The organism is Pseudomaricurvus albidus (assembly GCF_018863235.1).
In the GTDB taxonomy this organism is placed as follows: Bacteria; Pseudomonadota; Gammaproteobacteria; order Pseudomonadales; family Cellvibrionaceae; genus Pseudomaricurvus; species Pseudomaricurvus albidus.
Map to the genome: position 1 here is coordinate 57,672 of NZ_JAHKRS010000001.1, position 57,671 is coordinate 115,342.

Consider the following 57,671-nt stretch of genomic DNA (forward strand, 5'->3'; position numbering starts at 1 on the left):
CCGTGCGAGAAGCGTTGATTCTGGCCGGCGGCGGAGCCGAAATAAAAAGCTATGCCGCGGCCGGACAGGCCATGCTACTGCTGTTGGCCGTGCCGTTTTATGGCTGGCTTGCCAGCAGGGTTTCCCGTCGTTTACTGATCAATGGTGTCACCCTGTTTTTTACCGCCTGTCTGCTGTTATTTTATTTTCTCGCTCAAATAGATACTCCCCTGGGCGTGGTCTTTTTTCTCTGGGTGGGTATTTTCAATTTGATGGTACCCGCGCAATTCTGGGCGTTTGCCAACGATCTTTACACCCCGGACGAGGGGGAGCGACTGTTTGTCATCGTCGCATTCGGCGCATCGCTCGGTGCCGTATCCGGCAGTTATCTGGACCACCTGCTGATTCAATCTCTGGGGGTTTATCAGATGATGCTGGTGGCCGCGGGCATTCTGGTTTTTAGCCTTTTGATCACCAACTTTCTTCAGACTTCCGGCCGCGCTTCTCACGACAAGCTGCCAGCTAAAGACAAGGCTCCGGCAAGCGCGAACAAAGAAGAAGAGCCTCTTAAGCAAGGTGGCAGTTTTGCCATGGTGTTTAACAATCGCTATCTGCTACTGATTGCCCTGCTGATGCTGTTGCTGAACTGGGTGAACACCACCGGCGAATACATCCTCGGACGCACCGTACTCGAAAGCGCCAATCAACTACTGGCCGACAATCCTGACTACCCTCTCACCAAAGAACAAATTATCGGAGAGTTTTATGCAGGCTTTTTCACGGTGGTGAATATCGCCGGACTGGTGCTGCAACTGTTCGTGGTATCGCGGATACTGAAATTTTATGGGGTCCGGGTCGCCCTGATGATTTTGCCCCTGATCGCGCTGGGCGGTTACATCGTAGCCGCGTTCTATCCGGTACTGGCCTATGTCCGCTGGGTGAAAACCGCCGAGAACGCTACCGATTACTCGCTGCAGAATACTGTCAGGCAAGTGCTGTTTTTGCCCACCACCCGGGAGCAAAAGTACAAAGCGAAGCAAGCCATCGACACCTTCTTTGTGCGCGCCGGCGATGTGCTGTCTGCAGTGCTGGTGTTTGCAGGCACCACCTGGCTGGCGCTCTCCACCCAGGGCTTTGCGATGGTGAACATCCTGCTTGTGTGTTTTTGGTTAATCATCGCCCTGCTGATCGGTAAACACTACCGTCGTCTGGTTCCTCACGACGCCGACAAGAGCAGCAGGAAAACAGAAACTTAATATCACCGGCGGGAAAAAATGTCCCGCTGACACTAATAATTCGGGGATTTTCGTCTAATGTCTAACACATGCCTCTAACTTTTCATCCTGATAACTGATAACCCCATGACAGGAAAAACCATGCCGCTTCGATTTCTTGTTTTGCTATTGTCCGTCACTGCTTTACCGGCAATAACAGCCAGCGCCTCCACAGAGCCCCCCGCCAACAAATCCGAAGCGACCTACCGTCAGTGGATACAGGAGATGAAAGAGGCTCCCAGAGGGCCCTTCGAGCGAATCCGCTGGTTTTGCAATGATGGTTCCGTGCTGCCGCCAAAATCCTACGCCTGCGCCTCCCACGGTGGTGGCCGGCAACATGGAGAGTGGAGCAAGCGGACCAAGACACTTCGCGAGAATGGCTACAAGATTGCGACCTTCCTGGCAGACATCAAACCGGAAATCGCGGTCAACCAAACCGATTTCACGAGCGTGTATGGCCAACTGCTGGTCGAGAAATACCTGATCGCTGCAGATGAAGGCTGGATAATGCGCCAGGCCCTGTTTTATCGCGGAGCCATTCAGGAGGAAGGGGAGCGCGCCGGCGCCAAGGACCTGCTGCAATATATGGCCGCACACCCACCGTGGATTGACACTCACTTTCTCAGCCTGAGAACCGGTGCCCGGTTACTGGTCCACGGAGAGGCCACAGCCTCAACCCAAAAGGTCCGGCAGGAATCGGCGGCGCTATCGTCGAAAGACACCGGATTTATGACATTGCGCGCCAAAATTCACGGCGCTCCCGATGCCGAAGATGCCCGGCGGGTTCGCGATTACGCCTCAAACGTGTCCGACCCTGAACTGGCAGAACGCTATCTGGCTCTCGCCGATATGATTGATCAGGTCTATCAGGCTCAGCCCCTCGCTGAAGAGCTGGCGGAGATCAACGAACACTTTTCCGGCGCTCCCTGGCTACAGCAATTACTGGACAACGCAAGAAATCAGCTGCAGAACAGCAACTCCCCATTTCTGCGGTATCAGATTACCGGTCAACTGCTGGCCGACCTGCGCGACAATCTCCCCCGCGTGCGCACCCCCACTGCCCGTTTGCGCATACTGGACCTGGGACTGGATGTTGAAACTGAAAATTTTCGCGCCAGCACAGACCTGCGTGAGACGCTCCCGTCACTGACCCGCCACGAGCGCGTGCAACTGTTAAAGGCAGGGAGCCAGGCAGCTTACGGAGCCGGCCTGATCAAGAAACGGGAGCTGGAAGCCATCCTCAATAGCCTGCAGCCTCTGACTACCGACGAGGTCGATCTCAGTGTTTACCTGAAAGAATTGCGCTATCTGAGCAGAGTGCCGGGCTGGGCAACACAAAACATGCGCTTTTTCTTTTACGACGCCATGCAGAAGCTCGCGCAACTTGAGCCCAAAGCCATTCTGTTTATTCAGGACCAACTGAGAGGCAGCCCACTGCTGTTTTACTCTCAGGTATTGGACACACTGTCGCAGGACAGCAACCGTCTGGCGGGGGTCAAACACACCATTTTTGGCAAGAGTGTCGGCGTGGGTTTTAACGCCCTGAACCCCGGCATTGCCACCGGCGAATTACACGCCAATCCTGATACAGGCAGTATGGATGCCTTCTCACCCAAAGGCATTTACCTGTTACCGGAAACCGTCTCCGACCTGCCGCCCATTGCCGGCATCCTGACCGCAGGGGAAGGCAACCCCCTCTCCCACGTGCAACTGCTGGCTCGCAATCTGGGCATTCCCAATGTGTCGGTGAATGAAGACATGGTGCCATCCCTGCGACAGCACGATGGAGAGCAGATCGTTATGGCTGTCAGCCCCTCAGGACTGGTGGAGCTGTCACCTTACGATGACGAATGGCAGCAGCGGCTTGCCGATAGCGGCTCCGCCTCCTCAGTGGTGATCCGGCCCGATGTCGACAAACTGGATCTCTCGGTTCGGGAATTTCTCAATCTCGATGACCTTCGCGCCCGGGACTCCGGCCGTACCGTAGGCCCCAAAGCGGCGAAGCTCGGCGAGCTGCGCCACGCGTTCCCGCAGGCGGTCGCCCCCGGCGTGGCCATCCCCTTCGGGATCTTCAAAGCCGAAGTGCTGGATCAGCCTTACCCCAAATCGAACCAAACCATTTACCAATGGATGGTCGGCCAGTATCGCGCACTGGAGCGCCTGCCCGAGAATTCGTCACAGCGACAGCGCCTGGCTGAAAGATTTCGCCGTGAGCTGTATGAGCTGATCATCAACACCAAACCCAGTGAGGGTTTCCGCACCCAGCTCGCCAGTGCCATGCAAGACACCTTCGGCTCTGAAGACACCGGAGTGTTTGTCCGCTCCGACACCAATGTGGAGGATCTTCCCGGCTTTACCGGTGCTGGCCTCAATCTCACCCTGCCCAATGTGGTGGGCTTCGATGCCTTGATGCAGGCCATCGGAAAGGTCTGGGCCTCGCCGTTTACCGAGCGCGCCTTCGCCTGGAGACAATCTCATATGGAGAGCCCGGAACACGTGTACACCTCCATCCTGCTGCTGAAAGCCGTACCCTCTGACAAATCCGGCGTGCTGGTCACTCAGGATCTGGACACGGGCGACCTGCAAACCATCTCGGTCGCCGTCAATGAAGGCCTCGGTGGAGCCGTGGACGGGCAAGCGGCTGAATCCCTGCGCATTGATACCCGCAACGGCTCAGTCAGAGTGATGGCCACCGCAACCGCACCGGTGCGCAGAGTACTGGCGGAAAAGGGCGGCATCCTCAAGCTGCCCGCGTCCGGCGCCGACACCGTACTGACACCGGCCGAGATTGAACGGCTGATTGTTTTCGCCCGCGACGAGCTGCCCGTGAAATTCCCTCCCATTACCGACGACGACGGCAACCCGGCAGCCGCGGATGTGGAGTTTGGTTTTCTCGATGGACAGCTTCGGCTGTTTCAGATTCGTCCGTTTCTGGAGAGCAAGGGCGCGCAGAGCAACACCTATCTCCAGCAGATGGACAAGACGCTTAATTCCACTCAGGGTCGTACCGTGAACCTTCAGGAGGCACCTCAATGATCAGTAAAACTCTCTCGCGGGTATCGCTGTTACTCATCACCTGCTGTTCGCCACTGACATTACAAGCCTACCCACTCGACGGTTATGAAGAGACCGGTATACGACGTCTTGAAGCCTCACGGCGGGCAACCGAAGGCCTGATGCCTGGCCCCAAGCAGCCACCCGGTGCCCTGCTGCCACTGGCAGAAGTTGGCCCGCGCTTGCTGGACATGAAATCACTCACCATCCCCGAAGAGGACCCTGAGTTTACCCGCCAGATCACTGCCCTGCTCGGCAGTAACGCCAGCGCCTATGGTATTGCCGTCCTCGACCTGTCCGATCCGGACAACCCGCGCTATGCCGAGCATCGGGACAATTACAAACAGAATGTCGGCAGCGTTGGCAAGCTGGCGGTAGTACTGGCGATTTTTCAGGCGCTGGCGGACATCTGGCCCGATGTGGAAGATCGCAAACACATTCTGAAAACGGCCATGATCACGGCGGACAGCTTTTCCCATTCGGACCATCACACCGTTCGCCTTTTTGATATGGAAACCGGCACCCTCACCCGTCGCCCCATTCAGGATGGCGACACCGCCTCTGTTTACGAGTATCTGGACTGGATGGTTTCGCCAAGCTCAAATTCCGCCGCCGGCATGTTGATGCGTGACGCCATGCTGATGCGTCAGTTTGGAGAGCGTTATCCCGTACCGGAAGCGGAAATTCACGAGTTTTTCGCCACCACCCCCAAAAAAGAACTGACTGAACTGTACCGCAAAACGTTTTACGAACCTCTGGAGCGAAACGGTTTCGATCTGGAGCAGTTTCGGCAGGGCAGTTTTTTTACCCGTCAGGGTAAAGCGAATGTTCCCGGAGCCGGCAACAGTTACGCAACCGCACGTCAGCTGATGCGCTATGGCTTGTTGATGGAACAGGGGCAACTGGTTGACGAATTTTCCAGCCGCGAAATCAAGCGTTTACTCTATGTCACCGAGCGTCGAATCCGCTACTCATCAGCTCCTTCTCTGAATAAATCTGCGGTCTATTTTAAATCCGGCTCGCTCTACAGCTGCAAACAAGAGGAGGGATTTCACTGCGGTAAGTACAAGGGCAATGTTAAAAACTACATGAACTCCTTTGCCATTGTGGAAAGTCCGGCTGGTGAGAGAAAGCTGCATTATCTGGTTATGCTGATATCCAATGTGCTGCGCAAGAACTCCGCCTATGATCATCAGGCACTGGCCAAGGAAATTCACAAAATTATCGAGGCAGCACATCCGGAACCGGCTCCCGCCGCAACTCCCTGACTATAGTCAGACTAGGTCCGGGAGTTTAATCCGCCGAATCCAGCACCAGATCCAGCAAGGGTTCGGCCAGTTTCTGCAGCCATTTCCCACCCTTGGGGTTCTGAACGATACCCACCATGATCACCCGGCGACCCCGGGTTTCCACCAGAGCGACGTCCGCGTGATAATCCCTCCAGGTGCCGGACTTCCGATACACTTTCACCTCCTCCCGACGGCCTCGCAACCCGGCGACAAACTTGTGAGAGATGGCGGGTTTGGAAAGGGTTTCTTTCATACTTCGGTAGAGTTTTTCATCCACCAGACGACCGATCTCCAACAGGTAGAAAAACCGCATCGTCTGGTACACCGTGGCGCCATGAGACAGGCTGTGCAACGGATCCCGTTGATAAGCGCCTTTCTTTGCGTAGGGTTTCCCGACCCAGAGACCACCGTTGTAATCGACATCGTATAAACGCAACGTCTCGGACTTCAGCAGATCGATCAGATATTGCCGGCCAACCAGATCGAGCACTTCGGTGGCCGCCGTATTACTCGACGAGCGAATCATGCGGGTCATCTTGTCTTGCAACTCGGGGGTAAGCTTCAGGTCGCCGGCATGTATTCTGTGGTAGGCCCCTAACAAGATCGCGATCTTGGGCAGACTCGCGGCATACATCATATGATTGGGATTGATGGCAGCGTAACGGGGATTATCGAGATCGGTAATATCCACAACCCCCACCGCAAGGGTCTTGTTATTGGCGTACTGCCACAAACCTTGCTTACGCAACAGATTCATCAGGCCGGTCTGCAATGTCTGATCGGTATGATGCATCAGGTAGGGGGGATCTCGCCGTCTCATGGCCGGTTCTGGCGAGCCGGAAACTGCCTTCTCAGCCCCCACCGCGCAGGGCACCGTCGACAGCATCAACAGCGGTATTAACCACAACACAACCCTACCCGGACTTAACCACACCTTAGCTGTCCTCATCTGATACGGAGCAGACACCTGACCCGGCACCGACATGAATAAAACACAACCCATACCACCGAATTCATACTCTTCACGATAGTCCCTTTCCCGCGGAAACAAAAGCGTAGCTGCGTGCCATAATGAAGAGGCAGCCCTTCTTTTTTTTGGTCTATTATGGGTATTCAAGCTTGGGGACAAGGACGAATGTATGACGCTGGTTAGTCGAATAACAAACAGCAGTCTCTCATCGAGAATTCTCGTTGGTCTGGGGCTGGGGGTCTTCGCGGGTTTGTTTTTCGGAGAGTACGCTCAGGTACTGGAGCCTTTGGGGGACATCTACATTCGCCTGATGCAAATGACGGTGCTGCCCTATCTGATTACCGCACTGATTCTTGCCTTTGGCAGCCTGACACCATCCGGCGCCAAGCGTCTGGCTGCGAAAGGCGTGATACTGCTATTGCTCATCTGGGCCTTTACCTGCCTGGTGCTGCTGATTATTCCCATGACCTTTCCCGATGTGGAAAACGCATCCTTCTACAGCAGCTCACTGGTGGAGCCACACACCCCTATCTCCCTGACCGAAATTTACTTCACATCGAATCTGTTTGATTCACTCTCCCGCAATGTAGTACCCGCGGTGGTGCTGTTCAGCTGTCTTGTGGGCGTGGGACTGATCGCCCTTGAAGACAAGGAAAACCTGCTGTTGCCGCTGCGTACCTGGAATCAGGCGATCATCATTATCACCCGCATGATCATCAGTCTGACTCCTATCGGAGTGTTTGCCATTTCTGCCGCCGCTACCGGCAAAATGGATTTGGAAATGCTGCAAATGCTGGAGGTGTACTTTATCGCCTTTGGCGTTGCCGCCATCCTGTTGGCGTTTGTCATTCTGCCTCTGATGGTCACTGCAGTGACCCCATTCCGCTATCGCGAAGTGGTGGGCATTGCGCACGCGGCACTGCTCACGGCCTTTGTCGCCAACAGTGCTTTTATCGTACTGCCCATATTGGCCGACCGGGCAAAAGTGCTCATGGAACAACACGGGCTGCTGAACAACGATTCAAACTCCGCCGCCGAGGTCCTGGTGCCAGTGATGTTCAACTTTCCCAATGCCGGCAAGCTGCTGACACTGCTGTTTGTGCCTTTTGCCGCCTGGCTGAGTGGTGCGCCCATGGCGTTCAGCGATTTTCCCTCGCTGTTTTCTGCCGGTATTCCCAGCTACTTTGCCAAGGCCCAGATTGCCCTGCCCTTTTTGCTGGACCTGTTCGGCTTGCCGCATGACACCTTTCAGCTCTACATCCCCACCACCATTCTCACCGGCAAATTCGATTCCATGGTCACCGCCATGAACCTGCTGGTGTTTGCTCTGCTGGGCGCCGGCGCCATGGGCGGCTTTCTGGTGTTCAGTCATCGAAGAATTTTATTGTCTCTGCTCATCATTGCCGTCACGTGCCTCATTCTCGTGGTGACCATGCGCGTCTCCTTCTCGTACTTTTTTGAGTTCGAGTACAACATGGATAAAAAACTGACCAACATGCGCCCGGCCACACAGGTCGTGGACACCATCGTACATCGCAGTCTCGACACACTGCCTGCCGACGACGCCGACACAGATGCACTGAGTAAAATTTACGACAGCCAGGGACATGTACACACCAACCTGCTGGAAAAGATTCTGTCCCGCGGAACTCTGCGCATTGGCTATGCTCCGCAGAATCTGCCCATGAGTTTTTTCAACAGTCACGACGAGCTGGTGGGTTTCGATGTGGAGATCGGCCAACAGCTGGCCGCGGCTTTGGGGGTCAAAGCGGAGTTTGTGCCCATCGACTGGAGTGACATGCCCACCATGCTGGAGAGGGGCACTATCGATATCATGCCCGGCATCTGGTATCGCCCCTTCTGGTTTGCCAAACTCAAATTGTCTGAACCCTATTTACAAGGCACCGTCGGACTCGCACTCAAAGACGATCAGCGCAATGAATTCAACACGCTGAAAAAAATCCGTGAGCACGACCAGCTGACCATCGGCATACCCCTGGATCATCAACAGATAGCCAACAGCATGGAATACTACTTCAACGGTGCGAATGTAAACTTTGAGATTCTGGAGTTCTGGCAACCCTTCTTCGAAGGCCAGCATCCAGAACTGGACGCTTTTCTGATGCCGGTGGAAAACGCTTCCGCCTGGACGCTCCTGCATCCGGAATACTCAGTGGTGGTGCCACAGCCTGATCCGGTCAAGATGTCATCCGCCTTTGGACTGCCACTGTACGACACCAGCTTCAGCGAACGGGTCAATGAATGGATTGTCTTCGCCCACAACACAGGCTTGATTGAAGACGCCCACCAATACTGGATTGAAGGCAAGGGCGCTCAAAGCACCAAGCCGCGGTGGTCCATCGTCAGAGATGTATTGCAGTGGGTAGATTAGGACGTTGCTTTTCACCTCATCCACTGAGAAGAAAGCGGCAAGCAAGAAGAATTGACACCCGGAAACGAAAAAAGGCCGATTCTTTTGTCGTTTGACTCAATATTTGTCGACCCGTATGAATCATATATTGTCAAAAACGGTCGAGCTACGTGGATTGAAGCGTCAATAATAGCTTAGATTTTCTTCAAGACAATAACAAATTGTCATGGGATATACAATTTTAAACCATAAAATGACCAAGCTAAGTTACTAATTTAGTTGGTGTTTTTATGCTCTTCTATCGGCACAATGTCAGCCCACTTATTAATCAGTGCGTGCAGTTTCTACAAATGTCTCACTGAGGCACTACACAGGGTTTACGGACAGTGGCCTTTACCCCTATTTTCAAATCATTAGTCCGAAGTAATTTCCTGCCAAAGCCAAGCCATAACTACCAATTATATTCACTCGACATGAAAACTAATTCGGGGGCTCGCAAAATCCACAGACCCCAGGGCACAACCATTACTTAAAGCCCCATTGATGGTAACTAGCGATTGCAGATGCGGGAGATGAATGTTCAGGTAATTGTTTGCCTGCACCTTCGAGCAATCTATAATTGGACCACTACAGAAACACAAGGCAACCATAGTTTTAAAGCTAGCTGACTTGCCTGCTTGGGAAAGTGATTACTACAATGGCTCAATATTGCACTGAAGAGAGAATCTAAAAAACGTGATATCCAGCGCCTTCAAGTATTCATCGATTGCTAGCCAGACGGCCTCTAGCCGGGCAATGCTAAATGTCAGCCACTTAGCCGGAGTACCCCTCAAATCCCCTCTAGATGAAATACTTCTTGTGCAAAGTGGACTCCAACCAGAAGCCTTAGATGCGTTAAAGGATTTTGGGATTTCTCCTATTGAGACAAATTGGATCATCAACTCCCGTACTTTGACCCGTCGCAAACAACGTCAACAACACCTAACTCCATACGAAACCGAGCGCTGGCTACGTGCAGCCAAAATTCTGTCTCTTGCATTAGAAGTGTTTGGAAATAAACAAAAAGCGTCGTCTTGGCTTCACAAGCCAAGAAAACTCTTCGAAAACCAATCGGCTATGGAGATTCTCCACATCGAGGCTGGAGCTCAATTGGTCGAAATGACCCTGAATCAGATTGATGCAGGTTTTATTTCATAAGCCTATGCCGTTCTACAATTGCTCCGAGACAGATGGGATAGAAATTTTAAAATACCTGGCTGTTAGAATAATAAAGTAATTAGGCTCTATACTTGGTCATACTTCTGGAAACCATGAACGAACCTGATCAGGGCAGGTGGATTAATGAAGCTTACCGAAATCAAAGCAAAAGCAAGATAGAAAGTTCATTCATTATATCGCACATAGATGATGATAAGCCTGTTATACTCAACGAGCTTATGGAATATTGCCTTCACCAGTCTTATGAAAGCCACCATTTTCTTTGAATTTACGTGCAGCTTCTCTAAGCTTTTCGTTTATTGGTGGCGGATTCTCCAATGCTTCAAACACTGCATCGGCACCTTCGACTGTAAGCCTGATAGTATGCTCGCGCTCAATAACTTCTCGAGCCTTAGAAGTAAGAGCTTCGACAATGAATTGAGAGAGCGTTTCTCCAGACAGTTCCGCAGCAACACTCACTATTTCATGGAGATCCTTTGAGACTTTAGCAACTAATCGCGTCTTTTTCGGTGCCAACGAGACCATTTATATTTTCTCACATTTCAGATGACTTAACTTCGCGCAATAAGACGAAAATCACTGCCTACGAACAATCACTAAACAGATAAAATTTATCGTTTAAGCACACAACAATCTGTGAAGTCTAAATCTATTAAGCTAATTACCAGACGTTTACACGAGCTCGACTATAGTCCGAACGGCTATTATCCTCGCCCTCCAGATCAACCTTCACTCCAAAACTCAACACCTGCACTCAGGACTCAGGACTCAGGACTCAGGACTCAGGACTCCAACGAATTTTATTATTTATCAATAAACTCATGAACCAAATCCCCAAAGCCATATGTACGAGAAATATAATTAATCCCAGTCGTTATAAAGCTGATGATCTAGTTGGCCTTGCTCTATCCACCTTATTAAGTCGTGAGGCCAGACCAAAGTCCGGCCATTATAGCTTGGGCATGTTTGCCCATACAGCCATTTAATCAAAAGATCAAACTCTCTTGGAGTTAGCAGACGTTCCAGTTCATCTAAAGCAAATCCTCTCTCATCAATAAGATGCAACTTCGACCACCATGAGGGCTCTTTTTTAAACGCATATTCAATCATAGCTATATCCACCCCAAAATAATGAATTTATCAAAAATAATCGGCATATCTAGACTTTTATATTCTATCGTCGATAGGCATTCATATCGAATTGATGTTAGACAGGACATAAATAAAATAAAATTATCGGAAATGTATTACATTTCTAATCTAGCTTTTTTCTAAACTCGCTGGCTGATTGATGTTTCGGACATTAATAAATAAATTCATATCAGAAGTGTTATACAAATACGCGTAAGGGTGTTTTTTATGTTGAATTTTGACAGTTTCTTACCGTAAGGAATATAGTAAAGATACATACTTTATAGAGTAAAGATAATGAAACCATTCGGGTTTTGTCTCTCTAATCTCCGAAGAATTCGTGGCCTTCAACAACAGCAACTGGCCAACATGATCAACCTCTCTCCCTGCTACATTAGCGCTATGGAAAGCGGACAAAAACCTCCACCCAGGCAAGAGATAGTGGACAGCATTATCATTTGCTTAAATTTAGACAATAAAGAAAAACAAGAATTATTAGATGCCGCAGACTGCTCAAAACCTAGCCGTAGAGTGCCCAAGGGAGCTTCACTGCATGAATATAGATTTATTGATGACTTATGGCGAAGGCTTGGAACGTTAAGTGAACATGAAACTCTAGCTATGTCATATCTTTTAAAAATAAATGGAAAAGATAAAGGAGGTGATTATCGATAGGATTATTTGAAATGAGAATAAAAAGGGGATAAACCAGAAGCTCATCCCGCTTTAAGGTGGTAATAAATACGTTTCGCACCGTTAGTATTGCTCCTTACAAGCTATAGGTCAAGGTTTCTCTGGACACGATCCCCTTCACTGTAAATTTTATTACCGAAATTGGTAAGGATATTGGGCGCTCTAAAGTCTAGTCAAAACGCTAGATTTTAGTGACCAGCCTAACTAAAGGTTCTCTACGCATATCGTTTGATCGAGCTTTTAGTCTCAGGACTCCTTTTTATAGATGCGGAGGATATAAAATGATCATTAATCGAAACTCATTAAAACGTTTGCTCAAAAGTCAAAACATCCCAAGAGCTGGAGTTCAATATGTTTTAGATATCTATGACAGCAATACTCCTAGCCGCCGTCCTTCGGGGAACCATATGTCAGTCCACGATACAATTGCATCTCGTAAAATGATGTGGACACAAAACTCAGAAAGTCGATCAGCAGAACTACCATTTCTATTGTCATGCGAATTCAGACATGACGTACTTCTGTATTTTTGCCAGCCAACACCAATTAAAATCAGCTACAGAAATTCAAAAGATAAAAAAGTAACGTATCTTGCCGGTTTAGACTATTTGGTCATCACTAAAAATGCAGTTTTTCTCGTAGAGTGTAAAAAGCAAGAATGGCTTGAAAGCGAAATCTCGAACAACCCAAAGAAATTCCAAAAGACAACCTCAGGTTACATCTATCCACCGGCTGAAGAAGCTGCATCTGAACTAGGTATTAAGGTTATCGTTTCTACAGATAGAGATTTTACCACTTCCTTCACTCGTAATTGCCAGTACTTATTAAATTACATAGACGACTTAAAATATCACAATGAACATGCAACGAAGGAAATACAGAATTCTATTCGCACCAATGGAAATAGAATGAGATTTTCAGAACTCAGTCGTACATTTACTCAAACCCAGATACTTCAGGGAGTATTCCATAAAAAACTATTTGCCGACATCGATTCAGAACTTTTAGTTAATCCTGAATCAGTCTGGATTTATGAGGACATATCCTACTTTAATGGGATAAAGGATTTGAAGAAAGAGAAGCAGCTGATTCCTATAATTAACATTGAAAGCCTGTCCACTGAGACAGCAATATGGTGGGGAGATAAAGAGTTTGAAATACTAAATTTAGTAACTACTCCACGCATTCAGCTAAATATTAGAGATGCAAGCAATAGGATCGTCAGCCTTTCTGAATCTAATATTTATGAACTTTTAGAAAAACAAGAACTTTATATAAAAAAAACTGTTATCAATGACGAGACCAGGCAGTTACTTTTTCGAAAAAAAGCTTATCAGGTTGAAGAAGCAAGAAAAAGACTAGCAATGATTCAAGGACATACGTTGCCCACATTCTCATCGAGAACATTGAGTCGCTATAAGAAAAAAATTAAAACTGCTATGGATCCATTGGTAGCAGTAATGTCGAATAAAGAAAAAAGAGGAAACAGAAACCCAAGACTATCTTCCAGTGTTATAAAATTAATTGATAAATATTTTGAAGAATTACTAAAACCAGCACCCGCCCCTGTTTATCATGTTTGGAAAAGATTTTGGCATGAGTGTAAAAATAGTGGATATTCACCTTGCAGCTATGAAACTTTTAATAAACGATTTAAATCTATTGATAAATACACTAGAACGCTTAAACAGAAAGGATTTAAAGCTGCATACGCTTTAGGGCCAAGACCTAGAGAAATCGATCTAGAATGGGATTTACCGTGTCACGGTGACTATATATTTGAAATCGTACATGCCGACCACACTCCAATCGAAATCAAACTTAAATCAGCGTTAACCGGACAACCATTAGATAAAACATTATATCTATCAACTATGTATGACGGCCATAGCCGTGTCGTTTTGGCTGTACATATTTCATTTGAAGCTCCGAGCTATCGATCAACGATGATGCTCTTACGTGAATGTTACCGTAGATATAAACGATTCCCAATATTTATGGTTGTTGATCACGGACCTGATTTTCAGAGCTGTTATTTTGATTCAACTATGGCCGACCTGGGTATTCATAAGCGCAACCGACCCACTTCTGCATCCCGGCACGGGTCAATAATAGAAAGATGCTTTGGAACAACTGAAACCGAATTCATTCATCATTTATCAGGTAATAAACAGCTACAAAAACTGGGAAGAGGCTTATCTGGCAGCCACAAACCTGACAAGTTTGTTGAAATAACGCCAGATGAATTCGAAATGAGATTGAAAGATTATGCCTATTTACAAAGCCCACATACTAATCGCCGAGGAATATCAGAGACTCCACATGAGCGCTGGAAAAGGTCAGCATCTAAATTCGATGAATTACCTGGAACCAAAGCACTTTCAGAATATCACGTGTACTTGTCGACACTGGCTGAAGCCGATAGAAAGGGTACAAGGATCTTAAATGAAAACCAATTGAATTTTCGAGGATGTAATTACCGACTTAGTAGCAATGTTCCAGGCTATGACGGCAAAAAAGCTTCGATACCAGTCAGATACGACCCATATGACATAACATATGCTTGGGGGCTCATAAATAATCGTTGGGTTCTTTTTAAAGTCGATGACCCCCTTGTAAGAGAGTGTTTTGACAAAGGTATTCGACTTGCTCACATGGAAGTAGCTTCTAGACGCTATCGAGACTCTAAAAGAAAAAGGAATTTAGAGAGCAATAGCCAAAGAATCAAGAAGAACTTAACAGAGAAAGAGTGCTCCGAATTCAATCTTAAAAAATCTTCCATCGGTAACCCTATAATCGATGAGAACCACCTCCTAGACCCACCATCAACCTTCAGTCCTAGTATCAACAACATTCATACGCTTCCTATTTCAACCTATTCCAAAGGTGGCCATGATGAATAAGACAACATTAGAAAGACTCGAAAATAATGTTGTAATAGCCCATAAAAACTTTAAACAGGTTTATGATAAACTTGAAAGATACTTTCAGCATGGTCGCTCGGATGAAGCTATTTGCGTAATCGCGCCTGCTGGAATGGGCAAGACAACTATGGGAGAGCTTCTGATATCAGACTTTCAAAGTAGACAAGATAATGGGTGGATGTCTGATTATGCTCCACCAGTAATGATTGAAATGCCATCGCAATATAACAACGACTTCCCATGGAAGGCATTTATAGAAAGCATTCTAGAAAAACTTGGCGATTGCGGCATGCAATCAAAAGTTGACCTGGATGAAAACGAAGAATTACGAAGAAAAGGCTTTTTCGCTCAAAAAACAACCAGACTAAGTATTGCGAAACTTGAGAAATTACTTCGTGAAAGAATTAAAGCATTTCGACCGATTGTTATTGTATTCGACGAAAGTCAGAACATGGTTGAAGGACTCAGTGAATCTAAAAAACGTGAAAATGTAAACAGAATCAAAAATTGGGCTAATACAATGGAAACTAAGTTTGTTTTCTTTGGAACCCACGGCGCTAAAGGTTTTTTAAATCTTAATGAACAGCTAGCAAGAAGAGTGGTTCCTATATATTTCCCAAGATATAAAAAAAACAATCCAGAAGACTGCAAGCACTTCTTCGACTTCTATGTAAACCTCATAGAAAATTTAGAAATACCAATTGATAAAAATGTCCTAGAGGATTTCGACTTCATATATAACCACACATTAGGATGTCCGGGAATATTATCTTCATGGCTACACAGTAGTATCGCATTCTGCTTAGAAAACAATTTCAGAGAGCTGGAAAAATCAATTTTAGAAGAGTTTAAATTCTCTTTTGATAGACTTTCTATTATTGAAAGAGAGGTAAAGATTTATGAACTTTATTTCGAGTCTACACAACAAGAGTTCTGTCCTAGCCTTGTATGTGTGGATGACATAGGCCAAATGGAACTGATCGAAAACCCTAAAACCAATATACGTCGAGGCAATCGTAAATCAAAGCCAGGAACTCAAAAACCAAGAAGATACCCAGTACATGATACTCAATGTTGATCTTGTCCCAAAACTTGCAACTGTGGATATTGAGATAAACGAATCTCAATATCCTTTTTTCTTACCGTTGATACCTTATGGGAATTATACAGGCGATGTAGAATGCATGAGTTCATATCTCTGCCGACAAGCTGAAGAGTGTATGATGCTATCTCACCCTTACTCTCGTAAACTAATAGAAAAGTATGTCTTACCTTCACATGCAGCCAAAACAAATAAACTTGCTTCTATGGGGTATCATGCGTGCAATGGATTTGGAGTTATGGCTGGTCGGTACATCGAAGCAATTACTACAGCAACAAATAACTCTATTGACGGAAGATATCTGACAGTGAAACCTCTTGAATACTTGAGTTCTAAATGCTCAAGAGGATTCCTATTGGATCACATTTCATGGTGTAACGAGTGTTGGAAAGAAGATGTAGCTTCTGGAAGAACACCTTACACACGCTTGTATTGGCTGTTTAGCCTGTCGAAAGTATGCACTTTACATCACAGCAGACTCAAGAAATCGTGCTCACGCTGTGGAGCGCTAAAACCTGTTTACGCCCCTTTTCCGCGTCAATGGATCTGTGACAGCTGCGGGCACTCTCTTATTGAAGAGACTCCAGAGAAAGGTTCGACAGAAGCATCTCCAAAGGATCTATGGTTAACACACTCTATTTACAAATTGATAGAGAGAGTGTGGAGTGAAAAGACGCTCTTAAACAGCAATCAAGCCAAAATCAGCATACTCCGACTGCTTGAAAGCTTTTCTATGACTTTACAAACATTTTGTGAGAGATTGAATATAAATCCAATAACAATATCAAGATTTGTCGATGGTGGTGGACGGCCTTACTTCCCTACACTTATAGATATTTGCTATAAATTAGACATTCCTTTGGACAACTTCTTGTTTGATAGTGACAATTTAACTGCACCTGAAAATTGGCGAAGCTCTCCCTGCCCTCACTTTTATAAATCTCCAAAAATCACAGAGTTTCGAAAGAAAAAAATTAAAGAGTCTCTTAATAATGTACTAACAGAAAATCCCTATCCACCTATAAATGTTAGCAGTTTATCGTGCCTTCATCATATCAGCTACAACCAGCTAAATTATCACTTCCCAGAAGAGTATCGGATGTTAAGAGAACGTTATACAGCATGGGAAATAGAGCAAAGAGAACATAGGCGCTCCGAACGTTTAGATAATTTAACCAGAAGTGTTCTCAGCTTGGTAAAAAAGGATACTTACCCAAGCGACAGGAAGCTAAGAGATCTGAAGCTAGTTCCTGCCAGTGACCTTAGACGCGACGATGTAAAATCATTATTGAGATCACTCCAGAAGAAATATGCTAATTTAGAGCAGTCTAATCGTAACTGTTTTTAAAAAATACAGATAGCCTCAACAAGTTATCAAAAATTATTTTTATAAATTAATGACAGAACCTCGCCGAAAGTTAGGATTATTATCTTAATCATTTCCTCTAGGGCTACAAAATATTATCGTCTCTAAAACTTTATAATTTGAGCTGTTATGCATAAATATCTCGGTTGATATTTTTTTGATAATTTCAGTTTAGGGGAAACTGACACTTCCAATATCTCTTTCGTGTCGATCATTCTGACTGCCCGATTTCAGTGCTCTACTAAACATTCGTAGTGCTCTTTCGGTGCCTTTCCCGATATAATCAGCGAGCCTCCTGAGGATGCTCTGAAGAACATTAAACAGTTGCCTTTGTGCCATTAACGGACGGTGGGACGCCCAATATAGTGTGTCTACAACTAGCGGGTAACTCGGACAGCTAACGCCTTTAGTAGAAGTGCTCGGGACTTTGCCCATTTTGGCGAAGCCACAAAGCCCAAACTGTCATCCATTAAACCCGAACAGCTCAGAGATATCAGTGACTTACTGGCTGTTCGTAACCAGTGCCTCGATATGAGCACCATGCAAAAACCGTCTGAAGCGCATGCCAAAAACGTTCACAAACCCATTCAAACTATCCTGAACACCATCAAAAAAGAAATCGATGGAATCGACCGGAAACTCGAAAAACTCATTAACAGTATCGCCGAGTGGCGTCAGAAGCGCGACCTGCTCTTAAGTGCCAAGGGTGTTGGGAACGTCCTAGCCTACATACTGATGAGTGAGCTGCCAAAACTCGTCACTCTCCGCCGAAAACAGATCGCAGCCCTTGTCGGAGTGACTTCAATGAACCGAGACAGTGGTGTATTCGAAGGCAAGCGATACATTTGTGGCGGGCGGCACAAAATCCGATCTGTTCTGTTTGTATCAATAATCTCAGCGATTCACTGGTCAGAGTGAATACCTGTTTCCGAGTGATATTGATCCGCATAAGCACACCAATGCCTCTACAGCCAATGGCGCATTAAAGCGTATGGGCTTTCATGGACGATTGACGGCGCATGGCATGCTTCGTTGGCATCACTCAAAAGTCCTTAAAGATAGAGCCCGTGTTAATCATATTGCTAGGATTAATTAGTTTTCGATACCATAAGCTAGCAACAGTTTACCGTACTCGCTTAGATTGAAAATTGTTCCAGATCGAATTGGTGTTTCACTCATATCACCTCCATCAATACCACCGGATGTTAAGACACCTGCTGCCATTAACGATTCAGCAATTGGTCGAAGGTCATCCGTTTGAGGTCCATCTTCGAATCGAGGTAAAAGCAATAAGTCTTGAAGGTAACAGTTATTAACAATTGCGCACGACCTAAATATTTTTTCAGCGGAACTTGGTTTTTAACTGCTGCAACAAAGAGCCTTCCAATATTTTTTGGCTTTTCAGTGTCATCAGTTCTATCAAGAAGTAGAGCTATTGTTTCGCCAAGTCGAAGTAAATCTTCTTCAGATTCAAACTGGTTAGTGAAACCAGCTCTTTCTTCAGCTGTTGTTGCCGCCACTTCATTGATAAATCTAGCAATCTTTCTTAAGAAAAGTGTATTTCGTATGTCTCTCCCAGCTTTCAGTGCTCCATAAATAGAACTGAGAACTGGAATTTCTTTTAAGACCCCATCCGCAAGCTGCGAGTCAATAATTCCCTCACTTGCTTCTACCACCACATCCGCTAGGGACTCAGGCAAAGGAGCGCTTGTATTTATCGAAGAGTTAGTTTTTTTCATAAAACTCTAGCCCCCGCATTTTCGGCTGGCTTTGTTAAGGCACCAGTGCAGCCAGTGCTGGCAGGTAGGGAGCAACTAGCGGCCCCAAAACCTGCATGTGATCAGCTAGAGCAGACATGAAGTTTTGATATTTAGATTTGAAGCTATCAGCTCCATAGCACTCCTGCATTTCAATGACACTACTTTTTGCCGCATCGTATGCTGGTTCACCGCGCACAGACTCCAGCGCCTCAATTAATTGGGAAAATACTTCAGGAGTAGTATCATTGTTAATTGCATGCTGCTCAAAGTCTCTGCTACCTGTTGCTACATTTTGAACGTTACCAGAAATGTAGGTATTGAATATTTGATGAACTTTATCCTGCGGCACCGGATTAGAATTGACAGGAGCTTCGCCTGCATCAGGTGATTCTGCTTCAATTTCAAGGACGAAATTTAATATTCTATTTCTCACGGCATCTAGAGCAGCGACAATTCCAGTAACAGGTATAACTTTCCAAGCCTGCATGCAATTCATGCCTTCATATATATCTTGCCCTACATATGCTACCAAATCAGGGTTCCAAGGCTCTTGCAATGTGCCGCCACTCGCATCATTTACCAAGCTTTCCATTGATGCCACCCCTTGATTAAGATAAGAGTGAGTCAAGTTCTTCCGAAGCTTTTCATTTATACACATTAATGGGATATCGGCATTCCTCAAACCTGACTGGAAGGGGCCAGAAAAGTGCCCTTTTGAGTTTACTGTAAGTACTCGGTAATCAGGCAGATCATCAATGTCATCATAGCCACTCAATTCACATTCAACCCACTGTTTAAATTCTGGGTTTCCCAAACGAGCGGCTAGTACTTTACATTTTCTTAGTAGGACCGCCAGTTCAGTTCTTGAATCTATCGCGGTATCCTGTATTTCTCTCAATAGTGACATTCGATATTCCTTTAAATTCTCAGGTACGCTAACGCCCTAACATTAGTAATGTCCGGCAAGAGTCTCTTAGCGATAAATCAACTTTGTGCCTAGAACGGACAGTCAATTATCTCCAACTCATGGGTAACTCGGGACAGCTAACGCAGTGTTAATCGGCGCGGGCTGTTTGTGCGTCCCACTGAGCGACAGCGAACGAATTTAACACCTTGTTAGCTTTATTGCTCAGGTATTTCACCTGTCGTTAAGAGTTCTAAAAACTGATGTTCAGTAAGAGCAACAACACCCTGCTTTCGTGCATTTTCAATTTTCGCGGGACCAGCATTATAGCCACAACATAGAAAATCGAGATTTTTGGTTACATTGACACGTATAAACATTCCGCGCTCTTCAGCCAGGTTGGTCAATTTAACTTTTTCATCTTTCTTGAAACCTGTGAAACAAATCTCAGGTTTTGACAAACGGTTGAGAAACCTAGAAGTTGCCTCTTCGTTTATATCGGAGTTTTCTAGGTGATACTGACGCCGCTCTTCTGGGTTTTCATTGCCAGACAGCATCTCAAGAACCCTATCTTTTCGATAAGTCTTAAGTTTGTTTTCAGAAACCGAAATACCTTGATAGTGGTCATCTGATATTGAGACGTTTTCTATGTTTTGAATGGATATCTCATTCTTGGCGTTTCGATATATAAATTGCATGAGTCTTCCCTACTTGATTAAAGCTGACGGTGATCGTCATCGAGTCCGGTGGAGGCCACGTTTTTTGTGGCCGGAACGTGTTTGAGCGGCTTGATACATGTTACTCGCTTATCACACGATACCTAAAAGGAGCTGGGACCCAATTTTTTCCATAATCATCATTTTCTTCTAAGGCTCCACAACAATTTCTATATTTATCATCGACATACTCTGTCCAAAGCAAGTTGCCAATCTCTTCACTCGGCACTAAAAACAAGAACTCTTCCGGAGTTACATCAATTTCTTTCTTGTTGATTCTCCATTCTCGCTCCCAACTAAAATCGATATGCGGAGGTTCGAAGCTTACGTGTCTCCACTTCAAGGATTCAGGCAGCAAGTGATACTCATTTTCTGGCTGATAGATTACAGGCCTTCCACCGTTTTTAAAAACCCACTCTTTACTGACCATGACACCATATTTTCTATATCGATGTTTTTGCTTATGGAACTCGATATATGGTGATTCGGTAAAACAGACACAGTCAAAAGAGCCTTTCACAAATCCATTAGCGCCCAGAATTTTTCTTTGAGAGATAATGCTACATATTCGATCAACGGCTTCATCATCTGATGATGCTTTTATCCAGTGACATAAATTCTCAGTAATATCTAGCCGCATAATTTACATGTAACGAAACTGAAGAAATACGCTTTCCGATGATCGCTTACCCACAGCCCGTTCCTTTTAATTTTGATGATCACTATTCAACCACAACCACTTAACAGAATCACCCATTCGATGGAATGAAAAGAGTAAATATGGATAAATATATTCCTGAGCTAATTGTGCCAAAAGCGGACGGTGGGAAGCTCATATAACTATAGATCTCGGTGCTATCCACTGAACGATGTCTCAGCAGTTGACTGACATATTTGAGCGGCCGCCCATGCAATGACAAGTGAATTGCAAACGAATGCCGAAAGGTATGGGCACTGATACGGAACGGTGCGCCCCCTACTCTCTCCACCAACGCATGAATATGCCGGTTCACCGTCTGCCGCGCCATCGGAAATATTCTTTCCGTTTTTTTTGGATGTGCGGGCATAGAGGTAGCTCTGAATCCGGTTCTGGAGGGCGTGATCGACGATGGGGACATAGCGCTTGGGCGAGCGTACAAGAGAAGCCTTGCTGGGCCAGCTGGGTCGTTGTTTGAGCGTTTTCAGGATCACGCCAAACTCGTAGCCGTCATCAATAAACGAGTTGGGGGTCAGGGCGAGGACTTCGGAAACCCGGGCCCCGGTGGTCCATATCAGGTGCAAAATAAGCCGGTAGGTGGGGTCTTTTTCGGCGTCGAGCAGCAACAGGATTTCGAGTTCCAACAGATAGGCCGGCATGGCGTCGACGGTATCGAGCACCCTGGGGCGTTTGGCCATCCTACCATTCCATTTGACCATGGAAGATCCTGAGCAGCAAACCCTGGCCCCTCTTTGATAGTAGACAGGCGGTATAGAGCGCGAAATCCGAAATTCGTGGTCAAGAGCCACTTTTTGTACCATTTCACCTAGATCCTTGGTGTATTTATAGAGGGATTATAAGACGTCATTGACGCTGAAAACAACATAACACCCATAGCTTATAGGGAGTTAAGTGCGACGGGATGGCGGTTCCAAAATAGAGGGGAATGGTGCAAGTGCGACAAAAGAGCCCCATGTTACGGCGGGATCCCCCATCACGGTATCCCTTCAGAACGAGTGAAGTAGCCGATGACGGTCGGGGCCCTATTCCGTGGCCCCGGTGTTAACATGCCCTCCATCCACTTCAATGGCATGTTGTCCAAGAACCTCATGAAAATCCAATTACTCAGCGATCTGCACCTCGAGCTTCAACCCTTCGACTACCAAGCCTGTGACGGCGACGTGGTGGTCCCGGTCGGTGACATCCACACGAAAGCCACAGGATAGAAAGGGCTCAATCGCTGTGTTCGTAAAAGTGATCACACACCATCTTACCGGACAAGGCTCGACCGTTAGAACTAAGAAAACACCTGTGCATAACTCAAGACGTCCTGAGAGAGTTTTGACTCGCGGTGCCTGACCTCAACCGGGTTATGCTTCACAGCCTCCACAACGAAGTTGTTGGGCAAGACTTTCGGGGACATTATACCAAGCCCTTGACGATGAACCTGCCTTGCGGTGAGGTATTGTTCGTATTGGAGGGGAAGGCATAGTATCGGCACCTGCGCTAGGCAGGCCTGAGCAACCAATCCTGCACCAGCATGGCAGATTACGAAGTTGGCTTCGGCCAACAGAGAGCCCAGAGTGAGAGGCTGATTAAAGCATTGGATATGATGACCGAGACGCGTTGGTACATTGGAGCGGTCCGGCAGATAAATGATGAATTCGGTCTCGGGGCATTCATTCATCTGCTCAAGCAACTGGTCGAGCTGATTGTATTCAGGCTTGAGGTAAGCCAACACTTTGTCTGTATAAGGTGTTCCTTGCCATCGAGCGGACATTGCGTGATCAAAGTCTCGTACAGGATTGACGTACTGAATAGCTCGGATATCCGAGTAATAATCAAGCAAAGGAATGCTTTTCACAAAGTTCCTGTCTGCGTAAAACACTTCGCTGACTTTGAACAGAGGCCGTTGTCCATGACTAATGAGTTCGCTATTGATTGTGCCACATAGGTGCTTCTCTAATTTGGCAAGTCTGAGAGGCTCTCGCTCATCCATTGTTCGGAACTGATGCGAGACTCTCAGGGGCGGAAAACTGAACGTAGACCCAATAGAGATCGTGTCTATATTACATATTTTCGCGGCCAATAAAGCGGTGGGAGCATAATCGGCGACGATCACATCTGGAGATAGCGTATGAATTATCTTAACCCAATCGTTAACCATTGACGCTAAATGTGAGCGCTCTGCGTACCCGTTACACCACAGTATTTCTGCCATGCTGTTCGGTGACTCGTGATAAGGCTTACACCTTGAGCGGGCGGGGGATGGACATACACGAATCCCTTTTTGGGCAAAAGGTGCAGCAAGGTCAAGATTGCTCAGCGCTACCACGACCTCATGACCTTGACTCATGAGGTAACACGCCACGTCGTACAGTGACATGGCGTGTCCTAGCCCTCCCCCAAGCTCCCAAGTCAGAAAATATTTTGCCATTCTCTTCTCGGGCCCTCCAGCACAACACTGATACGCACATCACAGACCATCTTAAGGTGCATTTCAGCTCCAAGATGAGGCAATAACGGGCGCAACTTGATCTCGGGTGTCTTGGGGCACAATAGCCCCAACCCCTGTTGGTACATCAAATGAGGCCATGGCCGCCACCAGCTGATCAACCTGATTCGCATACAATACCTGATCATCAGCATAGATAGCATCTATCTGTGCTGAAGAATCACTGTACCAATCGCGGGCCGTTATCTGATCATTGGTGCCCACCACATCAATCACCAAGTCATTGCCCAGCTGAGTAAACCACAAGTTATCAGGATTCAAGTCACCGTTGAGGTGCAAAGAATCATTCCCGGGTTTTCCTGAGCTGGCATTAACAATGGTGTCAACACCATCCCCGGCACCAAAGATGTAGTGATCGTCTCCCTTGCCGCCCTCTAAGGTGTCATTGCCTGTACCGCCGACAAGGGTATCATTGCCATCATCTCCGTTCAGAGTGTCGTCACTGTCGAAGCCAAAGAGGTAATCGTCTGCGCTGGTCCCCGTTATAGCTTCCGATGAACTGGTACCGATCCAGGTATTGGGGCGAGATAGATCCGGTTCGACGGTAACGACTGCTTGCCCTACGGCAGTGGACTGACCATCGGACACAAGGTACTCAAACGCTAGGTCGCCCAGAAAATGAGTGTCCGCCGTCACAGCGACTGAGTCAGTTTGCGGATCGTAAATCACTGTCCCATCGGAAGTATTTTGCACCCCGAGGAGAGATAATTGATCGCCTTCTTCATCTGAGTCATTATCCAGCAGATTGCCTGCAGCGATCACTATGGTCTGCGTATCCGTCATAGAAAAACTGTCTGACAGTGTAGTCGGGGTGTCATTAACCGCCGTCACGTCAATGGATACTGACGCGGTAGACTCGGTGATACCGTCAGACACTGTATAGTCCAACCCCGCAAGACCATTGAAGTTTTCATCAGGTGTAAATGTGATCACACCTTGATCGCCATCTAATACCCCCACCCCATCAGATACATTACTAATTGAGACGATAGATAATGCATCTCCATCAGCATCAGAATCATTAAGCAGCAGATCAGACACGTTTAAGGTCAATACTGTATCTTCAGAAACAGACGCAATATCGGCTGTTGGATTCGGTGCACTGTTATTGATCTGGATAACCGCAATGCCTGTAGAGGTATCTTTACCGTCAGAGACCAGATACTCAAATCTGGCTGCCCCAACGTAATCGTCATCAGGCGTGAACGTCACAGTTCCAGAAACATCATCCAGTACAACAGTGCCATTTTGAGAGTTTAATACATCAACGATTGATAATATTCCACCATCAAGATCGTAATCATTGGCAAGCAGCTCCGACACAGAAAAGACAATTGGGCGATTCACAGAGGTACTGTCAAAGTCACTGATGGCAATTGGGGCAGTATTGATATGATCAGTATCTAATTGATTAAACTGATCGGCATTCCAAGCACTTCCATCCGCAAAGCGGATCTCATCAATGGCATAACGATAATTAAAACCTAATCCATCACCTAAGAAATGATTCTTGACGCGAATAGAGTCTGAATCATGAGTGATAACAAGATCATTATTGTCTTTAGCCAAGACAACATTGGATTTATCGATAGAGGCATCAAATTCGATAACATCAACTGCCTTATGTGCAAGGCCAGAAGCTACCGTGTAGGTATCGTCATAATTGTCTATGACATCATGACCAAACCCAATAGAAAAGCGATACTCATCACTCGAATTCCCACCAACGAGATAATCATCACCGGCGCCACCGATTAATGTATCCGCTCCGTTCAACGCGATCAAAACATTGTCATTACCATCTCCGGTTAGAATATTGTTTGCATCATCACCGTACAAAGCATTGTTGTTGGTTTCTGCATAAGGAACCGCTAAAGCGACCAGGTCGGTAATGTTCCACTGAGAGCCATCATGAAATTTCACTTCTTTAATACCCTGCTGAAGTGCAGCGTTAGAAGCGAAGAAATTTTCAACGGTTAAGCGATCATCGCTGTGGGTAAAAGAAAATACAAGATCCTTGTCTTTCTGAAATACCAGAACATCCTGGGTATTGATGTTTTCCCCAAATTGAAGAATGTCAAAATCATCACGATAGTCGGTATCAGGATCCGTATACGACATCGGACGGAAGTGCATAAAACCCTCTTGTTCAACTGAGATTATACGATCATGACCATCGCCAATGTTGAATTGGTAAATATCATGACCATCTCCTCCTGAAAGTACATCATCACCTCGTCCCCCAATCAGAATATCATCCCCGCGTCCACCATGGAGTTCATCGTCACCGCCTTCGCCCATTAACAGATCATCTCCGTCTTCGGGATACGTTTTCCAGTCGTCGTCCTCAGGGTATGGACTTCCACCATATTCTCCATACTGCAAAAAATGGGTTGATGAGTATTTTTCTATGATCGATGGCCCGCCATAGAGGGTATTATTGCTTCCGCCACCATAGATTTCATCATCACCTAAGCCGCCATCAATGACTTGATTGTCAGAGCTGAGTGAAAAAAATGGACTTTTGGCGGATACCAGAATATCGTTTCCGTCTCCGGCCCAAATGTTTTCCAAAGCATAAAATATAACATCATCACTGTGAGTGGTGACTAGTCCGCCTCTGTATGAAAACGCGTCCAGTATTACACCTTCTGTCAGCTTGGCGGCATTAATGCCCAGATGCTGATAATAATCATCCAGCGAAAAGTCAGCCCCCCCTTGTAAGTCTGAAATGTTGAGAATTAATTCGGGCTGCTCTGTAAACTCAAGTTGAAAATCTACAACTTTGCCTATTTCTACTGTTTGCTCGTATCCCTTGATACTAAGAAGGCCGCCCAAATTAACCACATCTTCCGAGACTATACCCGCGCCAAAGACGATACGGTCACTCCCTTCAAAATCAGATCCCACAGCATAAGGGGCGTAGATAATACGATCATGACCATCATCGGTGTCTATAAGATATACGTCATCGCCCACACTGCCTTCCAGGCTGTCATTGCCTGCGCCTCCAGCCAACGTGTCGTTTCCACTTCCGCCATGAAGCACATCATCCCCTGAATTGCCTTTCAACCAATCATGATCTGCGCCGCCTTGCAACACATCATTCCCTGAAGCTCCGAGTAATGTGTCAGAAGCAGACGATCCAATTATGCCGTCATCAAATGGCGTGCTTGACAACAATCTGGACTGTAACGCGTTGATATCCCAAATGGTACCGTCATCGAAGTGTACCGAGTCAATGAATAACTCATTTAAGTTATACAGATTCTTGCCAATCTCAATGCCGCCGGAATTATCACTCAACCTCAATTCTGGCGCGCCACTAGAAGCAATATGAAACACAACATCCGATGGCTCAATATTTTTTAGAATGAGTGTGTTAACAGCTGATTCTGCTGAAGAAGTTATGGAATCAAAACCATCGCCATAGCTGTATATGACGGTGTTATTCCCAGCGCCCAAGCTGTATTCATCATTGTCAGCACCACCCTCAAGAACATCATCGCCTCCGCTACCATAAAGTTTGTCATCTCCGGCGCCACCTAGTAATGTGTCATTACCTTGACCGCCAGAGAGCATGTTGTCACCGGCATTTCCACTCAGCAAGTCGTCCTGGTCTGTACCGCTAATCTCATTTCTCGTCAGACGCTGTAACAGTTCGGTATCATGCCAGACAGTTCCATCCGAAAAATGAACCTCTTTCATGGACTGATCAGAAAACCACGATGCAAAGTAATATTCTAATGTAACGGAATCTCCTGTTGTTGTATTGAACAGAACAAGGTCGTACCCACTTTCAATGACCTCCAGATCATTAGATTGAACGGTATTGTCGAATTCAATGCGATCAATGCTTAATGCGTCGCTTCCATAATCACTGATTCGATCGTTACCATCATGCAGTGAAAATTGATAGCTATCACTGCCAAGCCCACCAGCCAGAAAATCATCTCCAGCTAAGCCTGACAAAATATTATCAGCATCATCACCATACAAATTATCGTTTTCGGCAGTTGCTATGGATACAGCTCCGTCGATATAAGCCTGATCCCAAATCGTGCCGTCACTAAACTGAACAGCATCAATTCCATCAATAAAATGATCCATCACCGAAATTGCCAGCGCTTGGTTTACCCACACTTGAAGATCATTTTCGTATCTTCGTAAAGTAACGTTATCCGATATGATTCCTTCTTCGAAGAGTATGCGGTCGTAATCAGAAACTGCACCAACATTACCAATATGATCAACACCGTCTCCCGCTTGATAGTAGTAGGTGTCATTTCCTGTTCCGCCGTAAAGTGTATCGTTGCCAGTCCCACCGATTAGAAGGTCATCGCCACCGTCGCCATAAAGAGTGTCATTACCATCACTACCATAAAGTTCATCGTTTCCATCTTGTCCATGAATGTCATCAAATCCTCCCAGGCCATCCAATATATTGTTGGACGAGTCACCATACAGCGTCTGAGACAGAGCATATGGGGTTGCTGCCATTTGTGCCAAGTCTTGCGACGTCAGCTTAAAACCATCAGCAAAAATAATTTCATCGATTTGATATTCATCGCCATTAAAGAAATTTGAAAATATCAGGGCGCGTTTCTCATTTAGGTAAATAGTGAGATTATTATTTTCTCGTGTGACAAGTACATCCGAGAGATAAATATCATCCCCCAGTTGAACTTGATCGACAGATGCCACATCGACATCATAGTTATGTATCGTATCCAGCCCTTCCCCAAGGTTGTAGTAATAAATGTCGCTACCACTGCCTCCATCTAAATCATCATTACCCTCTCCACCAAAGAGGTAATCGGTGTCGGCTTCACCATACAGATAATCATTTCCTGAACCACCAGTCAGGTAGTCATTGCCATAGCCCCCAAAAATATTATCATTGCCGCTTTCACCATTAAGGATATCGTTATCCGCTTCGCCTCGGAGCGTATCTCTGTCATCACCTCCATTGAGGGTGTCCTGACCGTCCCCACCATTCAGGTAATCACGCCCTTCACCTCCACTTAAAGTGTCATCACCGGCATCGCCATACAAATTATCATTGCCTTCTCCACCATTGAGAGTGTCGTCACCTTCTCCACCGTACAGCGAATCTTTGCCTTTTCCTGAGCTGATAACATCGTCGCCGCCATAACCCCGGATAGTGTCTGTGGTATCTCCCGCCACTATCGAGTCTGCACCGTCAGAACCATTAATGGTGCGATAAACACTGGCATCATTAATACTTTGTACAACGGTATAACCACTCTCGTCAGCTAGGGCAATTCCCGATAAGTATGAGTTACCATCGGTACTATTGAATCCACCTACTAGAGTGATTCCAGAAGAAGAAATGTAATCCCCCTGGCCATCCTCTTGAAGTACCAAACTTTGGTACAGTCCTTGATATGCGCCTAATGTTGTAGCAAGAATACTTCCGGATCCACTACTGCCAAATCCACCACCAATCCCTGATCCAAGATTGACACTAAGATCATTATTTTGCGCTGAGACAGATAGGCCGCTCGGGTCTTGAGAAGCAGGAATGAGAAGTAATGAATTAGCAGGGGGTGTGGTATAGCCTTGAGCCCCGCCTACAAACTCTCGAACAAAGTCATACTTGCTCAGAATTTCTCCATCACTGAACTGAAATTCTTTAAGGTACAAGTAGGTGTAGGAGTCCATACTGATACGGTCAGTGCCGTAGGTAATATTGACAATGTCATTACCATTGCCATCCGTGGAGAAAGCAACACTGAGATCCGATTTGGTGATTCCTCCATCAAACACCAGAGTCGAGGCTCCGCTGGCATCCTCAACATGGTCATACCCATCCCCGGCACTGAAGATGTAGGTGTCTGCCCCTAATCCTCCAGCTAGAGCATCATTACCGGTGCCGCCCTGAATTTGGTCATTCCCCGCCCCTCCCAGAATATCATCGTGGCCAGCTCCCCCTAGCAGGGTATCATCTCCTTCACCACCATCAAGCGCATCGTTGTCAGCACCTCCAAGCAACGTATCGTTACCCGCGCCGCCGGCTAGATAATCATCTCCGGCACCGCCATCGAGAGTATCCGCACCATGAAATTCAACTGCTAGACGAAGGTTTTCATGAATTGAAACTCCATCACCACTGAAACCGATAGATACAAACTGAGTTGTCTCACCAACGGAATCACCAAATAAACGATCATTCCCCTCCCCGCCCACGATGGAATCGTCACCGCCACCACCGTTTACAAAATCGTCTCCATCACCGGCATTAATAACATCATTACCATGATATAAACCATCAAGTGTTAATTCATCGCCGCTATAGTAGGTGATCATTCCATCGGAATCGCCCCAGATATTATCATTTTCGGTGCCACCCCAAATGGTGTCATCCCCTCCGTTACCCTCGATAGTATCGGCACCCGCCCCACCAAAGATAGTGTCGCTACCGTGTGCAGCACCACTGGTGTAACGATCATCACCTTGAATAACATCAGCATCCGAGCCACCATCCAGGAAATCATCCCCTCCATTCCCAAAGATATGGTCATTACCTGAATCACCTAATATATAATCATTACCATGATATGTGACATCCAGAGTTTGATAAAAACCTCCGGCTGACAGGTGGCCTCCAATAAAATCTTGGTGATTCATCCTGTCACCAATCAAGTAATCATCATCGGTGCCACCGGTAATGATGTCATCACCCAATTCGCCATAAATGTGATCGACCCCAGCACCACCAACTAACGTATCATCATAAGTAAAGCTGGCCGAATAACGTGCGCTGTCGTGATTTAAGAAGTCAAAACCGTTATTTTCATTGTTGTAAAGATAAAAGGAATCGCCAAAAATGTAATCGTCACCATCACCTCCATAAGCGGTATCATTCCCTGCACCAGCTCCAATTGCATCTTCATCGTTACCCCCATCAAGAATATCGTTATAACTTCCGCCATAGAGGCGATCATCACCGTCCCCACCGCTCAGGTAATCTTCGTCCCCCACATTTTCATACTGATGATTGGGGTCATAATCAGCGTAGAGCTCCTGATCCTGGGCAAATAAAATATCGAATTCGCCACCACCAAATATTTGATCCGAACCTTTTCCTCCTATGAGTACATCTGTACCACCCAAGCTATGATTATTGATGCCGTCACCCCACATAGCATCATTACCATCCTTACCCCAAAGATAATCTCCGATGATATTAAGTTCACCATAATTAAGAAGTTGGCTACCTTCTAAAATGTCATTGAGATCGCCGCCCTGAAAGTTACGACGTTCATCCTGATAATCAGATTGAGGGTAATAAAGATCAGCGTTGTAGAGAATGTTCTGTTGATTCACAAAACTTTGTTTGTTATTACCGGCACGACCGTCATAGGACCACTCCAATCGCTTACGACTGATAGTGCCATCACCCACTAAATAATCAGTGCCGCTGGAGGGAGGGGTTTGGGGTTCCTGAAAAGAAGTTAACGAGAAGCCGTAATCACCATTATTATAGGTTTGCACATTAACTGTGCTTATTTCACCGTTAAAGCGACTAACAATCTTAATTTGCGAACCAAGCTTATAGACGGATATTTCCGGCGTACCTGAATCATCATTAAAGGCCTTATCAATAAAAACATCACTACCACTAGCTGTCTCTTCAAAGTTGAGAGAAGATAGGTCATAGCCATTTATTGTAATAATGTCGCCAGTATCAGCAGCATCAATAATTGTATCAACGCCATCACCAGCATTGATCACATAGGTATCAGCTCCAGCGCCGCCAAACAGTTCATCATTATCTTTTCCGCCGATGAGAGTATCATTGCCTACACCACCATCAAGGTAATCCTCGCCAATATTACCTTTTAGAACATCATTGCCGGCCATTCCATAAATATGATCATTTCTATTCTTGCCCTGTAGCCCAACAGTATCATGACTATCGGTTCCAAAAATTATGTGCCGCTGCTCATCAGTCCCAATTGGGAAGCTTTTATTTAAACGAATTTCTCGATCTGAAATCCAGATTGAATTTTCTGAAATACTAAGATCTTGATAAATTCCTAGCTCGGCACCTTGTACGGTGCCAGAAACACCATCTCCGCCTGATTTTACAAGTAATGAGTTGGCGATTAGCATTGCAGCTCTATCTTGCACATAAGCTTCAGAGAAATTATCGAGCTCTAATTCACCATTCTGATTGAATCGATCATAGAGAGATTCGTCACCACTTATCACGAAAGGATTTAACTGCTGTAGGGCATATCGCCAGGCTAAGCTATCTTGAGCTTCAGATACAAATTGCTCGACAGAGAAATTAGTTATAAGCGCTATGTTTTCCCCATCTAGTTTTGCCGGTATGTCATCGACGGCATGACCATTAGGAAACAAAATCTCACCGATATCTTCAATAAGCTTCTTCTTGAAATCATCGTCATTCTCACTCGCTAATTCATAAATCCCAGTGGCAGAATCTGCACCTAAAATACCGCCGATTAATGCAGCTCCAAGTACGGCAACAGCGGCCAAAGGTGCTGAGACAGTCAGACCTACAGCAGCCAACAATGCCAAAGCTGCCCCACCGATTGCAGCCCCAGCCACCTCACCAGCTGCCGAGCCAGCGGCATCAACCGCCCAGAGCTCCATAATCTCTCTGGCTTTTTCTGAATTCCCTGCTTCCTCTTCCGCCAAAGCCTGCGTTGATGCCATGGAGAACGATAGCAGCAGGGCGGCCGGCCCCAATTTATTCAATGCAGAGCTAATAGCTCCAGATGAAACCTGAATCTCTGTTACAGATACAGAGGAATCTAGAGCATCCTGGATGCTAGAAAATTCAGAAAAGCTCTTTTTAAGTAGGTTATCAAGCGCCAGATAATATCGGCCATTGGCATCTTTGTTTGCAATCCAGCTATCATAATTATCTGGGTTAATATCTAGGTAATCTGAAATCCCCCCATTAGCCAAATCGGTCAGATTAATTTGTGCAAATGAATTGGCCTTAATAGAATCGAAAACTTCATCAATAGATCCACCTTCACTAGTAATTGATCTATATTGGCTTATATCTACCCCGTCAATAGTAGTAATATTCTCATTAGCCAGTAGCGCAGGAAGTTCTACCGCGCCAAAGACACGACCGACATCTGCCTGGGGCGCAATCACCCGCACTTCACCTACTGTTGCCTCAGCAAATCGTTTAGATGTACTAGCCCAAAGGCTATTATTTGGATCTGAGTTATATAGCCATTGATTTAAAGGATGCTCTCCACTTAGATCAGGCAAATCATCAAGTTCAAGTCCATAAATTGCAGCCGTTTTACTTATGAATTCGTCACTAGTTAGAAATTTAGCTGCATCAGTATTATTGATAATCCGAACATCACTACCCGCCTGCTCGTAAACATCAACAGCCAAACTATTTGCACTAACAGAACTCCCCTCAAAACCAACGCCCCCACTATAAAGAATAGTAGTCTTATATGGCTCCCCTGAATTAATTTCAATCTGATCAACTAGTGATTTTATTTCGTCTAATACTGCAGGAATATCAATAGGATCAAGATTTTCCGTATTAATTGCTTGCAGTCTTGTTAGAGCTTCATCCAATGAAATCATATCCATTCACCTAAATTAACAAGCAAAAGTAATGTCGTGTCTATAGTTGTCGGATAGCGAATAGACTCCGCCTCCCTTATAGGCATTAAAAGCTTCTCTTACATGTGGAATAATGCAGGAATAATCTTCAATACCGGGTTCAAAGAAGCGATCACCCAACGACGAAACTCTTTTTACTGTTTTATAGCTAACCTTACTTCCATCATCGAATTTATCACTCCTGTCGGTATGAACATCTAGCACATAAACTTTTTTCTCAAAGAAAAAGCACCATTGACTATCTTTCTGAAATCCTTCTCCACCACGAGTAAGTTGCATCAGGAACATTTCATTCTCTTTATCAACAGTCCATTGCTTCGAACTACAAGCTCCAGCAATGTATTTTGACTGTATTTCGTTAATACGGTATCTCTCACAGTCTTCTTCGCTGTAAATTTCATTAACAAACATATCAACTCCATCTAGGATAAAATTAAAAATTGACAAACTATATTTAGCCATTTTGAGATATCACTTTTGATCGCTCCGCTACACTCTCATCAACCTTTCTCAACAACGGCAACATCACATACTCAATTAAGCGACGCTAACCTTTTTTACTTTTGCCATTACAGTCATGCCAGGCAACAACTTTACCAATCGCTGATCAACCTGCATTTCACTGAAATCAATTTTAAGTGTTAGCTTATAGGCAACTTTGATTTCATCGATAACAGCATCATTTGCTTTTGTGCCTCCATTACCACCCTGTCCAACGTATGGATGGCGTGTTCTGCACGACACCATCTGCCGAATCATCATAGAGGGATTTTTGGTCTTAACATCCAATTCCAAGTTAGACTATTTTGATTCCATTCGTATCTTTACTGCGCGTCAAGTACTTGTCTAGAGAGGGGCCTTCCTTCAAAAAAATCCTTCGGTCTGGTTTCGCCAGAAAATAAAACAGTCCCCCCTTTACTCGCTTCTATCTTCGGCTTTTCCAATGAGAAATTTACCAAGACCACAAAGGCTTTTCCTGCTGAACTCATTATGCCCAAGCTGCCGTCAGCTGAGGTGCCAAAGCATCTCGAGCCTCTTGCGGAACAACGGAACCTGCACCTTGTGGAGCATCAAAAGCGGCCATGGCATTAATTAACTGTTCCACTGCGCCAGAGTTGAGTGTGGCATTTTCCGACTCGATGTGTTGTTCCATCTGACCCTCGACAAACCAATTCTTTATCGTAACCCGATCATTGGTACCGATGGTGCTGACAATTAAATGATCATTGCTTCTTTGAAACCAAAGATCCTCAGCAGCAGCGTCAGAAAATATAAACTGATCCACTCCAGTATCGTTGACATCTAACCAAACGGTATCAGCGCCATCCCCAAGGCCGAACACAAAGCGATCATCACCATCTCCACCGCGAAGTGTGTCATAACCCGCGCCGCCAACAATCGTGTCATTGCCCGCTGAACCAGTTACGTCATCATTGCCGTTGCCGGCGTGGATTCGATCAATATCGATCAGTGTCGTGGAGGAAAAATCCAGGGTATTCGAATTGCTGGTGCCGGAGAGAATGTTCGTGCCTGCCCCACCGGCAATGACCTCAACACTGTCACTGACCAGGAAGTTGCTGAGGGCGATGGTGTCATCGCCTACACCCCCCGAAATGGTATCGATACCGTCGCCACCGAATATACGATCGGAGCCCTGGCCAGCCCCCTCCACGATGAAGGTGTCATCGCCGCTTTCTCCGCGAAGCGTGTCATAGCCCGCACCACCGACAATGGTGTCATTGCCGGCTGAACCAGTCACGTCATCATTGCCGTTGCCGGCGTGGATTCGATCAATATCGATTAGTGTCGTGGAGGAAAAATCCAGGGTATTTGAATTGCTGGTGCCGGAGAGAATGTTCGTGCCTGCTTTACCATCAATGACCTCAATACTGTCACTGACCAAGAAGTTACTGAGGGCAATAATGTCATCACCTGCCCCCCCCGAAATGGTATCGATGCCGTCGCCACCATAAACCCGATCGGCACCCTGGCCAGCCCCCTCCACGATGAAGGTGTCATCGCCGCCTTCACCGCGAAGCTTGTCATAACCCCCACCACCGACAATGGTGTCATTGCCGGCTGAACCAGTCACGTCATCATTGCCGTTGCCGGCGTGGATTCGATCAATATCGATCAGTGTCGTGGCAGAAAAATCCAGGGTATTTGAATTGCTGGTGCCGGAGAGAATGTTCGTGCCTGCTTTACCATCAATGACCTCAATACTGTCACTGACCAGGAAGTTGCTGAGGGCAATAATGTCATCACCTGCCCCCCCCGAAATGGTATCGATGCCGTCGCCACCATAAACCCGATCGGCACCCTGGCCAGCCCCCTCCACGATGAAGGTGTCATCTCCGCCTTCACCGCGAAGCGTGTCATAACCCGCACCACCGACAATGGTGTCATTGCCCGCTGAACCGGTTACGTCATCATTGCCATTACCCGCTTCGATAAGGTCAATATCAATCAGTGTCGTGGCGGAAAAATCCAGGGTGTTTGAATTGCTGGTGCCGGAGAGAATATTCGTACCTGCCCCACCGGCAATGACCTCAACACTGTCACTGACCAGGAAGTTGCTGAGGGCAATAATGTCATCACCTGCCCCCCCCGAAATGGTATCGATGCCGTCGCCACCAAAAACCCGATCGGCACCCTGGCCAGCCCCCTCCACGACGAAGGTGTCATCGCCACCTTCACCGCGAAGTGTGTCATAACCCGCACCACCGACAATGGTGTCATTGCCCGCTGAACCGGTTACGTCATCATTGCCATTACCCGCTTCGATAAGGTCAATATCAATCAGTGTCGTGGCGGAAAAATCCAGGGTGTTTGAATTGCTGGTGCCGGAGAGAATATTCGTACCTGCCCCACCGGCAATGACCTCAACACTGTCACTGACCAGGAAGTTGCTGAGGGCAATAATGTCATCACCTGTACCACCCGAAATGGTATCGATACCGTCGCCACCAAAAACCCGATCGGCACCCTGGCCAGGACCCTCAACGATAAAGGTATCGTCACCGGCGGCGCCGTTCAGAGTATCATTGCCTGTACCGCCCGTAATGATGTCGTTGCCTACTGTTCCAAGTAAATGGTCATCTCCGGAAGTACCTTCAATGACCGTAGCAGTACTCGCAATACCGGCTAACTCTAATATCTGCTGATGACTCCAAATTTCCCCGCTTGAGAATGTTATTGAAAAAGGAGAAGAACTAATGTCTGCTGCATCATAATCCTTGGTAAAAACTTCGAAATATAATGTCGCAGATGTTCCTATAATTTCTAACTTAATACTCTTAGACTTCCTTCCCTCTTCGCTTATGAGGGTGAGATCTTCCGTAGTGATACCTGCTTTTAAGGAGATTAAAGTCGTCGTGTCATCCTCATACATTGAGGATATATAGGTGACTCCTGAATCACTACCGAATAAAATAGTGTTATTACCGTCGAGCAATTCAATTTCGTTTTCATTAGTTCCAGCATCGATTACGTTATTACCACCAAAAATTTCGGCATAGTCATAACCGGAATCCATAAAGATTTGATTATCGCCAGAAAAAACTTCAGCGTAATCATCACCACTTCCCATGAAAATCTGATTAGTTCCCCCTATAACTTCGGCATAATCGCGACCGTCTTCCATGGATATCTTATTATCACCAGCCTGAACTTGAACGTAATCATTATCCGATCCAGTATCAACTGTATTTTTTCCTGATGTAACTACAACATCATCTTGCCCGGCTCCTGTCTGAACAAATGAGTCGCCCTCTCCCGTTACGACTTCGTTTCCAGAATCATCACCATAAATATATTCGTCATAGAACTGTGAATTAGAATCATCCAGACTTAAAGTCATCAAATCTTGTAGGCTTAGAGTCACTTTATCTTCGAACACTGCGGTTATAGATAAAGTCGAATTCGTGATATCATCAAGTCGAACGGTGCCATCTGACAAAGAAAGAAGAAGATCATCTCCCTCTTGAGAAACGACCAATGATTTAAGGTCAACATCTTTAGAAAAAATTAATATATCTGAATCGGTCGATTTGGAGTCATAAAAGTATATGACATCATTTCCGAAATCCTTTTCAAACATGTACTGATCATTACCCGCCCCGCCGGTGAGGTAATCATTTCCACCGTTTCCGTGTAAAACATCGTTTCCGGCGCCAGCAAAAAGATGGTCGTTCCCATGCAGCTCTTGAGGCAAGACTAAAAAATCATCATCTGTTATCGACTCAAACCAGGATTGTTCTAATAGTTTATCTCCCCTGTCGCCATACAGTATGTCGTCGCCGTCATTACCAAATAAGTAATCATTACCTATTTCTCCTAATATAATGTCGGATCCATTGCCGCCGTAAATTCGATCATTATAAGTTAGTCCATCTTTAATTAAAGATACAAAGTCAGGAGTGATATATTTTCCTAGCTCCCAATTTCGCACATGGTTTGTGATATTGACGCTGCCAATGTCTTTCGTCATGGAGGCCCAAACAGGCTCACTCAGGCCGCTAGAATTCAAAAATTGGGCGTATGAATCGCCCCAGATAACATCATCACCGTTACCACCAGTTACAACATCTGATCCCGCTCCAGCAAGTATAGAATCATTACCCTCATCGCCGCTCAATGAATCGTTATAACTACCTGCATAGATCTGGTCATCTCCTTCGCCACCAAAAATAGTATCGTTATCACCCACATCCTCAAGGTCATTTAAAGTGTAGTCAGCAATCGTGTGTACATACCAGTCATCATCATAGATTACTGATCCTGTATAATCAGCGTGTGAATCAAGATACTGGCCACCTCGTGCCCAGGTATATCCTGTTAATCGGAATTCGTCCGTTCCAAAGAGTATGTCATTACCTCCTTGGCCATAGATCGTGTCGCTTCCTTTACCACCTGCTATTGTATCGTCACCGTGTGCATCAGATACTTGTTGAAAAGAAGTTATTTGACTAAAGAAATTGTCAGTCTCGTGGATATGAGTAATATCTAACGGGATAGATTCATAATCCCCCCAAATAACATCATCTCCTCCTTTTCCTCTGAGCAGATCATGTTGTCTCTGATAATGGTCATACTTTAAAGAGGAAGAGGTTGTCTGCCTTCCGCTAACAGAATAAGTTCCATATACCCCATATATGACATCATTCATATCACCACCATCAGACCAAACAAATGCTGTATCTGATATATTATTTCCGTATGAATGCAATTCTATGGTTCGAGAATTTACCCAGTCGTAAAAATAGAAGTTTGCTCGATCTGCGCTAGGCGGATTATATTGCTCATCAATTGATCGATACCAGTAGCTTGGCAAGTGTGTGTCAGTATAACCATTAGATGGGTTAATATACTCTTGATGCGTGAGTACAAAGTCGCGAGGAATTTCCTCTTGATCCGGGTCAGGCTCTTGTTCACTTTTAAATCCAAATTTACTTTCTAGAAGATCCATGCTTCCTGCTTTTAGCAGGATCTGATCACCATCTCCATAAGATATATAAATGTAGCCGTCAATAAGAGAGATATATCCCGTATCTTCGTTTATTTCAAAAGTAAAGTGATTGTCGGCATTGTCAGTCGAAGAATATGATGAAAGCTTAACACCATCTATTACAATTGAATTATTCTCACCATAAACATCAAATATAATATCTTGGCCATCGCCAGATAAAAACATGTAAGTATCATTGCCTAACCCACCTTCTAGGTAATCATTACCCCCCTTGCCGTCAAGAGTGTCATCGCCAGCCATTCCATATAAGTGATCATCAATATTTTTTCCTAGAATTGTATCCTCAACGTTAGAACCAAAGATGATTTGCTCTAGTTCAGGATGAGCTGGATCATTCTGGGCTGTTTGATTAAATATTATCCCGCTAACTCTATCCTCAAAATAAACGCCATCTCCAACATAAGGGTTGTTCAAATCTGAATTATAGACTCCTTGCGAGCTACTATAATAAGGAGGTATCGATCCATCCTGATTAGCCAGGTTAAAGTACAGCACACGTTCCAATAATTGAGATCTCTTCTCTAGATAGCTTTCAGTTAACTGGCCTTCTCCATGCTCTGAGGAATTGATATTAAGCTCACCGTTCTGGTTGTGCATATCGTAAACTGTCTTCTCAGTTGATATAGCAAACGGACTGAGTTCAATTAACGCATACCTTACAGATTTACCTAAGTCATTCGCTTGGGTAGACATATGCTGAATCTCAGATGCCGTTTTATTCGTCAAATCAACGATTACCCCCAAAGACTCACCATCGCCCAGAGGATTCAGATATGGATTCTCGAGAATCGCTTCCATCCTTAAGTTATAATCTTCCTCGCTTGTAACAGGATTTGAGTTCCCCAAACCCAAAAAGAGTTTCTCAAAATAATGAAGTAAATCTTCTATACCATAACCCTCTCCCTTATCAGTCATAGCATCTATCAAGGAGAGTCTTTCTTGGGTTCCATTTCCTACGATTGCAGAATCCAAACGCTCAATCTTATCTAGAACTTCATGCGCATAGTTCCTAAGCCCTGTTAATTCTATTCCATTACTCAAATATTCATGCCAAAAGACCCTAGGAGGAATAACGTTACTATCAAACGTCTCAACTGGGTACCTATTCGATTGAGTGTATTCCCACAAAGCCTCTCTAGCCTTATATACTGCAGAATTAGGATCTAAAGAGTCTATTAAATCATCACTGTCAATCAAAAAGTTATCTAACTGAGCGAATCCCGCATCCTCAAAAACTGTAATATCTAGATCATGAATAAAGACAATAGCGCCAGTTACGTCATCCCTAACAATTAATATTCCATCCTCAACAGATTGGGTATATCCTTCACCAAAATCTGACGCTCTTACCCCAAGTTCCCAAGGCTCAATATCAGAAAAAACCTCATCCCAAAGACCAAAAATATTTTTGAAGCCTTCTGATGAAAGGCCTTTATTGTAAAATTCTGACCAATCATCGGCGACAAATAAAAAATCTAGATATTGTGTGTTTCCAGGAAAAAGATCTCCTAAGCCCAAATCGTCCCAGACACCACGATCCGTATCGACCATTTCTGACTTTTCTAAATGACCATCCCCCCCTTTAGAGAGGTCGGCTTTAATTGCTTCCAAAGTAGCCTGAGCAATAGCCACAGTAAAATTATCTAAAGTCAAATCATAATTGTTTTCATCAGCCATTTTTGCCAAGTAATTACCAACCACCGCCAAACTGCCTATAGCACCACTATATGTAGTAATAGATGCCTGTATAAGCGCCTGATACTCTCCAGTTTCTAGATAATATTCATAATAAAAATCTGCACGTTTCCCTTCTATAATGTAATTCTGCCAAGAATCTATTTTCTCTTGCGTAATAGCCATAAATCTAATCCTTAATCAATAGCTCAGAAATTTTTGATATTGTGAGGTTGATTAAACCGTCAATTTCATTTAATTCTTCTCCAGGGAAACTTAATTCGTAGCTAATATAGGAATTATAAACCCCAAAGTATCTGCATTTTTTGATACCTCCAATCCCGGAAGATCCTTGATAACATTTAAAGTATATTGGTTGGTGATCTTCACTTTCTTTTATCAAGTAAAAGAAAGCTGCTTCTCCCTGAATATCTAATATATACTTTCTATACCCTTTAAAATTGGATGTAACCTCTGTCATTTTTGATAGAGTATCAGCAATGGAAGTCCTAACAATTGCATTATCATCTACATTTGCAGAAATCTTTAATGTATATCTCGGACTATTCCCAAAGCGTTTCCCAGAAGAAATATCAAGATAAACCGAATCAACCGAACCATACATTGGGGCTTTACTTTTAGGATAAATAATTTCATTTGGAATCATCATTTCAAAACGTTTTTCACCTGAAACCTCAAAGAACACTCTTGAGAAACCAGGGTTAAAAATATGATTCCTGAAACACAGAAACATAATGGAAAATATAAATATTCCAGCCAGCCATCTTTTAGATATTATTTTTTTCATAAATCAATACCTGCTATTGCTATCTGGAAATCACCGTTAACATTATCTTTCTCCTGCACTTTCATCAACTTTCCGCAACAAGGGAGACATTACATACTCAATTAGCTGCCTTTTTCCCGTTTTTACTTCTGCCATAACAGTCATGCCCGGCAATAGTTCAACCAATCTTTGATCAACCTGAATATCACTTGATTCGAGCTTAAGCCGTAGCTTATAGACAAGACCCTTGACTTCATCAATAACTGCATCGGGGGTTACACCAATAACTGTTGCGTCAATCACACCATATTTCGTAAAGTTAAATGTATTTATTTTTACTTCTGCAGGCTGCCCTTCAAATACAAAGCCGATATCTTTATTTTCTAGAACTGCTTCAACTTCTAGAAAATCGTTCTTAGGAACCAGCTTCATCAACTCCTGAGCTTCCATTACCACGCCACCCACAGTATGGATTGCAAGTTGTTGTACTATTCCATCTACTGGGGCATAGAGTATTTGTTTGGATTTGATGTCGTTTGCCTTTGTCAATTCTTGAAACAGATTCTTCTGTTGCCGTTCGTACTCTTGCTGTGCTTCAAGTACCTGTTTAACCTTTTCTGCCTTTAAGCTATCTATTTGCTGATTAGCAGTTTCTATAGCCGCTTGATATTGCAGGCGTTGGGCCCTATAGGCTTTTAGCATTTGCTCTTGCTCGATTCTGGACTGCTCCAATGTCAGATAATCCATTTCTGGAGCCATTTTTTGGTCAACCAGCTTCTTTAGCGCTTCTGTTCGACGATTAATTAAAGGAAGTGTTTGTTCTATTTGGGAAATCTGTGCGCTATTCGTCGCAAGCGATGCGATTCGCTCTTGTTTTTGGCTTTGCAGGGATTTCAGTCTTGCTAGATAGTCGGCCCAAGCCTGTTGCAGCAGTGCTTGCTGGGCAGGTAATTCTTCTGAGGTTAAAGTGATGCCGAGCTGTTCTCCAATGCGTAAAGTCGGTACTATTAGCTTCTCATTATTTTTAGCGACGCTCTCAGTTTGACCGATTTTAGCTGGGTTTTGTAAAGCTTGTAACAGGTGTTGCCCCCTTAACCAGGCTAATCGAGCATGACGTAACTCCTGCTCTATTCGGATGACTTCTGCGTCAGTGGCAACTTGATCCAACTCGACCAATGGTTGGCCTTTAACAACCTCTTGTCCTTCTGCGACTAAAATGGATTTAACTACACCCTTCTCTAGCGGCTGGATGGATTTAATACGACCGCCAGAGATGATTTTGCCTTCTGCCACGGCCACAATATCAACCTCGCCAATACAGGCCCAAGCTACGGCGATGGTAAAAAACGTAATAATCGTTGCTCCAAGCAACTTTCCCATAGGGGAAGGCGGTGACTCTAATATCTCTAATGATGCGGGCATAAAATCCAGCGTTTGCTGGTCTAGCTTCTTTTGATCAACTTCCTTGCGGTTCTGCCAGGCTGTTTTGAGGTTTTTCCAATAGGAAGGTTTGAGACTCTCGGGGCTATCAGTTTGTCTTACAGAAGCGATATCTTCCTGCCCCCTCAGGGATGACGGCCTCAATTGTAAAATAAGGCTGCGGGCCATGGTTGCAAACCGGAGAAGACTAGATTTCAATTGATTGATGCTCGTGGCCAGCACTTTAATCATTGATTGTCTCCTCCTTTCCGGTGATAGCTTGATTTACTACTCTGTCAGCATTTGGAGACTTCTCCTGGGGTACGACAGGCTTAATGCTGGGGACATGGTTCTGATAGCTATAGAGCTTGTTATAGTAGCCATTGAGCTCTATTAACTGATCATGATTACCACTCTCGATAATCCTGCCTTTATCCATAACGATAATGCGATCGCATTGACGTACCGTAGAAAGGCGGTGAGCAATAATAAAAACCGTACGACCCTTGCAGATGCCTGCCATATTCTCTTGGATAATGCGCTCAGACTCATAATCCAAAGCACTGGTTGCCTCATCAAAGATAAGGATCTTCGGATTAGTAATCAACGCTCTGGCAATAGCGATTCGCTGCCGTTGACCTCCGGACAAATTACAGCCCTGCTCTCCTACAGCCGTGTCATACCCTTCAGGTAATTCCATGACAAATTCATGAGCGCCAGCCAGCTGTGCTGCTCTAACGACCATTTCCATGGGCAGGCCGGGATTGGCGATGGCAATGTTTTCACGAACGCTGCGATTAAATAAGAAATTTTCCTGCAAAACGACACCGATATTACGGCGCAGCCATGCCGTATCGACCACACCAAGATCAACACCATCGATAGAGACCTTGCCGCTTTCAGGTACATAAAAGCGCTGTATTAATTTTGTCAGTGTGCTTTTGCCTGACCCCGAACGACCAACGATACCCACGACCTCGCCGGGCGGGGCCACAAAATCTATGCCGTCGAGCACTACAGGTCCATCAGGACGATATCGAAAACGAACACCGTCGAGCTTTACCTCACCTTGCAGCTGCGGCAAGGTGCTGCGATTAGGGTTAAAGCCAGGCTCGCGAGGCGTATTAAGAATATCGCCCAGTCGCTTGACGGAAATACCCGCCTGCTGAAAATCCTGCCAGAGTTGAACCAGCTTTAATATCGGTCCGCTGACTTGTCCGGCAAGCATATTAAACGCGACCAACATGCCTACGGTCATTTCACCCGCCATGACTGCATAGGCACCAAAGAAGATAATGCCCAGAGTTGTGAGCTTACTGATAAAGCCTGCTATTTGATTGGAGATATTGCCGATATGCTGAGTGTTGAAGGAGGCAGTTACATAATGGGCAAGCTGATCTTCCCAGCGTCGCTGCATTTGAGGTTCAAGCGCACAGGCCTTCACGGTTTCTACACCGGTAACGGATTCCGTTAAAAACGCCTGATTCTGTGCGCCATATTCGAACTTTTTATCCAGCCGCGCACGCAGCATTGGGGTAATAACCACGGACAACAAGATATAAAGCGGGATTGTCCCCATCACGATGAGAGTCAGTGTGGGGCTGTAATACCACATGACCGCAAAGAATACGGAGGTAAAGACCAGATCAATACACAGGGTTAATGCAGACCCTGTAATAAAGTTGCGGATAGTGTCCAGTTCTCTCACTCGGGCAACGCTTTGCCCAACCTGACGTGCTTCAAAGTAAGGTAGCGGCAAGCCCATTAGATGGTTGTAGAGTTTTGCACCCAGCTCTACATCGACTCTATTGGTGGTGTGACTGAATAGGTAGTTGCGAATACCGCCCAGAATGGCATCAAATAAAGCGATGACTAAAAAGCCGACAGCCAATACATCCAGTGTTGATAGCCCTTTGTGAACGAGGACTTTATCCATAATGACCTGGAAAAACAGCGGGGTTATTAAAGCGAATAATTGTATGAAGAAGGACGCCAGTAACACACCGCCAAACAATTTGCGATATTTGACGATGGAGGGGATAAACCAGCTGATATCGAATTCTCGTACGGCTTCGAGTAATCTGCCGCGTTTTGTCAGTAAGATCAATTCACCCGACCAAACTGTTTCTAATTCTGTTATAGGCAGCTGTTCGGGTGCTTGCTTGTCTGGGAATAAGGCCAGTATCTGGGCTGGGGAGTCCTCCTGATCACCCCTATTTCCCTCCCTGAATTTAGCAAGAATGAAATATTTCCCATCGTGGGATTTGGCTATGGCGGGGAGGATATGGTTGCTGAGCGTCGACGCTGGAATGGTAGCCAATCTGGTTTTGAAGCCGACGGACTTCGCTGCTCTCAGCAAATCATTGTCGGTAAAACATTGAGAGGGGTCCCCAAACTGATGCTTGAGTTGTTGATAATCAGCGGGCACTTGCTGTAAGCGGGCCAGCGTGACCAGACATTGGCAGCCTGTGTCGAGCGTAATTGCCATTCCTAAATTTCCCTGGATAAAAGCCTTCCTTGAGCCACTTGTTGGCAAGTGACCAGCACTCACATGTGCTTTTACACGACTCTACCATACCAAAGAAGTAATAAAAACAAGCAGCCGGGCGATTGCATACGATGAGGGGTCGCCCAGGCAACTGACATCATCGATTTACTTCAGCTCGACAGTAGGTACGAGCTTGTTGTGGGCAGGCAGGATTTGAAACGCTCCATATTTCTATAGGTAGTGGTAACACCTGATATTGTGATTACCTCATGTTTCCAAATTTATCTCCTGCACCCACGCTTGAAGCTGGCAACTCCGGCTACCCCGCCCAATAATATGGGAGGGGCGCTAGAACCCGGCCAAATCATTCTCCATCGCTTGTCGTCGCTGGTCATCTTCCGGCTCGGTGTAAATGGCTGTGGTTTCAATCTGACGATGGCGGAGGATGCTCTGTACCGTTCTCAGATGCTCCCCTGCTGCCAACAGGTTTTGAGCCCGGCGGTGGCGAATACTGTGCAGACTGCCGTGAGTGATTTGTTCCGGATTGGCCAAGCCTTGATCGGTCGCAAAGGCTTCAGCGGTTTTGAGCAACCGTTTCAGTGCCCGCCTCGCTTCGCTAGCACCCACTGAGGGTTTCGGTTCGCCTTGTTCATCAAGCGGCCACACCGAAGCCAGAAATGGCAAAGTTTCCTCCTGAACCGGGCGCTCCGACAGGCCGTGAAAGCGGCGGTAATGGGTCAACAGCAGTCATAGCAAGTAAAGCTCTACCCCACCTGAACGCTACTTTAAGCAATTCCCGAACAAATGCTTATCGCAAATATTTAGTCAATTTTGACAATTGCTAGCTGCTTAACAAGAACATACCAAGTTTCAATATCAATAAACATGCAAAAACAAACACCACCTCAAAACTGTACACTTCCCCTGAAAAAATTGATTTATCTGTTAACATTGAGCAAATAATTCCGATAATGAATAAACTAATTCCCTCGGAACAATACTTGCGACAATAGCAAGGTAGGTGATCGTATTGGCCAGACGTACTGGACGTTCGTCTGGGTACAAGAATCCGAGCAAGATCTATTCAATACTCTACTGGTTATGGATGTGCCCAGGCTGGATGACCGACGGCAGGTCGAAACAGAAATGCATCCGGGTTTTGCTCGGCTTTATAGTGAAACCGGATGATGCCTCTGAGAAAGATGGAACCGACGAAGAGGATGTTGGCTTTACCACTATCATTGCGCCCTGGAAGTAGGTGCACCAATAAGTCGGATTACATACTCATACCCGGCGAAGATGTTGGTTCCTCGTCTTCACTTAAGGATTCAGCAAACGCAATGGCATGAGATAGCGAACCGAACACATCCGATTCATAGCCTTCAACACAGTATCCGATAGTTCTGCGGGTAGAAACGTTCATATCGACCTCTTCAATTCGCATGATTCGCAAACCATTTACAACACTGTCAAAGGTTATTTTTTCTGACATTACTAACACTCTGAATTAAAAGTAATGGGGTAAGGACTATGACTATAAAGGCCAAACAAGACAACTAATCAAGATCACTGCTGTAGATAATGAATGGTAGCTCAGCATCATACTCAATGCCTTCATGAGCCATACTTTCCGCAATGGTCATTATCTCTTCACCGTTTTCAGCAAAGGCACTTTCTAAAGCCTCCTTACTATCGCCTTCAGCCTCGTAATGATCTTGCAACGCTTCCGCTGTAATAACACAGCGACAATTGCGACCAAGTACCTTAATACGAAAAGAAACGCCGTTAAAGTCGGGATTATAGGCATACATGAAAGCTACCTCCTCGTCTCAGGGATTCTCTTAGGAACATACACATGGCGAAGTACCACTTCAATCCCCAACCAGCCAAAGAAGCCTTAGCCCATTTCCGAGCTAAATGGTATCAAGCATGGCTTTGACCCTAGAGATGTCTTTCGGGAAGAGCATTCCAGCGCTCTTCTCAGCAGCCAAGGCTATGCAGGTAGATGTTCTGAAGTCCATTCGTGACGAGCTGGATCGCAGCGTACCTTTAAGCAATTCAAACAAGACCTAACACCGACCCTGCAAAAGCTGAGATGGTGAGGTAAGTTAAATCAGGTAGATACGCTGACAGGAGAAGCCCATACTGTACGGCTGGGTAGCCCGCGTTTCCTCAAAACCATTTACCAGGTCAACATGCGAACTGCCTGGTCAGCAGCTGCCTGCAGGACAAGCAGTTTAGGCACTTGGCACGTTGCCCGCGACCATGCATTGCCTAAAGAGATCATCAGAATCTAGTACAAGATCTATCGCCCCCAAAAGCCGTATTGTTAGATGTGTCGAATAAGAGACTCATCTACCTGCTGAGCCTTTCAGATAATCAACATGGTAAAGTTGTGATAACTCTAAGTCATAAAGGTAAAACCCGCCTGCAAGGGGTGCGCGAGAAGAACTAGGCTAACGACATCCGCACCGCCAGCAAGGCCGACTTAAAAGACCTTCAAGCCGATATCAAAGGTGGGCAACTGGAACTGTTTTCAGGCTCATTGTGATTAGAGTCGGTAGAAATCGCATCATCACGTAAAACCGGGATTTCTTTAGGGGCGTCAACAGCTACTCGAATTTGACCATTGTGGATGTATACAGTGACTTGGCTATCGCCAACAGAGAAAGATTCGCCAGAACGGCGCTTAAAGATCAACATTCGCAACTCCTTTTGCGATTAAAGTTTGAACACCTCGTGGGGTGCGCCCCATTTTCACGCCCAAGAGCCCATGGCCCACGTCGATCTTACCCAGCTCCAGACCCTGATATCTGGCGGCGAATCCTCAGGCGCTACGAAGCGCCTGTCAACTATAACGCTATCGCCCCGATTGTGGCCAGAGTCCCGTTATTGTATTAAGGTATAATGCTCATTTTGTATCGTGTTTTGTAAGCAACAGACCTCAGGTATAAGGATAGGAGCCAAAAATGTCTGATAAAAAGAAAAATGGGGAGTCTACCGAGGCTTTAACCCGCAAGGATCTTGGGGTTGAAAATTTCAAGGAGCGTACTTCCAATAATCATGAAAAAATGATTATTCAGGAAAGTCATGACCGTATTCTCGACCCTATCCGGGACACACATGCGCCACCACCTTCATTAAGTAAGGGCAGTAAGGGCACTAAAGAGAAGTAAAGTCAGCTATCAGCTAAAGGATTCAGCAATGGCAGCCAGTAAGAAACCACATTCAGGCGGCAGCAATAAGTCAAATCCATTTATTGACAAATCACGCAACGGAATCGCGAAGGACTCCAGTATTAGGGGGCAAAGGTCTAATCAACCCATTCGAGACACACATGCACCACCACCTCCCCGCAAAGGCAGGGGGAAGTAGGCTATAATCTGTACACCACTTGTGATGGAGTAACTCATGTCTGATGTATCGGAAGATTTGCACGGCTTGCTTTTTGGCATCCAGAGATCTGTAAGGTACCACAGCCGCCGGGAGCAGTTTTTTGACCGTTTCAATACCTTTGTTACGGTCTTAAATCTAATTTTGGGCTCTGCGACAATCCTGACATTTGCTGCTGAATTTGCTAAGGATTGGGCACTTTGGGCCAAGCTGCTTCCTGCGGCTGCAGTAACCGTCCTATCCTCTATTGACTTGGTCATTGGTTCTGCGCGCATGGCTCGGACGCATAATGATTTAGCTCGTGAATTCATTGTACTGGAAAAGGAAGTTCGCACGAGCAAGGTTAGTGAACTGACTGAAGAGGATATAGCTAACTTTACTGGGCGACGCCTGGATATTGAAATGAAAGAACCACCGGTGAAGCTTGTCTTAGACTCTATTTGTCACAATGAACTGCTTAAGGCATCAGGGTATGATGCTGCTGAATATCTGAAGATAGGCAGACTGCAAGCATTCTTTGCGCAGCTCATTGACATCACCCCGTCTTCCATAACAAAAGCGGTGTCCGCCACCTAAATTCTAAAGACGAATTGTGCGCAGCTGTGTGGCCTCAGAAGGTCCTCACAGCTTCATTGCCCCGCTATGGCACTCAACTTGCGATTTAAAAGCATTTTTACAGGGGTTAAGTGCCGTGATCTGGCCTCAGATTTCACGAATCTTTTCCCAACACCCTAAACTGGCTATTCTGTCGCCACATTTCGACACCCCCTCAACCTTCCCGACTTTCGATAAACCAACCTCCCAGATTGCGCCCCTACATTGGGTCGCATGAAAACATTACACCCCCAAACCGCCCTAGCTAAGGCCCTTAACTTCCAGCTTGCCGAAGATGGTCAGCAGCCTGAATGGCTACTCCTGGTTCCGACCAATACCTTCGGCCGGAATGGGTGGATCACCCCAACATACGCCAAGTGTTTTCTCATATATTTGTAAAATCAGTGGACTATGCCTATACGGTGGCCAGAAGTGGTCAAAAACAGACTGCAAAGAGCTGATTTTGGGAAGCTGGAAAGACGGGGTTCCAGCCCCCAGAGGGGGGGGGGGCCAGGAGGGGTCATTCTGAATCTGAGTTAGCAATCAGATATGGGTGGGCCAATAACGATTGAAATAGCCTCAAGTTTAGTGCCCTAGAGAATGCTCTCGACTCTAGGTGCCCAGCAAAATCCCTCGTTCGCTCTGGCTCCCATGTCACATAACCATCTGTATCAATATAAAAGGCTAAAACTTCGGGGTCATATTCGTCATTAATCGAATTAAAGTTAATTGAAACTCGATTATAAAAGTACTGCGAGGCATTATTGAACACAATCCGCTGGTGGGCGGATAAGTCATAACCTAGCGCTTCTATTTCGCAAGAAGTTCCATTGTCTGCCAAAACGGTCAGTATGTTGTCGGGGTTTGAACCTTTAAAGTGAGTATTCAAATATTGTACAAGGTTTGCTTTTTGCCGAGTTAATGCGTCTGCATTTTCTTTGGCGAAAGATATTGGATACTGATGCATGAGCTTCCCTATCACACGATTTGTTAATAGTGCCCATTGAGATAAGGCCGTAGTAGCTCAAGTTCAAGGGTATTTGGCGTGTAAAATTATGAGGTTTAACGTGTAAGGTTCGGCTCATCAGCGCGCTACACTAACAGACAATCAAAAAGGAAGGACTGATCGTGACAAATAGAACAGAGTATGAAAAGCGCACAAAAACCGAATCAAAAATTCGGCCCAAAGGTACGTACAAGTAGAGGCCAGAAGATTATAAACAACAAGAAAGCTTTCTAACTCAATAAGATAAAGCTGCCAGCCACTATTTGAAGCATAAACTGGCAGCTTTTTATTTAAAGCATAAAATGGCAAATTGAGACATTTTATGAGTCAACCGACACTTTCGAATCGGCCTTTTTGAAATTGGTGCCCAGGAGAGGACTTGAACCTCCACGCCCGTAAGAGCACTAGCACCTGAAGCTAGCGTGTCTACCAATTTCACCACCTGGGCTTAACAGGCTGTGCCTGTTGAGGAGGCGCATATTAGTGACCTCTCACTGGCTTGTCAATCATCAGATTGAACTTTTTTCAGAATTTTAGGGTTCACCGGTAAATATCTCCATGGGTAGCCATGCCCGCTTTCTGTCTATGCCACCGGCAGGCATGGACTTCAGCGATTCCCACCGATAGAATACCGAACTATCATTCAACTTTAATCATTGATCATTGGGTGCCCTATGACATCACAGCGCTGCAATTCCTATTACACCGCCAGCATCAATCAGGAAACAGATTATCCGCAATTGGATGGGGAGGTGCGCGTTGATGTCGCGATTATTGGTGGTGGCTTCACCGGAGTCGCCACCGCCGTCGAACTGTGCGAAAAGGGACTCAAGGTCGCCATTATTGAAGCCAACAAGATTGGCTGGGGCGCCACCGGACGCAACGGTGGCCAGGTCACGGGCAGCCTGTCTGGCGATCAGGCCATGACCAAGCAGCTTCGCAAAACCTGGGATGGGGATGCGGAAGAGTTTGTCTGGAACATGCGCTGGCGCGGTCACGACATCATCAAGAAGCGTGTCGAAAAATACGGCATCCAGTGCGACCTTAAGCACGGCCACTTGCAGGCAGCCTACAAACCTTCTCACATGGCGGAGCTGGAAGCCATGCATGAGGAAGCACACCGCCGCGGTATGGGCGATGATGTGAAACTGCTGTCAAAGGCGGATATGCCCGACTATCTGGAAAGCCCCATTTATCACGGCGGCCTGCTGAATACCCGCAATATGCATCTGCACTCCCTCAATCTGTGTATCGGCGAGGCCAGAGCGGCAGAATCCATGGGCGCCTTGATTTTCGAGAACTCGCCTGTCGAAGACATTATCCACGGTGATACCCCTGCGGTAGTGACTGCCAAGGGTCGGGTAACGGCCAATTCCGTGCTGCTGGCCGGCAATGCCTACCACAAGCTGGCGCGTAAAAAGCTCATGGGTACCATCTTTCCGGCCTCACTGGGTAACCTGGTGACCAAGCCTCTGGGCGACGAAGTGGCCAATGCCATCAACCCGAAAGACCTGGCCGTATACGACTGCCGGTTCGTACTGGACTACTACCGGTTGACTGCCGACAAGCGACTGATGTTCGGTGGCGGAACCAACTACTCTGGCCGCGATTCCAAAAGCGTAGCCAACGAATTGCGTCCGGCCATTGAAAAGACCTTTCCGCGCCTTAAGGGAGTGGAAATCGAATACGAGTGGACCGGCATGGCAGGCATTGTCATCAACCGCATCCCGCAATTGGGCAAACTCTCCGATCACGTATTTTACTGCCAGGGTTATTCCGGCCACGGGGTCGCCACCACCCACATCATGGGTGAGATCATGGCCAATGCCATCACCGGCTCACTGACGGAATTTGATGCTTTCGCCAAAATGAAGCACATCCGCATCCCACTGAATGAGTGGTTTGGCAATCAGGCTCTGGCGGCAGGCATGTGGTATTACAAGATGCTGGAGAAGCTGCGCTGATCCGCGCCCCCAAAGATACTCGCCCACAAAAAAGCCAGCGGTTTCCTGCTGGCTTTTTTGTTTCGATGTTTGAGTAGAGTGGATTAAACCCCCATCACACCCAACAACTCATCGCGCTTTTCTTCCATCAAGCCATAGTTTCCGCGCGTTTCAACATTCAGTCGCACCACCGGCTCGGTGTTGGACATACGCAGATTAAAACGCCAGTCGCCGAAGCTCATGCTCAGGCCATCGGTGTAATCCACGGCGGTTGCACTGTCCTTGTAATGGGACTCCACCGCAGCCAGTGCGGCTTTCGGATCTTCGATTTTGTTGTTGATCTCACCGCTGCAGGGGAAGAGCTCAATACACTCGTCCACCAGTTCTGCCAGACTTTTGCCGGTGCGGCTCATTAATTCCGTGACCAGCAGCCAGGGAATCATGCCGCTGTCGCAGTAGGCAAAATCGCGGAAATAATGGTGCGCACTCATCTCGCCACCGTAGACCGCATCCTCCGAGCGCATACGCTCCTTGATGAAGGCATGGCCGGTTTTGCTCTGGATGGCCTTGCCGCCCATTTTTTCGCAAATGGCTTCCGTGTTCCAGGTCAGGCGTGGGTCATGAACGATCTTGGAACCGGGGTTTTTCAACAGGAAGGTTTCGGCCAGCAACCCCACCAGATAGTAGCCCTCGATAAAGCGGCCGGTGGAATCAAAGAAGAAACAGCGGTCGAAATCACCGTCCCAGGCGATGCCCAAATCGGCACCGTGCTCCTTGATGGCAGCTTCTGTCGGCGGACGGTTTTCTTCCAGCAGTGGATTGGGCACACCGTGAGGGAAATTGCCGTCCGGCTCGTGATGGACTTTGATAAACTCAAACGGCAGGAAGGACTCAATGGCATCGATCACCATACCCGCACCGCCGTTGCCGGCATTGACCACAACTTTTAACGGCTTGAGCTTGTCCTTTTCGACATAGCCCAGCAGGTGCTCGATGTAAGGCGCGCGGTTGTCCAGGTGCTCAAGCGTACCGCGCTTGCCCACCGGTGCAAAGTCATTGGCCTCCGCCATCGCTTTGATGTCATTGAGGCCGGTATCACCACTGATTGGACGGGAGCCCTTCTTCACCAGCTTCATCCCGTTGTAATCTTTCGGGTTGTGACTGGCCGTAACACAAATGCCCCCATCCACACCCAGATGAAAGGTGGCGAAGTAAATTTCTTCGGTGCCACACTGGCCGATGTGAATGACATCCACCCCGGCATCCATTAACCCGTTCGCCAACGCATCGGTCAACTCGGCGCTGGTCAGACGAATGTCGTGTCCCACCACCACTTTCTGGGGCTTCAAAAATTCGGCATAAGCGCGACCCACTCGATAGGCCACGTCATCGTTCAGCTCATCCGGCAAACGACCGCGAATGTCGTAAGCTTTAAAGCAGGTTAGTTCCGTCATATTCGATCCTTAAACGTCTTGATCTTAATTGACTGTGCATAAATCTGTGGCGCTCTTGAAAGGCTCCCTGCAGCCGTTTTCCAGCCTCACAGGTAGCCCCAACGCGTCATTTATTTGGATTTGTAAATGTTTTCGTACACGTGGTTGGTGGCTTCGACAAAGCCTTCCACGCTACCGCAGTCAAAACGGCGGCCTTTAAATTTGTAGGCCAGTACACAGCCGTTTTTCGCCTGGGTCAGCAGGGCATCGGTGATTTGCACCTCTCCATTTTTACCGGGAGGAGTATCCTCGATAATGTCAAAAATATCCGGCGTTAAAATATAACGGCCAATAATCGCCAGATTACTGGGGGCTTCTTCCCTGGCAGGTTTTTCCACCATGCCGGTCACCTGAAACAAACCGTCTTTGATTTGCTCGCCCTCGATGACACCAAACTTGTGAATCAGATCATCGGGCACTTCCTGAATGGCCACAATGCTGCAACGAAACTGCTTGAACAACTTCACCATTTGCGCCATCACCCCTTCACCATCTTCGGCGGGCAGGCACAGGTCATCCGACAACACGACACCAAAGGGCTCATCGCCAATCAGTCGCTTGCCATTGAGGATCGCATCCCCCAAACCACGCATCTCTACCTGACGGGTAAAAGAGAACGCGGCTTTATCCATTACTTCACGAATACTGGTCAGGTATTCTTCTTTGTCACTACCGGAAATCTGATGCTCCAGCTCATAATTGACGTCAAAATGATCTTCGATAGAGCGTTTCCCACGACCAGTCACCATACCGATATCCACCAGACCAGCCTGAATAGCTTCTTCAACACCGTATTGGACGAGAGGCTTATTAACGATTGGGAGAATTTCTTTGGGCATGGATTTGGTGGCGGGCAGGAAGCGGGTGCCGTAACCGGCGACCGGGAAAAGGCATTTCTGAATCATAAAGTCATATCCTTGCATTAAAATAGCGCATTCTTGCTTCATTGAAGAATCAACCAAGAATACTACACTTAGGTTGCAAATTGCTGGCCAAGGCCGATTCATTTCACAGGAAGAGAAAAATTTGGCGCCCCCTTGAGGCTCTTGGCGATTTTCAGGAAGCGTCATGGCCAAAATACCCATCCACAGATGACCAATCAGTCTAGACATGCCACCAGCAACCGGTAGAATGGGCTCCCTTTGTGGTTATGATTCACCAAGCCACCCGATTTTTGAACGTAGAGCCAAAACCCTATGATGGATGTATCCAACAGAAAGAACGCCTATAACCGTGATGAGCTGCTGGAATGTGGCCAGGGCCGCATGTTTGGACCTGGAAACGCGCAGCTACCCATCCCCAATATGTTGATGCTTGATCGCATCACCAGCATCACTGTAGACGGTGGCGAGCACGGCAAAGGCGAGATCGTCGCCGAGCTGGACATCAACCCAGACCTTTGGTTCTTCGAATGCCACTTCCCCGGCGACCCGGTGATGCCTGGCTGCCTCGGACTGGATGCCATGTGGCAACTGGTTGGCTTCTTTCTCGCATGGAAAGGCAACGAAGGCAAAGGCCGTGCCCTGGGTTCTGGTGAAGTGAAATTTACTGGTCAAGTTCTGCCTACCGCCAAGAAAGTAACTTACCGCATTACCCTGAAGCGCGTTATTGAACGCAAGCTGATCATGGGTATTGCTGACGGCAGCGTGAGCGTCGATGGTCGGGAGATTTACACCGCCAAGGACCTGCGTGTCGGTTTATTTCAGGATACGGATAGCTTTTAAGATTCTCTGGTCTTAAATATATTCATTGCCCTTTAACGATGGTCGGTTACCATCGTTAAAAGAGGCAGTGACACAGCATTTTAGAGGAAGCTTATGAAACGCGTTGTGGTTACTGGTATGGGCATCGTGTCCTGCCTGGGTAACGATAAAGAGACAGTTCTGGACGCCCTGAAAGAGGGCCGTTCCGGCATTAAATTCCAGCCTGAATACGAGGAAATGGGGTTTCGCAGCCACGTGGCTGGCAGCATCGATATCGACCTGAAAGAAAAGATCGACCGCAAGACCCTGCGCTTTATGGGTGAGGCGGCGGCTTACGCCTACATCTCCATGGAGCAGGCCATTGCTGACGCCGGCCTGACCGAAGAACAGGTCTCCAATGAGCGTGCCGGCATCATTATGGGTTCCGGTGGGGCATCCTCCAAGAACCTGGTGGAAGCTGCCGACATCCTGCGGGAGAAAGGTCTGAAACGTGTGGGCCCTTACCGCGTTACCCAGACCATGAGCAGCACCACCTCTGCCTGCCTGGCAACCCCGTTCAAGATCAAGGGCGTGAACTACACCATCTCCTCCGCCTGTGCCACCAGTGCCCACTGTATTGGCAACGCGATGGAGCTGATTCAACTGGGCAAACAGGATGTGGTATTCGCCGGTGGCGGCGAGGAAGAACACTGGACACTGACCGCACTGTTTGATGCCATGGGTGCCCTGTCCACAAAATACAATGACACCCCTGACAAGGCTTCTCGCGCCTATGACGCAAACCGTGACGGCTTCGTCATTGCTGGCGGCGGTGGCTGCCTGGTGATTGAAGAGCTGGAACACGCCAAGGCGCGTGGCGCGAAGATCTACGCCGAGCTGGTAGGCTACGGTGCCACTTCCGACGGCTACGACATGGTTGCCCCTTCCGGTGAAGGCGCGGCTCGCTGCATGCGTCAGGCCATGCAAGGCCTCGAGGGCGATCTGGACTACATCAACTCCCACGGCACCAGCACCCCGGTTGGCGATCTGGCCGAACTGAATGCCATTGCCGAGGTCTTCCCTGAAGCAACTCCGGCCATCAGCTCCACCAAGTCCCTCACTGGCCACTCACTGGGAGCTACCGGCGTTCAGGAAGCCATCTACAGCCTGCTGATGATGGAAAACAACTTCATCTGCGCTTCCGCCAATGTGGAAACCCTGGACGAGAAAGCCCAGGACATGAACATTGTGACTGAGCGTCAGGACAACGCGACACTCAATCGCATCATGTCCAACAGCTTTGGCTTTGGCGGCACCAACGCCAGCCTGGTGTTTCAGCGTTACGAGGACTGATTTCCTACAACGCTACAGCACAAAAAAAGCCCGGTCCTTACCGGGCTTTTTTTGTGTCTGGAATCCTGTATCCGTAACTTCCCCACTCCTTTTACTTCATTAGAAAGCATGAATTGTGTCGGCTTCTTCTTCGATAACACGTCAAATTGACGACCAGATCGCATAATCATCATTGCTTTCTGCCAAGCATCTCACCTAATCTTGGTCAGCCCGGCATGGATGCCCGGACACCATTCAGCAACTGACACCGCTGCCTTACATCAACAGGTATGGAGACCTATCGATGAATCAGAGTTACGCCCTGCGTGAGGAAACCGCCTCTTACAAGCAAGACAAAGCCCTTCGCACCATAGAGCAATTACTGCTCTACACACCGGTACGCAGCATCGACAACATCTTGCTGGCCGAAGATCTGCAACGACAACTGGAAATCCCCTGCCTGCTCACCAGCAACCCTCAGACACTGTCGAAACGACCCGAACCAGAGACCGGAACACCATCTCACAACCTGTCGGCCGCTTTGCTATTGTTCGACTGCACTGAAATTTCAGTCATGGAACTGCAAAATCTGTTGCGACTGCTGCCCTCAGACACTCGCTGCGCACTGACCAACCTTGTTCCGGACAGCATCTACAACCGGATGATGGAATGGCCTCAAGTCCAGGGAATGTTTTATCGAAATATCGGAACCCATA

40 protein-coding genes and 1 tRNA gene (2 of these 41 cut by a window edge) are annotated in these 57,671 nt (G+C 46.5%); 17 read left to right on the top strand and 24 right to left on the bottom strand.

Going from position 1 to position 57,671, the window contains the following annotated elements:
- The 3 genes from KOI40_RS00295 to KOI40_RS00305 form a co-directional block, all read left to right on the top strand.
- On the top strand, positions 1-1,235 hold the 3' portion of the coding sequence (locus tag KOI40_RS00295; RefSeq protein WP_216095439.1) for an NTP/NDP exchange transporter. 145 nt of this gene lie to the left of the window's left edge; 1,235 of the gene's 1,380 nt are visible here — the last part of the coding sequence; its start codon lies off the left edge, out of view; it ends in the stop codon at positions 1,233-1,235.
- A 120-nt stretch (positions 1,236-1,355) separates the two neighbouring features.
- Positions 1,356-4,289 carry a PEP/pyruvate-binding domain-containing protein gene (locus tag KOI40_RS00300; protein ID WP_216095440.1) on the top strand — a complete coding sequence of 978 codons (2,934 nt, stop codon included), beginning with the start codon at positions 1,356-1,358 and terminating at the stop codon, positions 4,287-4,289.
- Positions 4,286-5,575: a serine hydrolase gene (locus KOI40_RS00305; RefSeq protein WP_216095441.1), complete on the top strand. Its 1,290-nt coding sequence runs from the start codon at positions 4,286-4,288 to the stop codon at positions 5,573-5,575. Before KOI40_RS00300 ends, KOI40_RS00305 begins: the two co-directional genes overlap by 4 nt.
- 25 nt (positions 5,576-5,600) lie before the next feature.
- On the opposite strand, the gene KOI40_RS00310 is transcribed toward KOI40_RS00305, so the two are convergent.
- Positions 5,601-6,506, bottom strand: a complete 906-nt coding sequence (locus tag KOI40_RS00310; RefSeq protein WP_216095442.1) for a serine hydrolase — start codon at positions 6,504-6,506, stop codon at positions 5,601-5,603.
- 229 nt (positions 6,507-6,735) lie between these two features.
- On the opposite strand from KOI40_RS00310, the gene KOI40_RS00315 reads away from it, so the two are divergent.
- Both KOI40_RS00315 and KOI40_RS00320 read left to right on the top strand, forming a co-directional pair.
- Positions 6,736-8,958: a cation:dicarboxylate symporter family transporter gene (locus KOI40_RS00315; protein ID WP_216095443.1), complete on the top strand. Its 2,223-nt coding sequence runs from the start codon at positions 6,736-6,738 to the stop codon at positions 8,956-8,958.
- Between the two features lie 774 nt (positions 8,959-9,732).
- Entirely contained in the window at positions 9,733-10,134 is a 402-nt protein-coding gene (locus tag KOI40_RS00320; RefSeq protein WP_216095444.1) for an Xre family toxin-antitoxin system antitoxin, read from the top strand.
- Positions 10,135-10,371: 237 nt separating this feature from the next.
- On the opposite strand, the gene KOI40_RS00325 is transcribed toward KOI40_RS00320, so the two are convergent.
- Together KOI40_RS00325 and KOI40_RS00330 are read right to left on the bottom strand one after the other, a co-directional pair.
- A complete protein-coding gene (locus KOI40_RS00325) occupies positions 10,372-10,680 on the bottom strand; it encodes a type II toxin-antitoxin system TacA family antitoxin (protein WP_216095445.1) in 309 nt (102 codons plus the stop codon).
- Between the two features lie 336 nt (positions 10,681-11,016).
- Positions 11,017-11,265 (bottom strand): hypothetical protein, encoded by a 249-nt coding sequence (locus tag KOI40_RS00330; protein ID WP_216095446.1) that lies wholly within the window; start codon positions 11,263-11,265, stop codon positions 11,017-11,019.
- A 318-nt stretch (positions 11,266-11,583) separates the two neighbouring features.
- Here KOI40_RS00330 and KOI40_RS18540 point away from each other — a divergent pair, with 318 nt between their 5' ends.
- The 5 genes from KOI40_RS18540 to KOI40_RS18690 all read left to right on the top strand — a co-directional run bounded on the left by KOI40_RS18540 (position 11,584) and on the right by KOI40_RS18690 (position 18,289).
- Positions 11,584-11,961: a helix-turn-helix domain-containing protein gene (locus KOI40_RS18540; protein WP_216095447.1), complete on the top strand. Its 378-nt coding sequence runs from the start codon at positions 11,584-11,586 to the stop codon at positions 11,959-11,961.
- 299 nt (positions 11,962-12,260) lie between these two features.
- Positions 12,261-14,882 (top strand): TnsB C-terminal domain-containing protein, encoded by a 2,622-nt coding sequence (locus tag KOI40_RS00340; RefSeq protein ID WP_216095448.1) that lies wholly within the window; start codon positions 12,261-12,263, stop codon positions 14,880-14,882.
- Entirely contained in the window at positions 14,875-15,981 is a 1,107-nt protein-coding gene (locus KOI40_RS00345) for a TniB family NTP-binding protein (protein WP_216095449.1), read from the top strand. The genes KOI40_RS00340 and KOI40_RS00345 overlap by 8 nt, the downstream gene beginning before the upstream one ends.
- On the top strand, positions 15,965-17,353 hold the full coding sequence (locus KOI40_RS00350) for a TniQ family protein (protein ID WP_216095450.1): 1,389 nt from the start codon (positions 15,965-15,967) through the stop codon (positions 17,351-17,353). Before KOI40_RS00345 ends, KOI40_RS00350 begins: the two co-directional genes overlap by 17 nt.
- Positions 17,354-17,902: 549 nt before the next feature.
- Entirely contained in the window at positions 17,903-18,289 is a 387-nt protein-coding gene (locus tag KOI40_RS18690; RefSeq protein WP_216095451.1) for a transposase, read from the top strand.
- A gap of 305 nt (positions 18,290-18,594) precedes the next feature.
- Here the strand turns inward: KOI40_RS18690 and KOI40_RS00360 are convergent, their stop codons facing one another.
- The 16 genes from KOI40_RS00360 to KOI40_RS00540 all read right to left on the bottom strand — a co-directional run bounded on the left by KOI40_RS00360 (position 18,595) and on the right by KOI40_RS00540 (position 47,323).
- Positions 18,595-19,110: a hypothetical protein gene (locus KOI40_RS00360; RefSeq protein ID WP_216095452.1), complete on the bottom strand. Its 516-nt coding sequence runs from the start codon at positions 19,108-19,110 to the stop codon at positions 18,595-18,597.
- A 34-nt stretch (positions 19,111-19,144) separates the two neighbouring features.
- Positions 19,145-20,038 (bottom strand): AbiTii domain-containing protein, encoded by an 894-nt coding sequence (locus tag KOI40_RS00365; RefSeq protein ID WP_216095453.1) that lies wholly within the window; start codon positions 20,036-20,038, stop codon positions 19,145-19,147.
- Positions 20,039-20,253: 215 nt separating this feature from the next.
- Positions 20,254-20,733, bottom strand: a complete 480-nt coding sequence (locus KOI40_RS00370) for a BRCT domain-containing protein (RefSeq protein WP_216095454.1) — start codon at positions 20,731-20,733, stop codon at positions 20,254-20,256.
- Positions 20,734-20,833: 100 nt separating this feature from the next.
- Positions 20,834-21,391: an abortive infection system antitoxin AbiGi family protein gene (locus KOI40_RS00375; RefSeq protein WP_216095455.1), complete on the bottom strand. Its 558-nt coding sequence runs from the start codon at positions 21,389-21,391 to the stop codon at positions 20,834-20,836.
- A 109-nt stretch (positions 21,392-21,500) separates the two neighbouring features.
- Positions 21,501-21,869 (bottom strand): tyrosine-type recombinase/integrase, encoded by a 369-nt coding sequence (locus KOI40_RS18695; protein ID WP_369413124.1) that lies wholly within the window; start codon positions 21,867-21,869, stop codon positions 21,501-21,503.
- Between the two features lie 876 nt (positions 21,870-22,745).
- On the bottom strand, positions 22,746-23,312 hold the full coding sequence (locus KOI40_RS00385) for a glycosyltransferase (RefSeq protein ID WP_216095456.1): 567 nt from the start codon (positions 23,310-23,312) through the stop codon (positions 22,746-22,748).
- Positions 23,313-23,948: 636 nt separating this feature from the next.
- The gene (locus KOI40_RS18700) at positions 23,949-33,578 is read right to left on the bottom strand and encodes a cadherin-like domain-containing protein (protein ID WP_304504150.1); all 9,630 of its coding nucleotides are present in this window, start codon (positions 33,576-33,578) and stop codon (positions 23,949-23,951) included.
- A 15-nt stretch (positions 33,579-33,593) separates the two neighbouring features.
- Positions 33,594-34,028, bottom strand: coding sequence for a hypothetical protein (locus KOI40_RS00460; RefSeq protein ID WP_216095457.1), 435 nt, complete (start codon positions 34,026-34,028; stop codon positions 33,594-33,596).
- A 126-nt stretch (positions 34,029-34,154) separates the two neighbouring features.
- Positions 34,155-34,379: a hypothetical protein gene (locus tag KOI40_RS00465; protein ID WP_216095458.1), complete on the bottom strand. Its 225-nt coding sequence runs from the start codon at positions 34,377-34,379 to the stop codon at positions 34,155-34,157.
- 226 nt (positions 34,380-34,605) lie between these two features.
- Complete coding sequence (locus KOI40_RS18310) at positions 34,606-41,004, bottom strand: calcium-binding protein (RefSeq protein WP_304504151.1); 6,399 nt, start codon at positions 41,002-41,004, stop codon at positions 34,606-34,608.
- 4 nt (positions 41,005-41,008) lie between these two features.
- Positions 41,009-41,626, bottom strand: a complete 618-nt coding sequence (locus tag KOI40_RS00515; RefSeq protein ID WP_216095459.1) for a hypothetical protein — start codon at positions 41,624-41,626, stop codon at positions 41,009-41,011.
- Between the two features lie 42 nt (positions 41,627-41,668).
- A complete protein-coding gene (locus KOI40_RS00520; RefSeq protein WP_216095460.1) occupies positions 41,669-43,276 on the bottom strand; it encodes an HlyD family type I secretion periplasmic adaptor subunit in 1,608 nt (535 codons plus the stop codon).
- Positions 43,269-45,575 (bottom strand): type I secretion system permease/ATPase, encoded by a 2,307-nt coding sequence (locus KOI40_RS00525; RefSeq protein WP_369413125.1) that lies wholly within the window; start codon positions 45,573-45,575, stop codon positions 43,269-43,271. The genes KOI40_RS00520 and KOI40_RS00525 overlap by 8 nt, the downstream gene beginning before the upstream one ends.
- A gap of 285 nt (positions 45,576-45,860) precedes the next feature.
- Positions 45,861-46,196 (bottom strand): tyrosine-type recombinase/integrase, encoded by a 336-nt coding sequence (locus KOI40_RS00530; protein WP_216095461.1) that lies wholly within the window; start codon positions 46,194-46,196, stop codon positions 45,861-45,863.
- Between the two features lie 592 nt (positions 46,197-46,788).
- Positions 46,789-47,004, bottom strand: coding sequence for a hypothetical protein (locus tag KOI40_RS00535; RefSeq protein WP_216095462.1), 216 nt, complete (start codon positions 47,002-47,004; stop codon positions 46,789-46,791).
- A 64-nt stretch (positions 47,005-47,068) separates the two neighbouring features.
- The gene (locus tag KOI40_RS00540) at positions 47,069-47,323 is read right to left on the bottom strand and encodes a DUF1488 family protein (protein WP_216095463.1); all 255 of its coding nucleotides are present in this window, start codon (positions 47,321-47,323) and stop codon (positions 47,069-47,071) included.
- A gap of 118 nt (positions 47,324-47,441) precedes the next feature.
- Between KOI40_RS00540 and KOI40_RS00545 the strand changes: the two genes are divergently transcribed.
- Entirely contained in the window at positions 47,442-47,585 is a 144-nt protein-coding gene (locus KOI40_RS00545) for a hypothetical protein (RefSeq protein WP_216095464.1), read from the top strand.
- Positions 47,586-48,011: 426 nt separating this feature from the next.
- Here KOI40_RS00545 and KOI40_RS00550 read toward each other — a convergent pair whose 3' ends face one another.
- Entirely contained in the window at positions 48,012-48,215 is a 204-nt protein-coding gene (locus tag KOI40_RS00550) for a carbon storage regulator (protein ID WP_216095465.1), read from the bottom strand.
- 266 nt (positions 48,216-48,481) lie between these two features.
- Here KOI40_RS00550 and KOI40_RS00555 point away from each other — a divergent pair, with 266 nt between their 5' ends.
- Positions 48,482-48,688 carry a hypothetical protein gene (locus tag KOI40_RS00555; RefSeq protein WP_216095466.1) on the top strand — a complete coding sequence of 69 codons (207 nt, stop codon included), beginning with the start codon at positions 48,482-48,484 and terminating at the stop codon, positions 48,686-48,688.
- Between the two features lie 235 nt (positions 48,689-48,923).
- Positions 48,924-49,481 (top strand): hypothetical protein, encoded by a 558-nt coding sequence (locus tag KOI40_RS00560; RefSeq protein ID WP_216095467.1) that lies wholly within the window; start codon positions 48,924-48,926, stop codon positions 49,479-49,481.
- Positions 49,482-50,019: 538 nt separating this feature from the next.
- On the opposite strand, the gene KOI40_RS00565 is transcribed toward KOI40_RS00560, so the two are convergent.
- Both KOI40_RS00565 and KOI40_RS00570 read right to left on the bottom strand, forming a co-directional pair.
- Positions 50,020-50,466: a hypothetical protein gene (locus KOI40_RS00565; protein WP_216095468.1), complete on the bottom strand. Its 447-nt coding sequence runs from the start codon at positions 50,464-50,466 to the stop codon at positions 50,020-50,022.
- Positions 50,467-50,866: 400 nt separating this feature from the next.
- Positions 50,867-50,953, bottom strand: a tRNA-Leu gene (locus tag KOI40_RS00570).
- Positions 50,954-51,179: 226 nt separating this feature from the next.
- Here KOI40_RS00570 and KOI40_RS00575 point away from each other — a divergent pair.
- On the top strand, positions 51,180-52,469 hold the full coding sequence (locus KOI40_RS00575; protein ID WP_216095469.1) for an NAD(P)/FAD-dependent oxidoreductase: 1,290 nt from the start codon (positions 51,180-51,182) through the stop codon (positions 52,467-52,469).
- A gap of 83 nt (positions 52,470-52,552) precedes the next feature.
- On the opposite strand, the gene KOI40_RS00580 is transcribed toward KOI40_RS00575, so the two are convergent.
- Together KOI40_RS00580 and galU are read right to left on the bottom strand one after the other, a co-directional pair.
- On the bottom strand, positions 52,553-53,902 hold the full coding sequence (locus KOI40_RS00580; RefSeq protein ID WP_216095470.1) for a phosphohexomutase domain-containing protein: 1,350 nt from the start codon (positions 53,900-53,902) through the stop codon (positions 52,553-52,555).
- Between the two features lie 110 nt (positions 53,903-54,012).
- Positions 54,013-54,846, bottom strand: coding sequence for a UTP--glucose-1-phosphate uridylyltransferase GalU (gene galU / locus KOI40_RS00585; protein ID WP_216095471.1), 834 nt, complete (start codon positions 54,844-54,846; stop codon positions 54,013-54,015).
- 294 nt (positions 54,847-55,140) lie between these two features.
- Between galU and fabA the strand changes: the two genes are divergently transcribed.
- From fabA to KOI40_RS00600, 3 genes are all read left to right on the top strand, one after another.
- Entirely contained in the window at positions 55,141-55,665 is a 525-nt protein-coding gene (gene fabA, locus KOI40_RS00590) for a 3-hydroxyacyl-[acyl-carrier-protein] dehydratase FabA (protein ID WP_439653220.1), read from the top strand.
- 93 nt (positions 55,666-55,758) lie between these two features.
- Positions 55,759-56,976, top strand: coding sequence for a beta-ketoacyl-ACP synthase I (fabB, locus tag KOI40_RS00595; protein WP_216095473.1), 1,218 nt, complete (start codon positions 55,759-55,761; stop codon positions 56,974-56,976).
- Between the two features lie 283 nt (positions 56,977-57,259).
- Positions 57,260-57,671: the 5' portion of a LuxR C-terminal-related transcriptional regulator gene (locus KOI40_RS00600; protein WP_216095474.1), read on the top strand. Its footprint extends 335 nt past the window's final position; the window shows 412 of its 747 coding nt (coding positions 1-412); the start codon lies at positions 57,260-57,262; the stop codon falls past the right edge of the window.

Bases quoted from the DNA above. Each gene is read 5' to 3' on its own strand.
- KOI40_RS00515 (WP_216095459.1), bottom strand. From the start codon at position 41,626: ATGAAAAAAATAATATCTAAAAGATGGCTGGCTGGAATATTTATATTT.
- KOI40_RS00465 (WP_216095458.1), bottom strand. From the start codon at position 34,379: ATGATGATTCGGCAGATGGTGTCGTGCAGAACACGCCATCCATACGTT.
- KOI40_RS18540 (WP_216095447.1), top strand. From the start codon at position 11,584: ATGAAACCATTCGGGTTTTGTCTCTCTAATCTCCGAAGAATTCGTGGC.
- KOI40_RS00375 (WP_216095455.1), bottom strand. From the start codon at position 21,391: ATGCGGCTAGATATTACTGAGAATTTATGTCACTGGATAAAAGCATCA.
- fabA (WP_439653220.1), top strand. From the start codon at position 55,141: ATGGATGTATCCAACAGAAAGAACGCCTATAACCGTGATGAGCTGCTG.
- KOI40_RS00315 (WP_216095443.1), top strand. From the start codon at position 6,736: ATGACGCTGGTTAGTCGAATAACAAACAGCAGTCTCTCATCGAGAATT.
- KOI40_RS00555 (WP_216095466.1), top strand. From the start codon at position 48,482: ATGTCTGATAAAAAGAAAAATGGGGAGTCTACCGAGGCTTTAACCCGC.
- KOI40_RS00320 (WP_216095444.1), top strand. From the start codon at position 9,733: ATGCTAAATGTCAGCCACTTAGCCGGAGTACCCCTCAAATCCCCTCTA.
- KOI40_RS00560 (WP_216095467.1), top strand. From the start codon at position 48,924: ATGTCTGATGTATCGGAAGATTTGCACGGCTTGCTTTTTGGCATCCAG.
- KOI40_RS18690 (WP_216095451.1), top strand. From the start codon at position 17,903: ATGAGCACCATGCAAAAACCGTCTGAAGCGCATGCCAAAAACGTTCAC.
- galU (WP_216095471.1), bottom strand. From the start codon at position 54,846: ATGATTCAGAAATGCCTTTTCCCGGTCGCCGGTTACGGCACCCGCTTC.
- KOI40_RS00325 (WP_216095445.1), bottom strand. From the start codon at position 10,680: ATGGTCTCGTTGGCACCGAAAAAGACGCGATTAGTTGCTAAAGTCTCA.
- KOI40_RS00460 (WP_216095457.1), bottom strand. From the start codon at position 34,028: ATGTTTGTTAATGAAATTTACAGCGAAGAAGACTGTGAGAGATACCGT.
- KOI40_RS00340 (WP_216095448.1), top strand. From the start codon at position 12,261: ATGATCATTAATCGAAACTCATTAAAACGTTTGCTCAAAAGTCAAAAC.
- fabB (WP_216095473.1), top strand. From the start codon at position 55,759: ATGAAACGCGTTGTGGTTACTGGTATGGGCATCGTGTCCTGCCTGGGT.
- KOI40_RS18700 (WP_304504150.1), bottom strand. From the start codon at position 33,578: ATGATTTCATTGGATGAAGCTCTAACAAGACTGCAAGCAATTAATACG.
- KOI40_RS00550 (WP_216095465.1), bottom strand. From the start codon at position 48,215: ATGTTGATCTTTAAGCGCCGTTCTGGCGAATCTTTCTCTGTTGGCGAT.
- KOI40_RS00345 (WP_216095449.1), top strand. From the start codon at position 14,875: ATGAATAAGACAACATTAGAAAGACTCGAAAATAATGTTGTAATAGCC.
- KOI40_RS00305 (WP_216095441.1), top strand. From the start codon at position 4,286: ATGATCAGTAAAACTCTCTCGCGGGTATCGCTGTTACTCATCACCTGC.
- KOI40_RS00535 (WP_216095462.1), bottom strand. From the start codon at position 47,004: ATGTCAGAAAAAATAACCTTTGACAGTGTTGTAAATGGTTTGCGAATC.
- KOI40_RS18695 (WP_369413124.1), bottom strand. From the start codon at position 21,869: ATGTCCCCATCGTCGATCACGCCCTCCAGAACCGGATTCAGAGCTACC.
- KOI40_RS18310 (WP_304504151.1), bottom strand. From the start codon at position 41,004: ATGGCTATTACGCAAGAGAAAATAGATTCTTGGCAGAATTACATTATA.
- KOI40_RS00520 (WP_216095460.1), bottom strand. From the start codon at position 43,276: ATGATTAAAGTGCTGGCCACGAGCATCAATCAATTGAAATCTAGTCTT.
- KOI40_RS00330 (WP_216095446.1), bottom strand. From the start codon at position 11,265: ATGATTGAATATGCGTTTAAAAAAGAGCCCTCATGGTGGTCGAAGTTG.
- KOI40_RS00575 (WP_216095469.1), top strand. From the start codon at position 51,180: ATGACATCACAGCGCTGCAATTCCTATTACACCGCCAGCATCAATCAG.
- KOI40_RS00565 (WP_216095468.1), bottom strand. From the start codon at position 50,466: ATGCATCAGTATCCAATATCTTTCGCCAAAGAAAATGCAGACGCATTA.
- KOI40_RS00370 (WP_216095454.1), bottom strand. From the start codon at position 20,733: ATGCAATTTATATATCGAAACGCCAAGAATGAGATATCCATTCAAAAC.
- KOI40_RS00365 (WP_216095453.1), bottom strand. From the start codon at position 20,038: ATGTCACTATTGAGAGAAATACAGGATACCGCGATAGATTCAAGAACT.
- KOI40_RS00545 (WP_216095464.1), top strand. From the start codon at position 47,442: ATGGCTTTGACCCTAGAGATGTCTTTCGGGAAGAGCATTCCAGCGCTC.
- KOI40_RS00360 (WP_216095452.1), bottom strand. From the start codon at position 19,110: ATGAAAAAAACTAACTCTTCGATAAATACAAGCGCTCCTTTGCCTGAG.
- KOI40_RS00540 (WP_216095463.1), bottom strand. From the start codon at position 47,323: ATGTATGCCTATAATCCCGACTTTAACGGCGTTTCTTTTCGTATTAAG.
- KOI40_RS00350 (WP_216095450.1), top strand. From the start codon at position 15,965: ATGATACTCAATGTTGATCTTGTCCCAAAACTTGCAACTGTGGATATT.
- KOI40_RS00580 (WP_216095470.1), bottom strand. From the start codon at position 53,902: ATGACGGAACTAACCTGCTTTAAAGCTTACGACATTCGCGGTCGTTTG.
- KOI40_RS00300 (WP_216095440.1), top strand. From the start codon at position 1,356: ATGCCGCTTCGATTTCTTGTTTTGCTATTGTCCGTCACTGCTTTACCG.